This is a genomic window from Streptomyces sp. 3330 (assembly GCF_031456635.1).
Lineage (GTDB): Bacteria > Actinomycetota > Actinomycetes > Streptomycetales > Streptomycetaceae > Streptomyces.
Window position 1 is genome coordinate 1 of the sequence record NZ_JAVDVA010000006.1, and the last position, 56913, is coordinate 56913.

Here is a 56913-nt window from a genome sequence, read left to right on the forward strand (position 1 = left end):
GATGAGAAGAAGGAGACCGCCACCGGTTTCTGGACCCGCGCCCAGGCATACTTCACCCAGGCCGGGATCACCGTCGAGCGCGTCCTCACCGACAACGGCTCCTGCTACCGCTCACGCGAGTGGCGCGACGCTCTCGCGGCGGCCGGGATCGCCCACAAGCGAACCCGGCCCTACCGGCCCCAGACAAACGGCAAGGTCGAACGCTTCAACCGCACCCTGCTCGACGAATGGGCCTACGCCCGCCCCTACCGCTCAGAACAGCAACGACGCGAGGCCTTCCCCGGATGGCTGCACACCTACAATCACCACCGCGGACACACCGCGCTGAAAGGCCAACCACCCGCCAGCCGCGTCCCCAACCTCACGGGTCAGTACAGCTAGGACAGGGCGTGCCGTGCCTTGGAGAGCGCGGTGCGCAACTGCTCCGTCCGGTGTGCGGTGAGCTCGCGCACCATGCGCTCCTCCAGCTCCCGCACCGGCCCGGCGTGCCGGTCGAGCGGCTCGCGCGCCTCCGCGGTGAGCAGGATCAGCAGCTCGCGCCGGTTGCGCGGATCGCGTTCGCGGCGGACGAGGCCGCGGGTCTCCAGGGAGCGCACCAGGTCGGCGATGGACTGGGCGGTCACGAAGGAGTCCCGGGCCGGCTGATACGTGCTGAGGCCGGTGACCGGCGGCACGGTCGTCGTCCTCGGCGCGGGCGCCGTCGGCCTGTCGGCGGTCATGGCGGCCGCCCTCACCCCGGCCACCACGATCATCGCGGTCGACCGGGTCGCCGAACGGCTCCGGCCGGCCGAGGAGTTGGGGGCGACCCACACCGTCGACGCGGGCGAGGGCGTGACGGGCGAGGCGGTCGCCGAGATCACCGGCGGCCGCGGCGCCGACGGCATCGTGGAGACCACGGGCGACACCGCCGTGCTGCGCCGGGGCGTCGACGCGCTCGCCGCCCGCGGCACGCTCGTCGTCGTGGGCGCACCGCCCTTCGGCAGTGAGGTCGCCCTGGACGTCAACGGGCTGCTGGGCGGCAAGCGGTTCGTCGGGCTCACCCTCGGCGACAGCGAGACCCGGTCCTTCGTCCCGGCTCTGGTCGAGCTGGTGAAGGCGGGGCGGCTCCCGCTGGACCGCCTGATCGGCACCTGTCCGTTCGCGGACATCGACCGGGCGGTGCGGGACATGACCGAGGGCAGGACCATCAAGCCAGTCCCGCTGTTCTGACGACTCGTCAGCCGACGGTCAGGACCAGCTTCCCGGTGGTGCGGCCGGTGTCGCCGAGCGCGTGCGCCTCGGCGGCGTCGGCCAGCGGGAAGGTCCCGGCGATCGTGGCGCGCAGCTTCCCCGCCCCGACCAGTTCGGCGACCGTCCGCATCCCGGCCCGGTCGGCGTCGACGAGCATCCGCACCGCCCGGACGCCGAGCCGCTCCGCCTCCTCGTGGAACTCGTTCGACCCCACCGGCAGGATCGACACCACGATCCCGCCCGGCCGCAGCACCCGCAGGGAGCGCACGGACGTGTCCCCGCCCAGCGTGTCCAGGACCACGTCGACGTCCTTCACGGCCTCAGTGAAGTCCTCCTCCCGGTAGTCGATCACCTCGTCGACGCCGAGCTCCCGCAGGAAGTCGTGCTTGCCCGCGCTGGCCGTGCCGATCACGTACGCGCCGCGCGCCTTGGCGATCTGTACGGCGACATGGCCCACGCCGCCGGCGGCCGCGTGGATCAGGACCCGCTGCCCGGCCTCCAGGCCGGCGTTCTCGACCAGGGCCTGCCACGCGGTCAGTGAGACCAGCGGCAGCGCGGCCGCCTGGACGTGGTCGATCCCGGCCGGCTTGTGCCACAGGGCGCGGACCGGGGCGATGGCGTACTCGGCGTGCGAGCCGTGGCCGTAGGGGTAGGGCAGCATGCCGAAGACCTCGTCGCCGGGGGCGAAGGCCGCCACGCCGATGCCGACCGCCTCCACGGTCCCGGAGAGGTCCCAGCCCAGGACGAAGGGCGGCTCGCCCAGGAAGCCGCCCGTGGCGCGGTGCTTCCAGTCGGTCGGGTTGACGCCGGCGGCCCGGACCCGGACCAGTACCTCGTTCGGACGCGGCGCGGGCCGGTCCACTTCCCGCTCCTCGAGGACCTCGGGACCGCCGAGGGCGTTCTGGCTGATGACGTGCATGGTGTTCACAGTGCTCATGGTGAACCAGCCTGCCGGGCCGCGCCCGACCGGGAAATGGCAAGATTGCCAAGCTTCGATAGGATCGTGCCATGCAGGCACAGCAGCGCAAGCACCGGGTGGTCGTCCTCGCCCTCGACGGCGTCTACCCCTTCGAACTCGGCATCCCGAGCCGGATCCTCGGCGCGGCCGACGGCCACTACGAGATCCTGACCTGCTCGGTCGACGGCGGACCCGTCCAGACCAACGCGGACTTCACCGTCGGCGTGCAGCACGGTCCCGAGGTGCTGGCCACGGCCGACACGGTCGTCGTCGCCCCGGTGGCGTCCGACTGGATCACCGCCGAACTGCCGGACGGGGTCGCCGGGGCGCTCGCCCGGATCCGCCCCGCCGCGCGCATCGTCTCCATCTGCACCGCCGCGTTCGTCCTCGCCGCCGCCGGTCTCCTCGACGGCCGCCGGGCCACCACCCACTGGCAGGTCGCCGAGGCGTTCGGCCGGATGTATCCGCAGGTCGAGCTCGACCCGGACGTCCTGTTCGTCGACGACGGCCGGGTGCTGACCTCGGCGGGCGCCGCCTCCGGGGTCGACATCTGTCTGCACCTCGTCCGCAAGGACCACGGCAGCGAACTCGCCAACAAGGTGGCCCGCCGCTGCGTGGTCCCGCCGTTCCGTGACGGCGGCCAGGCGCAGTACATCGAACAGCCCGTTCCCGAGACCGGCGCGGCCAGCACGGCGGCCACCCGCGCCTGGGCCCTGGGACGCCTCGGCGAGCCCCTGGCGCTCGCCGACCTCGCCGCGCACGCCCGGATGAGCCCGCGCACCTTCGCCCGCCGCTTCCACGACGAGGTGGGCGTCAGCCCCGGCCGCTGGCTGATCCAGCAGCGCGTGGTGCACGCCCGGCACCTGCTGGAGGCCAGTGACCTCTCCGTCGACCAGATCGCCGGGCGGGTCGGCTTCGCCACCGGCGCCTCCCTGCGCCAGCACCTGCACGCGGCCATCGGCGTCTCGCCCCAGGCGTACCGCAGGACGTTCCAGACGGCCCGCTGAACGTTGTGGACCTCCGCCGCGTCACAGGAGCGGACGCGAACGGGCGGCCGAGGGACGGAGACGGGGGCGGGTATGCGCGGACGGTTCGTGGTGTCGGCACTGCTGGTGATGGCGGTGGCCGTGGGATGCGGCGCCGGGGACGAGCGGGACGTGGTCGTCGAGGGGACGCCCCCGGCGACGCCCTACGCCGGTCCGCTGTACCTCGCCACGAAGGAGCTGGACGAGAGCACGCCGGAGGCCCTGCGCGTCGCGTCCGGCGCCGCGGGCCGCGCGCTGGAGTGCGAGGGGGAGATCTCCTGGGGCGGCGGGCCGGACGGCTGGAGCGAGGGCGACGGCGGTGACACGCCGGAGGAGGGACTGCGGCTCTACTTCGACCTGTTCGACCCGGTGGGCCCGCACGCCGGCTTCCGGGTGGAGCGCGCGGAGGCGGACCGGGTGCTGTTCTCGTACGACGTGGACGGCCGGACGAAGATCGCGGTCGTCGTCGCCCGCGACCAGGAGGAGCGGCCGGGCTGGGGCCCGGAGACCAACGCCTCCTGCGATCCGGCCGAACTCCCCGCGAGCGTCACCGACCCGGGCGGACCGGAGATCTGGACCGACGGGCGAGGCGAGCGGGTCGCCACCACGACGCTGACCAGCTACCCCGGCGCCGAGCACTGCGGCTGGCAGACGGCGCACTTCCTGGGGACGGGCCGGGGCGAGGACCACCGGCAGTACGTCCGCGACCCCGAGGGCGTGATCGAGGAGGACCAGCTGACCTCGCCGTACGACGGCGACACCGCGATGCCGGCCGGCGCCCACGACACCGGGTACCGGCACGGCGACTGGCGGTTGTGGCTGACGGACGACGCCTCGACGGCGTACGTGCGCACCTCCGACGGCGTCGAGGCCTGGCCGCTGGCGAAGGAGCCGGTGGCCTGCAGGTGACCGCCGGTCAGCGGCTGGCGTGCAGCGCGACCAGCAGCTGCCACACCTGGTCGGCGATCTCGCCGGGGGTGCCGTCGAGGTCGCCGTGCAGCCAGTCCGCCAGCACCCCCGCGAAGGTCGCGGCGACGGCCGAGGCGACCAGGGGCGCGTCCGCCGCGCCGGCCAGCTCCCGCTCCCGCAGGCTGTAGGCCCGCAGATCCCGGTGCAGCACGCGGCCCAGCGGTCCGCCGCCGCCCGGCGTCAGCAGGGTGCGGTACAGCGCGGCGTGCGGCGTCAGCGAGGCGAAGAACTCGGCGAGCGCGGCCGGCGCCCGTACCGGGTCGGGCCGGCCCCGCCAGGCGTGCAGCGCCTCCACGGCCTCGCGCACGACGTCCGCGCAGGCGTCGACCGCGAGCGCCTCCAGGTCGGGGTAGTGCACGTAGAAGGTGGCCCGGCCGACCCCGGCCCGCCGCACCAGCGCGGCGACGCCGACCTCCTCCAGCGGCCGTTCGGCGCACTCCGCGAGCAACGCCGCGCGCAGCCTCGCCCGGGTGCGGGCCGCGCGCGGGTCCTCGGGCTCGGCGCGGGTCACTGCGCGATCAGGACGGCGGCGAGAGCGAGCGCGCCGGGCAGTGCCTGGGCGACCAGGATCCGGCGGTTCGCCGTGGCGGCGCCGTACACGCCGGCCACGATCACGCAGGACAGGAAGAACACCTGAGCCCGGAACCCGGTGGGGTCGGATGCGCTCAGCCCCCACACCAGGCCCGCCGCGAGGAAGCCGTTGTAGAGGCCCTGGTTGGCGGCCAGCGCGGCGGTTCGCCGCGCCATCTCCGCGTCCAGACCGTGGAACGACATCCCCGGCTTCTTCTGCCACAGGAACATCTCCATCACCAGGATGTAGAGATGCAGCGCGGCCACCAGCGCGACCAGCACGTTCGCCAGGATCTCCATGGTCTCCCTCAGTTTCTTGGACAGGTGTCCACTATAACGGGACACCTGTCCAAGAAGTCCAGCCGCTGGGGGGGGATACGCGGCCCCCGGCACGGGACTCTTGGTGCGAAACGGGCGGCGACGACCAGACTGGAACCATGACGCCACCACCCGCACGCCCCGCGCGGCAGCGCAAGGCCGACACCCTCCACCGGCTGGAACACGACGTCGACGCGTGGGTCGCCACCGCCGCCGAGGACGGCGCGGCCCCCTACCTGGTCCCGCTCTCCTTCGTCTGGGACGGCGCGACCCTGCTCTTCGCCACGCCCGCCACCAGCCCCACCGGACGCAATCTGCTGGCCACCGGTGTCGCGCGCATCGCCGTCGGTCCGACCCAGGACGTCGTCATGATCGAGGGCACCGCCGTGGCCGTGCCACCGGTCGAACTGCCGGAGGAGGACGCCGAGATCTTCGCCGGCAAGACCGGCTTCGACCCGCGCGAACTGGCCGCGCCCTACCTGTACTTCCGGGTCCTGCCCGGCCGGATCCAGGCCTGGCGGACGGCGGGCGAGATCCCGGGCCGGGAGCTGATGCGGGACGGGGCGTGGCTGGTGCCCGACTGAAACCGGGGTATCCGCAAGGTCCGGGGGCGGGACGCGCCCGCCCCGGTCCGGATCTCGCGGAGGAGACGATCACATGGCCATGGTGAAAGCGGGCGTCCTGGTGCTCGACTGTGCCGAGCCCGAGAAGCTCGCCGAGTTCTACAAGGAGCTGCTGGACGCGGAGGAGATCGTCGCGTCCGCCAACCGCGTGGAGATCAGGGGCGCCGACGGGACCCGGCTGGCCTTCCGGCGCGACGTGAACGCGACCCCGCCGAGCTGGCCCCGCCCCGAGAACTCCTTTCAGGCACACCTGGACTTCCTCGTCGACGACCTCGACGAGGTGGAGCGCAGGGTCGTCGGCCTGGGCGGCCGCCCCCTGGAGACCAAGGGCGCCCCGGGACCGCACGAGGAGCGCGGCTACTCCGACCCGTCCGGCCACTCCTTCACCATCCGCCTCGAGCCTTCCAGGGCTCCGAAGCAGGGCTGAAGCCCGGTACGGCACCCGGACACGGGAGCGGCCCGGCCCCCGCCCGCACTGCGCCGGGAAGGGCCGGGCCGGGATGCCGCGGCCGGCGGCCCGGCGGAGCCCGCGGGGGCGCCACCGGATCACCGCGGGCCGCGGCCGGACCCGGGCGGGCCGCTCAGTCGCGGCCGCCCTTGTCCTGGGCGGGCCACACCCCCGTGGAGCGTTCGATCGCCTTGGCGCCGGTGCGGTCCGCGGCGCTGCGGACCGCCGCGAAGATCGCGCCCTGCACCGCCGCGGCCAGCAGGATCTCGCCCCAGCCGCGGTCCCGGTCCAGGGCGTCCGGTGCGTCGTCCTCGTGCCGGATCGCCTTCCACGCCTTGCGGAACGCGGCTCCCGCCAGGGCGCCGCTGGCCCAGCCGAGCACGAAACCGACGGGCTTGTAGACAAGGGGGAGTTTCCTCTTCTTGACCACGTGTGTCTCACTCCTTCTTCCGATGGTGCGTGGATGGGGGTCTCAGGGCCGGCCCCGCGCCGGAACCTCCTCGCCGGCGCGGACCGGACCGGGAGGCGTCCCGGTGCCGAACGGACGGCCGCCGAGTTCCTCGCGGTGGTGGGGGGCGTGCCAGCCGGCCGGGTCCGGGCCGAGAGGGACGATCCGGGTCGGGTTGATGCCGGTGTGCACCTGGTAGTAGTGCCGCTTGATGTGATCGAAGTCGACCGTGTCACCGAAGCCGGGCGTCTGGAACAGATCCCGGGCGTACGCCCACAGGACCGGGTTCTCCGTCACCTTCCAGCGGTTGCATTTGAAGTGGCCGTGATAGACGGCGTCGAAACGCACGAGTGTGGTGAACAGCCGGATGTCCGCCTCGGTGATCGTGTCGCCCACCAGGTAGCGCTGCCCGGCCAGTCGGGTCGCCAGCCGCTCCAGCCGCCGGAACACACCCGCGCACGCCTCCTCGTACTCGCCCTGCTCCGTGGCGAACCCCGCCCGGTACACCCCGTTGTTGACGTCCTCGTAGACGTCGGCCATGACCGAGTCGATCTCGTCGCGCAGCCGGTCCGGGTAGAGCTCGGGTGCGCCGGGCCGGTGCAGGGCCGTCCACTCGGTCGCGAGGTCCAGGGTGAGCTGCTGGTAGTCGTTCGTCACCAGCGCGCCGCTGGGCACGTCCACGATCGCCGGCACGCTGACGCCGTCCCCGTGGTCGCGCTCGCGTCGGTCGTACGCCTCGGCGAGGAAGCGGATGCCGAGGACCGGGTCGCGGCCCTCCGGGTCGAGGGTGAAGCGCCAGCTGCGGTCGTCCTGGATCGGGTCGGCGACCGCCATCGGCAGCGCGTCCTCCAGACCCAGCAGGCGCCGGGAGATCACCGCCCGGCTCGCCCACGGGCAGGCACGGCTGACCACCAGCCGGTAACGGCCCTCCGTCACGGGCCAGCCGTCCCGGCCGTCCGCGGTGATCCGGTCGGTGAAGTGGCTCCTGGACCGCTGGAACGCCTTGTGGCCGTACGCGCTGTTGCCGTCGCCCCCGCCGCTCATGGTTCCTCCCGCCGCCTTCACATGGTCCGGTGCCTGTCGTGCTCGTGCATGTCCTGGTGAACGCGTTCCCCGATTTCCGCCGACGGCACGGTATGAGCCCGACCGGCCCGGGCATTCGGCGGAGGTGACAGGGACATCTTCAGAGCGCAGCCCCGCGGGGACCGCCGTACGGAACACCGGATCGCACGACGAGAGGACGGCCGAGGAGAAGGCGCGAGGGGGAGGAGAGAACGGCACCGCGTCGAAGGACGACCGCAGGACCCGCGTCACCGTCCTGGTGGCGCTCGCCGCCAACCTGGTGATCGCCGTCGCCAAGGCCGTGGGCGGACTGTTCGCGGGCTCGCCCGCGCTGCTGTCGGAGGCGGCGCACTCCGTGGCCGACAGTCTGAACGAGGTCTTCCTCCTCGCCGCGCTGCACCGCAGCCGGCGTCCGGCCGACGCCCGGCACCCCTTCGGCTACGGCAAGGAGCGCTTCTTCTGGTCGCTGCTGGCCGCCGTGGGCATCTTCGTCATGGGCGGCTGCTTCTCCTTCTTCCAGGGCGTCGAGGCGCTGCGGTCGGGCGTCGACGAGGAGCTCAGCGGCTATGTGGTGGGCCTGGTCGTGCTCGGCGTCGCCTTCGTCGCCGAGGGCGTCTCCCTGCTGCGGGCCCTGCACCAGGTCCGCAAGCAGGGCGGCGCCGCAGCGGGCATGCGCGACCCGGCCCTGCGCACGGTCGTGGCCGAGGACGGCACGGCCGTGCTCGGCGTCACCCTGGCGGCGATCGGCATGGTCCTGCACATGGTGACCGGGCAGGTGGTGTGGGAGGCCTCCGCCTCGCTGGCCATCGGCGCGCTGCTCGTCTACGTCGCCTACCGACTGGGGCGCGAGGCCCGCGACCAGCTCATCGGCGAGGCCGCCGACCCGGAGACCGGGGCACGGATCCGCGCGCTGCTCGACGCCCAGCCCGAGATCGACAGCGTGGAAGCGCTGTTCACGATGAAGATGGGCCTCGACGCGGCCCTGGTGGCGGCTCGCGTCGACCTCATGCCGGGCCTGGACAGCGAGCGGGTCGAGGAGATCGCGGTACGGATCAAGCGCTCGATCGCGTCGACGGTGCCCGAGGCGGACCAGATCTTCCTGGACGTGACCGACCGCGGCGCGCGCGAGGCAGGGGAAAGCCCCGCCGCGACGGGGGAACGCGGCGGGGCCTGACAGTCGGGTGCCCGGTGGAGGCACCGTCATGCTTGTCCGTGACAGATTTTTCTACGGAGCCCTCGAGAAATCCTCGACGGCCGCTCGAACCGCCCCCGGAGCGACGCCCTCCGGGGGCCGGGGCGACGCCCTTCCGGCTCGGAGGGACGCCCGCCGCCGGGCTCTGAAGGTGTCGCTCCGAGCCCGGCGGAGGCGCGCTCAGCTGCGGTCGGCGGGCTCCACGACGAACACGGGGATCTCCCGGTCCGTCTTCTTCTGGTAATCGGCATACGGCGGGAACGCGGCGACAGCGCGTTCCCACCACTCGGCCTTCTCGGCGCCGGTGACCTCACGGGCCGTCATGTCCTGTTTGCGGGGCCCGTCCTGCAGCTCCACCCGGGCGTCGGCCTTGACGTTGTGATACCAGACGGGGTGCTTGGGCGCGCCGCCCTGCGAGGCGACCAGGGCGTACCGGCCGTCGTGCTCGACCCGCATCAGCGGCGTCTTGCGGATCTTCCCGCTCTTCGCGCCCCGGGTCGTCAGCAGGATGACGGGCAGCCCCGTGTCCCGCAGCGTCGTCCCCTCGGTGCCGCCGGAACGCTCGTACTGCTCCACCTGTTCGCGCACCCACTGCTCCGGGCTGGCCTCGTACTCGCCTTCGAGAGGCATGTGATCCGTCCCCTTCGTCATCGCGCCGCGTCCTTCGCGTCACGTACGTCCGACTCGTATCTTCCTGCAACACCGGTGGCCGCGGGATTCATCCGTCGGACAGGCCTCGTCAGGCCACCATCCGCACGGCCAGCACCGTCATCACCGCGCTCGACACCAGCGCCGTCACCAGCCGCCCCCGGTGGCCGGTGAGCAGCCGGCCCAGCAGCGCGCCGCCGCCGGCCAGCGACACCTGCCAGCTCGCGGACGCGAGGAAGGCCGCCAGTACGAACACCCCCTGCTCCAGGGGCCGTACGGACCCGGTGGCGCCGCCGCCGAGGACCAGCGCGGCGAAGTAGACCACGGTCGTCGGGTTGAGGAGGGTGATGCCGAGCAGGTTCAGGAACGCCCGGGCCGGGCTCGGCGGGGGAGGTGTGGAGCGGGTGCTGAGCCGCCGGGCCCGGTGCTGCGCCAGGGCCGCCAGCGCGCCGCGTGCCGCGAGCGCCAGCAGGACCAGCGCCGAAGCCCAGCGCAGTGGTGTCAGCACCGGCCGCAGCACGGCGGCGACGGCGGCGCCGCCGACCGTGGCGACCAGGGCGTAGAGGCCGTCCGCGAGGGCGACGCCGAGTGCGGCGCACACACCGGTGCGCAGGGTGGTGCGGGCGGTGAGGGAGACGAGGTAGGTCGCGACCGCGCCGACGGGTACGGCGATGCCGTAGCCCGCGACCAGACCCGCGACGAGCGCGGCCGTCACGGTCGCGCGGCGTCGCGCCTCCGGGGACGGCCGGGCTGCTGTCGGCCGCGCGCCGGGAGGGCGGTGGCGGGCGTCAGCGGCAGGAGGGCGTCGAAAGTGGACATGGCCGGATCCTGCGGGTGGCGGCCCGCAGGCGGCAACCGGTTTTTCCGTCGCCGTCCCGGTGGCGGACCGTCGGAGCGAATGATTCCGGCCGAATCGCCCCATTGGTCGATCTGGCCGAACTGCGCGTCGCCGTATAGGTGCCCGGGGCATCTAATGAAGATCGGCATGACGCATCCTTCGTCTGCGAGGTCACCCATGACGGACACCACGAACGCGCCGGACCTGACGAACCCGCCGGACCTGACGAGCGCGACGGCCGCGGCGGGCCCGGGCCCCGGTCCGGCTCCCGTCGCCTTCCCCCAGGACCGCACCTGCCCCTACCAGCCGCCCCCCGGCTACGCCTCCCTGCGCGACTCCCGTCCGCTGGCCCGCGTCACCCTCTACGACGGCCGGGTCGCCTGGCTGGTCACCGGGCACGAGGCGGCCCGCGCCCTGCTCGCCGACCCCCGCCTGTCGACCGACCGCACCCGCCCCGGCTACCCGGCGACCTCGCCCCGTTTCACGGCGCTGCGCGACAGCCGTGCGGCCCTGCTCAACGTCGACGACCCCGAGCACCACGCCCAACGCCGGCTGCTGGTAGCCGACTTCACCCTCAAACGGGCCACCGCCCTGCGCCCGGCCATCCGACGGATCGTCGACGAGCGCATCGACGCGATGCTCGCACAGGGGCCGCCCGCGGATCTCGTGAACGCCTTCGCCCTGCCCGTGCCGTCCACCGTGATCTGCGAACTGCTCGGAGTGCCGTACGCCGACCACGAGTTCTTCGAGGAGCAGTCGCGGCGGCTGCTGCGCAGCCGGGCGCCGGAGGAGGTGCGGGTGGCCCGCGACCGGCTCCACGCCTACCTCGGCGCGCTCATCGACCGGAAGCTGGCGGCGCCGTCCGGCGACGGCGTCCTCGACGCCCTGGTCCACGAGCAGGTGCGCGAGGGTGCGGTGGACCGGGAGGAGGCGATCGCGCTCGCCACCATCCTGCTGGTCGCGGGCCACGAGACGACCGCCAACATGATCTCGCTGGGTACCTACACCCTGCTCCGCCACCCCGAGCGCCTGGCCGAACTGCGGGCCGACCCGTCGCAGCTGCCGGCGGCCGTCGAGGAGCTGATGCGGCTGCTGTCCATCGCGGACGGACTGCTGCGGCAGGCCACCGAGGACGTCGAGGTCGCCGGGACCACGATCCGGGCGGGCGAGGGGGTGGTCTTCTCGACCTCCGTGATCAACCGGGACGACGACGTCTACCCGGAACCCGACACCCTCGACTGGCACCGCTCCGCCCGCCACCACGTGGCGTTCGGCTTCGGCGTCCACCAGTGCCTCGGGCAGAACCTGGCCCGGGCGGAGCTGGAGATCGCCCTGGGCGCCCTCCTGGAACGGCTGCCGGGTCTGCGGCCGGCCGTCCCCGACGACGAGGTCCGCTGGAAGCCCGGCGACACGATCCAGGGGATGCTGGAACTCCCCGTCACCTGGTGAGGGGGCACGCGTGACGGACATTCACATCGACACGGACGTCTGCATCGGCGCCGGCCAGTGCGCGCTGGCCGCCCCGGGCGTCTTCACCCAGGACGACGACGGCTTCAGCACCCTGCTGCCCGGCCGGGAGGACGGCGGCGGCGACCCGATGGTCCGGGAGGCGGCGCGAGCCTGTCCGGTCGGCGCGATCAAGGTGTCCGGCACGGCGGGGTGAGGCCCGCCCCCGGAACGCGGCGCGACCGCCGGGCGGCAGGGCTCACGTCGTCCCGCGGTCCGCGCCCGCACCGGGCATCCTCTTCGGCTGTCCTGCGTCGTGCGGCGTGCGCGTACGTCCCGGGACGCGCGACGGCGGCCCGAGGCGCACGGACGGTCACGAGGACCGAGGACCCCCCAGCAGCAGCCGCGCCGCCTCGCGTGCCTCGCGCGCCGGGGCGGCGCCGCCGCCGTCGATCCCGGCGGTCACCATCGCGCCCTCCGCGAGCAGGAACAGCGGGCCGGTGAGCGCCTCGGGCAGCCCCGCATCGGCCACGAGCCCCCCGAGGTACTCACGGAACGCCCGCTTGTGGGACCGTACTTGACGGGTGACCCGCTCCGAGGTCGCGCCCAGCTCGCCGTAGGCGTTGATCCAGGCGCAGCCGCGGAAGTCCGGCTCGCCGAACCATTCCGCCAGCCGGTCGAAGACGGCCAGGATCCGTTCCCGCGGGTCCTCTTGCCGGGCCACGTACTCCGTGAGCTGCCCGCGCCAGCGCACGTCCCGCCGCTCCAGATAGGCCTCCACCAGCTGCTCCTTGGCCGGGAACAGCTGGTACAGGCGCTTGAGCGACACGCCCGAGGCGCCCCGGAGGTCGTCCATCCCGACGGTCTGCACACCCCGCCCGTAGAACAGCTTCTCCGCGGCGTCGAGCGCCTGCTCACGGGCCGTTGCGCTGTCCATGGGCGACCACCACTCCTCGGGTTCGTGACTGCTTGACGGGAGAACGTGCGTTCTCTACGTTAGCAGCCAAGACGGAGAACGATCGTTCTCTGCAGTGCACACCGAGAGTCAGGAGACGTCGTGCCGGACGCCCGTCCACCCCTGCCGCCCTTCACCCGGGAGACCGCGGCCCGCAAGGTCCAGGCCGCCGAGGACGCCTGGAACACCCGTGACCCGCACCAGGTCGCCCTCGCCTACTCCGAGGACTCGGTCTGGCGCAACCGCGACACGTTCCTCACCGGCCGCGCCGCGATCGTCGAGTTCCTCACCGCCAAGTGGGCCCGCGAGCACGAGTACGCGCTGCGCAAGGACCTCTGGGCCCACGACGGCCACCGCATCGCCGTCCGCTTCCAGTACGAGTCGCGCGACGACGCCGGGCAGTTCTGGCGCAGCTACGGCAACGAACTGTGGGAGTTCGACGAGCACGGGCTGATGACCCGCCGCGAGGCGAGCATCGAGAACGTGCCGATCGACGAGGCGGACCGCCGTATCCTCGGGCCGCGCCCCGAGGCCGAACGAGGGCTGTCCTTCCCGCTTGAGTAGGGTGCGCGGGTGACCGAACAGGACGAACAGCCGCCCTTCCTCTACGTCGTGGTCTGCGCCGCCGGCATCGCCGCGGACGTCGGCAGGCTGATCGCCGCCGCCCAGGAGAGGGAATGGCGCGTGGGCGTCATCGCGACCCCGCACGCCATGAACGGCTTCTTCGACACCGCCGCCGTGGAGGAGCGGACCGGGCGCCCGATCCGCTCCGCCTGGCGGCGTCCCGGCGACCCGCGGCCGTTCCCCGACCCCGACGCGGTCCTCGTCGCCCCGGCCACCTTCAACACCATCAACAAGTGGGCGGCGGGCATCGCCGACACCCTCGCCCTGGGCACCCTGTGCGAGGCCGGCGGGCTGGGCGTCCCGATCGGGGTCCTGCCCTGTGTGAACGAGACCCTCGCGGGCCACCCCGCCTACCAGGACAGTCTGATACGGCTGCGCGGCATGGGCGTCCGCTTCGGGGAGGCGTACGACCGTGCCCGGGGCGAGGAGTGCGACTGGGAACGGGCGCTGGACCTGATCGGATGAACCGCGCGCGGTGACGTCCGCCGCAGGGCCGAGGGGCGGCAGGCGGGGCCGTCCCGCCCCGCCCGGCCGGTCCCGCGCCCGGGCGACCGCGGCGTCGAGCCGCTCGGGCCGACGTACGCTCCCCTTCCGTACCCCCACCGACGTCAGGAGCGGTTGCGATGCAGTACGTGAAGCTCGGTTCGACGGGTCTGGACGTGTCCCGGATCTGCCTGGGCTGCATGACCTACGGACTCCCCGACCGGGGCGCGCACGAATGGACCCTCGACGAGGAGGCGTCCCGCCCGCTCATCCGGCAGGCCCTGGACGCGGGCATCACCTTCTTCGACACCGCGAACGTCTACTCCGACGGCACCAGCGAGGAGATCGTCGGCCGGGCCCTGCGCGACTTCGCCCGGCGCGACGAGATCGTGCTCGCGACGAAGGTGAACGGCCGGATGCGGCCGGGACCCAACGGCGCCGGACTGTCCCGCAAGGCGATCCTGTCCGAGATCGACCACAGTCTGCGCCGCCTCGGCACCGACCACGTCGACCTGTACCAGATCCACCGCTTCGACCCGCACACCCCGGTCGAGGAGACGATGGAGGCGCTGCACGACCTGGTGAAGGCGGGCAAGGTCCGCTACATCGGGGCGAGTTCGATGTACGCCTGGCAGTTCTCCAAGATGCAGTACACGGCCGAACGGCACGGCTGGACCAGGTTCGTGTCGATGCAGAACCACTACAACCTCCTCTACCGCGAGGAGGAGCGGGAGATGCTGCCGCTCTGCGCGGACCAGGGCGTCGGCGTACTGCCGTGGAGCCCGCTGGCGCGCGGCCGCCTCACCCGCGACTGGGGCACCGAGACCGGCCGCAGCGCCACGGACGGCTTCGGCGGCTCCCTCTACCAGGAGGGCGACCGCGACACCGTGGAGGCGGTCACCCGCATCGCCGCCGAGCGGGGCGTCCCGCGCGCCCGCGTCGCCCTCGCCTGGCTCCTCCACCGGCCCACGGTGACCGCCCCGATCATCGGAGCCGCGCGGCCGCACCACCTGGACGACGCGGTGGCGGCCACCGAACTGGTCCTGACCGAAAAGGAGTTGGCGGAACTGGAGGAGCCCTACCGGCCCCACCCGATCGCCGGCCACTGAGGGCGTCCCGTCACCGGCCCGGGGGACCACGTGACCCGGCCGGGCCGGGCGACGCCCCCCCCGCGCACCGGCGGCCGAGCGGCCATGGGGCGGGCGGAGCGCTAGTGCGGGCCTCGCGGTGCGAACGCGGTACCGCAGGGACCCGCCCCCTCGCTGACCGCCAGCCGCACCCGCTCACCGCTCATCGACACCGTCCGGTAGTACTGCCCGATGCGCCGCGCCGACCGTCCGGCGTAGTGCCCGATGAACGACCGCCGGAACCGCTCCCCGCTCGCGTTCGGCCCCGACCCGTGCACCAGGCTGCCGTTGAAGAACAGCACGTCACCCGGCGCCATGTCGACCGGCACCGCGGCCGGCCCGGGCGGCGGCGGCACGTACTCGCGCGCGAACGACACCTCCGCGTCGGCCTCCTCGGGACAGAACAGCCCCATCCGGTGGGTGCCGGGCACGACCTCCAGCCCCCGTTGTCCCGGTCGATCACGTCACAGGCCAGCCAGGCCGCCACACACGTGCCCGGCTCGACCCGCAGATAGAAGTTGTCCTGGTGCAGCGCCTGACCCCGGGCGCCCGGCGGCTTGAAATAGAACATGCTCTGCGCGGCCAGCACCTCCTCGCCGAGCAGTTCCTCCAGCACGTCCCGCAGCCGTGCGTCCAGCAGCACCTGCCGGGCGAGGGAACTGATCTCGTGCGGATGCATCACCCTCGGGTACGCGTGCAGCGGGTCGGCCGAGCCGGGGCGCGGCTCGAAGTGGCCGGGCACCGGACGCCCCGCCGCGTGCAGCTCGGTGAACTCGGCGCACAGCCGGTCCACCTCGTCGCGCCCGAACAGCCCGCGTACGACGGTGAAGCCGTCCTCCCGGTACTGCCGCAGCCCCGCGCGGGTCAGGGCGGGCGCCCCGGTGGCGCCGGTGTCCATGACGGTCATACGTTGCCCTCCTCGGTCCACTGCTCCCGACCCGCCACGCTAGGCCGACGCACCCCCCGGGAGGATGCCCGTGCGTGCTGACGACCTGCCCAGGACTGCCGGGCCCGCGGATCCGTCCCCGCCGCCCGGCCTGGTGGTGGTCGGTCACTTCGACGAGGACGCCGCGTACGGCGTCAACCGCCCCCACGGCTCCGACAGTTGGCTGCTCACCTGGACGACGGGCGGGTCCGGCCGGGTGCGGCAGGGGGCCGGCGAGGTACGGGCGGGCGCCGGGGACCTGGTGGTGCTCGCGCCGGGCGTCCCCCACTCCTACGCCGTCGAACCCGGCGCCCGGCACTGGCGGTTCTGGTGGGCGCACTGCCAGGCCCGGCCCTCCTGGACGCCCTGGCTCCGCCCCTACGGCGCCGGTGGCGCTCCCGACGGTCTGTACGCCGTGGGTCCCGTCCCGGCCGCCCTGCACGACCGGATGGAGGGAGCCTGGCGCCGGAGGCACGCCGACGCCCGGTGGACCGGCGCCGACCCGCCGGCCGGGGACCTGGGGATCGTGGTGGCCCAGGGCGCCGCGGCCCGCGAACTCGCCCTGTGCGGGCTGGAGGAGGCGGTGCTGCTGGCGGCCGCCTCGGCCCGGCCGCCCACCGCCCCGCCCGGCCTCGACGACCGGGTGCGGCGGGCACAGGCGCGGATGGCGGCGGATCCCGGCGCCCCGCACACCGTCCGCTCGCTCGCCGCCGAGGTCTCACTGTCGCCCTCGCGCTTCGCCCATCTCTTCACCGAGCAGGTCGGCCGCTCCCCGATGCGGGCCCTGCTCGAGACCCGACTGGACCACGCCGCCCGGCTGCTGGAGGGCACCGACCTGTCCGTGGAGCGCGTGGCGTCCGCCTCGGGTTTCGCGAGCGCGTTCCACTTCAGCCGGGTCTTCCGGGCCCGGCACGGCACACCGCCGGGCGCCTACCGGGACGGAATGCGGGCGGCAATTCCCGTCCGGAAAGGCACGTGGAAAAGGGGCACCAAATGGGACACCGATACCGCGACCACCCCACAGGGGTTCCGCGGTTGACGTTTCGTCAAAATTATTCGGCTCAAACGCAATGCACGAAACCGCGAGATCTCTTGTTCCGCCTCCTCCGGCTGTGCAAAGGTGAGCCCTGTCGGCGCACGGACAACGATTTTCCCGGTGCGCGCGAGACACCTCCCGTTCACACCCCCCACGCTTCAAAAGAGCGGTACCCCCCGCGGACGTCCGAGGTGCCGAACCCTGTGCGAGTCGATCCCGCTTCGCGGGCGGGATCGCATACCCGTTGGTATGGACTTTATGCCGCATGCCCCCGGAAGGAATGCAGACCGTGAATGACGCAGGCCTGTCGAATTCCCCTTCGGCTCGCCGCTTCGACGCGACGGACGAACAGCTCAGCTCCGAGCTGAAGAAGTGGACGGGAGCGTCACCTGCACTGCATCCCGTCGGTGAGCTGCTGGACCGCCACTGGGCTGCCGCTTTCGCCTACGCGCGGCTGTGCACCGACGGCGAGCGCGCGGCGGGCATGCTCACCACGGCCGCCTTCACCCGGCTGTTCGGCGAGAGCCTGCGGCAGAACGGCCCGACCGCCGCGTGGCGTCCCCATCTGCTGGTGACCGTGCGCCGCATCGCCGGCGAATGGGACGCCGACGGCCGCCGTGACCTGCTGCATCCGGCGCTGCGCTCCGAGAGCGAGGACGGCGACCGCGCCGCCGCCCGGCTGCTGCCGCCGCTGAACCGGCGCATCCTGTCCCGGGCGTTCCAGCGGCTGCCCCAGTCCGCGCGCTGCCTGCTCTGGCACATCGAGGTCGAGGCCGAGCCCCTGGCCGTCCCGGCCGGACTGCTGGGTCTCGAGGAGGAGGGCGCCCGGGTCGAACTGCGCCGGGCCCGTGAGCGGCTCCGCGAGGAGTGCCTCCAGGTGCACCGCGAACTCGCCACCGACGACGAGTGCCACCGCTACGACCGGCTGCTGGACGTCACCTGCCGTCGCGGCGGCGCCGACCTCGACCCCGATCTGCGCGGTCACCTGGAGCGGTGCCGCCACTGCCTGCACACCGCCGACCAGCTGCGGCAGTTCGAGGGCGTGCTCGGCGCTGCCCTGGCCGAGGGCATCCTGGGCTGGGCGGCCGCGGCCTATGTGGAGGTGAGGATGGCCGGCGACGGCGAGTCCGTCGAGACCTCCGCCGAGCGGCCCCGGAGCTACTCCGGCGAGGCCTTCACCGACGGGACCCCGGCCCCGGCCCCTGCTCCTGCCCCTGCAGGATCCGGAGCCGGAGCCGAGACCGGCCCCCGCGCCGGCCTGCGCGCGGGGGTGATCGCCCGCATCGGGCCGCGGGGCGCCGCCGCACGCGCCGGAACCGTCGCCGGGGCGGACTCCCGCCCCGGAGCCAGCCGGTCGGCCCAGAAGGCGGCCCGCCGGGCCCGCCGCCGCAACCTCGCCGCCGCCGTGCTGACCGTGAGCGGGCTGGTCGTGCTGCCGATCGGCGTGTGGGCCGCCGTCGGCTCCGGAGACGGAACCGCACCGACCGCCGGCAGCGGGTCGGCGACGACCCCGGCCCAGGGGACGGACACGGCCACCTCCGACCCGTCCTGGGTCGACGTGGGCGAGGACGCCCAGGGCACCCTGCGCGGCCGTCTGCACAACGTGGCCTCCGGGCTGTGCATCGGCATCGTCGGCGCCAAGGCCGTCAGCGGCGCCGAGACCGAGCTCGCCGCCTGCTCCTCCGAGGCCGGCCAGCAGTGGTCGTACGAGCCGGACGGGCTGGTGCGCAGCGCCGCGAACGCCGATCTGTGCCTCGACTCCCGCCTGGGCTTCTCGGTGCGGCTGGCCCCGTGCGCGGGCGCCTCCCAGCCGGACCCCGAGAACGTCCGGTACGACTTCACGCTCCAGGGCACGCTCGTCCCGCGTTCGGGTCAGAACCTCGCGCTGGCGCCCGCCGCCACCGACGGATCGGGCGCCCTCGTCCTGAAGAACCGGGTGAACAGCGCCGCCCAGCGCTGGGTGATCGACACCTCGCGGCCCGACCCGCAGATGCAGTTCGTCAACTGGGGCGCCGACAGCACGTTTTCGGACGCCCCGGCGCCGAGCCCGACGCCCGAGGCGGTGAAGACGCCGACGCCGTCCGCCCCCCCGACCACCGCGAGCCCGACGCCCTCCTCGTCGGACTCCGCCACGGCGTCCTGCTCGTACGACCCCTCCGCCTGCTCGTGGGGCGGCCGCCCGGACTCGTCCGGGGGCTCGTGGGACGGCTACGGGGGCTCCGGGTACGGCGACGGATACGGGGGATACGGCTCGGGCTACGGGTCCGGCGGCGGGCGCGACTGACCCGGACGGTCAGACGCCGACCACCTGGAGCGAGGCCCACAGCGCCACGACGGCCGGGACCAGCGCGGCCGGCACCGTGAGCAGACCCAGCCGGGTGAACTCGCCGAGCCCGACCCGCTGCTCACGCGCCTGCACCACGCGCCGCCACAGCAGCGTCGCCAGCGACCCGGCGTACGTCAGGTTCGGGCCGATGTTCACCCCGAGCAGCACGGCGAGCACCGCCCCGGTCCCGGCCGGGGCGGCGAGCGGCACCAGGACCAGCACCGCCGGCAGGTTGTTGATGAGGTTGGCCAGGACGGCGGCCAGCGCGGCGACGGCGAGCAGCGCGAGCAGGCCCGAGGCGTCCGGCAGGACGTGCCGCAGTGCGTCGGCGAGCCCGTTGTCGACGACCGCGCGCACCACGATCCCGAGCGCCAGCACGAACGCCAGGAAGCCCGGAGCGGCGGACCGCACCACGGCGACCGGGGTGACCCGCCGCCGCGCGAGCGCGCGTCCGGCCAGGACCAGGGCGCCGGCGAAAGCGGCCCAGGCCGGTTCGATCCCGACGGCGGACGCCACCACGAACCCGACGAGCGTGCAGGCGACGGTGACCAGCGCGAACAGCGGCAGCTCGGGGGCCGGGCCGTCGTCGTCGGCGGGCTCGGCGGCGGGCAGGTCGGCGGCGAAGAAGCGCCGCATGACCAGGTACTCGGCGCCGATCGCCACCACCCAGGGCAAGGCCATCAGGGCGGCGAACCGGGTGAAGCTCAGCCCGCTCGCCTCGAACGCCAGCAGATTGGTGAGATTGGAGACCGGCAGCAGCAGCGAAGCGGTGTTCGACAGGTGCGCGCAGGCATAGACGTGCGGCCTGGCGCGCACTCCCATCCGGGCGGCGGTGGCGAACACCACCGGCGTCAGCAGCACCACGGTCGCGTCCAGGCTGAGCACGGCGGTGATCACCGAGGCCAGTCCGAAGACCGCGACCAGCAGGCGTCGGGGGCTGCCCGCCGACTTGCGGGCCATCCACGCCCCGCACGCCGTGAAGAGGCCCTCGACGTCGCACAGGTGCGCCAGCACCAGCACCGCCGCGAGGAAGCCCACGACCGGTCCGAGCCGCTCGGCCTCCGCCAGCGCGTGCTCCGGCGAGACCGCCCCCAGGGCGACCACCAGCCCGGCGGCGGGGACGGCGACGAGTGCTTCGGACCGCCCCGCGGGGCGCAGTACGGCCCATCCCAGGGCGGCGGCGAGCAGGACGACGGACAGCGTTTCGGCGAGCGCGGAATTGATGGGGGTCTCCGGGGGCGGGGTGTGATCGTGCCCGCCCATCTGACTGGTCCGGGTGTCCGTCCATGAAAACACGTGGGGGTAAAGCGACCGCCAAGCGAGCGCAAGGGCCGCCTCGCCGCCTCACTCCTCGTCGAGCAGGCTCAGCTCCGCCCAGATCGTCTTGCCCTCGGGGGTGTGCCGGCTGCCCCAGCGCTGGGTGAGCTGGGCGACCAGCAGCAGGCCGCGCCCGCCCTCGTCCCAGGTCTTCGCCCGGCGCAGGTGCGGGGCGGTGTGGCTGGTGTCGGACACCTCACAGATCAGCGTGGTCTCGTCATGGATCAGCCGGAGCCGGATGGGGTGGGCGCCGTAGCGGATGGCGTTGGTGACCAGTTCGCTCACCACCAGCTCGGTGGTGAAGGACGCCTCGCTCAGTCCCCAGCGGGCGAGCTGGTCGACCGCCTGCTTGCGGATCGGCGCGACCAGCGAGGGGTCGGCGGGGATGTCCCAGGTCGCGACCTGGGAGGCGGGCAGGCCCCGGGTGCGCGCGAGCAGCAGGGCCACGTCGTCGGCGGTGCCGCCGGGCGGGAGCAGGGCGTGCAGGATCCGGTCGCACGTCTCGTCCAGGGAGTCCGAGTACGCCGCCAGCGTCTCGCTCAGCAGCCGGAGCCCGGAGTCCGCCTCCCGCTCGCGGGACTCGATCAGGCCGTCGGTGTAGAAGGCGAGCACACTGCCCTCGGCGAGCGCCAGCTCGGCCGACTCGAAGGGCAGCCCGCCCACACCCAGCGCGGGGCCGGCCGGCAGCTCGACCCGCCGGGCCGGGCCGTCCGGCCGCAGCACCAAGGGCGGGGGATGGCCGGCGCGGGCCAGGGTGCAGCGGCGCGACACGGGGTCGTACACCGCGTACAGACAGCTGGCGCCGACCTCGCCGGGGTTGCCCTCGCCGCCGGCCTCCTCGGACAGCCGGACGACCAGGTCGTCCAGGTGCGTGAGCAGTTCGTCGGGGGCGAGGTCGATGTCGGCGAGGGTGCGCACGGCGGTGCGCAGCCGCCCCATGGTGGCCGAGGCCTGGATGCCGTGCCCGAGGACGTCCCCGACGACCATGGCGACGCGCATCCCGGACAGCGGGATCACGTCGAACCAGTCGCCGCCGACCCCGGCGCGGGCGGCCGGCAGATAGCGGGAGGCGGCGTCGACGGCGGCGGTGCGGGGCAGCGTGCGCGGCAGCAGGCTGCGCTGGAGGGCGAGGGCCGTCTCGCGCTCGCGGGAGAAGCGGCGGGCGTTGTCGATGCAGACGGCGGCGCGGGCCGTGATCTCCTCGGCCAGCAGCACGTCGTCCGGGGTGAAGGGGTCCGGCCGGCGGAACCGGGTGAGGACGGCGACGCCGAGCGTCATGCCGCGCGCCAGGATCGGCACGGACATCGTGGAGTGGATGCCGAGCTCCCGTACCCGGGCGCCGCGTGCCGGGTCCCAGGCGAGCCAGGCGTCCAGACCGCCGTCCGTCAGGGAGCCGATGATGGTGTGCCCCGCGACCAGCGAGTCGGCCTGCGGTGAACCGGCGGGGTACCGCTGCACCTCGCCGGGCTTGGCCACCGCCTCGGGGCTGCCGGAGTTCACCGAGTGGTGCGCGGCGCGCCGCAGCCCGACCGGTGGGCTGAACCGGCTCGGCGGCTCTCCGCCGTCCTGCGGGTCGACCAGGTCGACGCTGACGAAGTCGGCGAGCGCGGGCACGCAGACCTCCGCCAGCTCCTGCGCCGTCCGGATGACGTCGAGGGTGGTGCCGATGCGCACGCTGGCTTCGTTGACCAGCTGGAGCCGCTCGCGGGCGAGGTAGTTCTCGGTGAAGTCGTGGGCGGACAGGCACACGCCCCGGACCCGGCCGTCGGGGTCGGTGACGGGCGCCATCCGGGCCAGCCAGGCGTGGGCCCGCGACTCGCCTCCGGTGCGGGTGTACGTCTGCACGTCCTGCGGCCGGCCGCTGGTGAGCACCCGCAGCATGTGCTGTTCGAGCTCCGAGCTCTGCGGCCCGCCGCCGATCTCGGTGAGCCGCAGCCCCCGGATGCGTTCCTCGGGCAGCCCGATGACCTCACGCATCGCGTCGTTGATCCGGCGCAGCCGCAGGCGTTCGTCGTAGACGGCCACGGCGCAGGGGGACTGGACGAGACCGGCCGCGGCGAGCAGGGCGTCCGAGGAGCCGGTGCTGCTTCCGGCCAGCGGGGTGACCACGAGCCAGTGTCCCGGCCCGTCGTCCGGGGCGGCGCAGCGGTGGGCGAGGAGCCACACCCGGACCGGGCGGCCGTCGCGATGGCGCAAAGTGACTGTTCCGTCCCAGCGTGCGCCGGTGAAGTCGGGCGTCCCGTCGGCCAGCAGTTCCGTGGCGGGCCGGCCCAGGACATCGGCCGGGGTCCAGCCCAGCAGGGTCCGCGCGCCCTCGTTCCACCCGATCAGCGCGCCGGAGTCGTCGACGACCGCCCGGGCCGTCGCGGCCTCGTCGAACGGATACTCCGGGCTCATCTCGGCACTCCATCGCGGACACTCACAGTGAACAGGCACGTCACTTCCGTTCCAGCCTAGTGTGTCCTGGCCTCAGGCGGACGGGAACCCCCACAGCTCGGCTGAACAGCGAGTTCCCGCCGAGGTCAAGGGCTGAAACCGGCCGAACCGGCGCGACCCCGCGTGACGGCGTCCCCGACGGCCGCCGGAACGTGCGGGCGCATCCGGCCCCTCGACGTGCGGAAGCGGCCCGTCGTCAGATTCTGTTTGTTGACGATCAGTTGTGAGTACTTCTGCTTCCTGATGAGGGAGAGCCGGCCAGGACGGTCACGCGCAGACCGGTCCTTCCCGCGTCCGGGGCCGCACCGGCCGCCTGAACGCTCCTCGGCGCCCCGGCGGCGCGGGCCGCCGCGGACGCCGTACGCGCCTCCGGCCGCCCCACGGTCGCGCTCCGCGCCGTCCTGCCCAGGCGGTATCCCCGGCCCGACCGGGCAGGACGCGCACCCGCCCGCCAGCCCGCCCGCCCGGGCCGCGGCCTCCACGCCGAGCCTGACGGGCTGCGATCCTGACGGCCGGGGCGGCCGCCGTCCGCTCACCCCGCCCCCAGGGGTCCTCAGCCCGCGTCGGCCGCCTCGAAGGTCACCTTCGCCGTGTCCACCGTGCCCGCCCCGCGCCCGGGCGCGCTCTGCCACGACCAGTACAGGTTGGTGTGGGCTATCACCTGCTCCGGCGCCGGAGCGCCGTACTTGCTCAGGTCCTCCGTCGTGTGGGCGTCGCCGACCAGGGTCACGTCGTATCCGCGCACGAAGGCGCCGTGCAGGGTCGAGCGGATGCACGCGTCGGTCTGCGCCCCCGTGACGACGACCCGGCCCACCCCGCGCTCCGCGAGCACCGACTCCAGCCCGGTGTCCTCGAAGGAGTCCTGGTAGTTCTTGTGGACGAGCGGCTCGGCGTCGAGGCGGACCAGTTCCTCGACGTACTGCCAGTTCTCGCTGCCCCGTTCGAGGTCGTCGTCGGAGTGCTGCACCCAGACCACCGGCACGTCCTGCGCGCGGGCCGCGTCGATGAGGGTGCGGATGTTCGCGATCACCTCGTCGCGCCGGGGCGCGCCGGCCACCACGCCCTTCTGGACGTCGATCACGAGCAGCGCGGTGTTCGGCCGGTCGGGCAGGGTGGTCATGGAGAACTCCGGTTCCTCGTCGTGGATGTGATGGGTGTTCTGGCCGTCCACGGTAGGACGCGCCACTGACAACGGCCTCGAAGCCATCTCGTCCGGACCGTTGACGGGGTGTCATGACTCCAACAACCATGTCCTGCGACCCCGCTCTGGGAGCGCTCCCACGCGATGGCACCCGGATCCCGTACGGAGCGTCCCGCACTCCCCGAGGAGCCTGGACGTGAAACGACGCAGAACCACCCTGCTGTCCCTCGCGGCCCTGCTGGGCGCGGCGGTCACCGCGCTGCCCGCGCAGCAGGCCGGTGCGGACGAGGTCGAACAGGTCAGGAACGGCGGCTTCGACACGAGCGCCGACCCGTGGTGGAGCAGCAACGTCACCGCCGGTCTCGCCGACGGCCGGCTGTGCGCCGACGTGCCGGGCGGCACCGTCGACCGCTGGGACTCCGCCGTCGGCCAGGACGCGATCACCCTGGTGAAGGGGTCCTCGTACCGGTTCTCCTTCCACGCCTCCGGAGTACCCGAGGGGCACGTGGTGCGGGCGGTCGTGGGCCTCGGCGTCGCCCCGTACGACACCTGGTACGAGGCGACCCCCGTGCTGAGCGAGTCGGGGGACGCCTACACGTACACCTTCACCTCGCCGGTCGACAGCGCCCAGGGGCAGGTCGCCTTCCAGGTCGGCGGGAGCGCCGATCCCTGGCGGTTCTGCCTGGACGACGTCTCGCTGCTGGGCGGGGTGCCACCGGAGGTGTACGAGCCCGACACCGGCCCTCGCGTGCGCGTCAACCAGGTCGCCTATCTGCCGTCCGGGCCGAAGAACGCCACCCTGGTCACGGACGCGGTCGCGAAGCTGCCCTGGCAGCTCAGGGACCGTTCCGGGGCGACGGTCGCGCACGGCTGGAGCGTGCCGCGCGGACTCGACGTCTCCTCCGGGCAGAACGTGCACTCCATCGACTTCGGCGCGTACCGCACCCGCGGGACCGGCTTCACGCTGGTCGCCGACGGTGAGACCAGCCGTCCCTTCGACATCGGCACGGCCGACTACGACCGGCTGCGGCGGGACGCGGTGAAGTACTACTACACGCAGCGCAGCGGCATCGCGATCCGGGACGACCTGCGCCCCGGCTACGGCAGGGCGGCCGGCCACATCGGCGTGGCCCCCAACCAGGGTGACTCCGCCGTCCCGTGTCAGCCCGGCGTGTGCGACTACACCCTCGACGTCACCGGCGGCTGGTACGACGCGGGCGACCACGGCAAATACGTCGTCAACGGCGGCATCGCCGCCTGGGAGCTGCTGAGCACCTACGAGCGTTCCCTGCTGGCGCGCACCGACGACCCGGCCGCCCTCGGCGACGGGACGCTCGCCCTTCCGGAGAGCGGCAACAAGGTGCCGGACGTCCTCGACGAGGCCCGCTGGGAGCTCGACTTCCTGCTGAAGATGCAGGTGCCGGACGGGCAGCCGCTCGCCGGCATGGCCCACCACAAGATCCACGACGAGCAGTGGACCGGGCTGCCGCTGCTGCCGGGCGACGATCCGCAGAAGCGCGAACTGCACCCGCCGACCACCGCCGCGACCCTCAACCTGGCCGCCACGGCCGCCCAGGCGGCCCGCCTGTACCGGCCCTACGACAAGGCCTTCGCGGCGAAGGCGCTGACAGCCGCGCGCAAGGCCTTCGCGGCGGCCCTCGCCCACCCGGACGTGTACGCCGACCCGAACGACGGCACCGGCGGCGGGGCCTACAACGACGACGACGCGGCCGACGAGTTCTACTGGGCGGCCGCCGAGCTGTACCTCACCACGGGGGAGAGGCAGTTCGCCGACCGGGTGATGAACTCCCCCGTGCACACGGCCGACATCTTCGGTCCCACCGGCTTCGACTGGTCGCGCACGGCCGCCGCGGGCCGCCTCGACCTCGCCACCGTCCCGAACGCGCTCCCCGGCCGGGACAAGGTCCGCGCGTCGGTCGTGCGGGGCGCCGACACCTATCTCGCCACACTGGCCGGACAGCCGTACGGCATGCCCTACGCCCCCGACGGCAACCGGTACGACTGGGGCTCCAGCCACCAGGTCCTCAACAACGCCGTGGTCATCGCCACGGCCTACGACCTCACCGGCGCCTCGAAGTACCGGTCCGGGGCCGTCCAGAGCATGGACTACGTCCTCGGGCGCAACGCGCTCAACCTGTCGTACGTCACCGGCTACGGCGAGGTGAACGCCCACCACCAGCACAGCCGCTGGTACGCGCGTCAGCTGGACCCGGACCTGCCGGAACCGCCGCGGGGCACGCTGGCGGGCGGGGCGAACTCGAGCATCCAGGACCCCTACGCGCAGAGCAGGCTCCAGGGCTGCGTCGGCCAGTTCTGCTACATCGACGACATCCAGTCCTGGTCCACGAACGAGACCGCGATCAACTGGAACGCGGCGCTGGCCCGACTGGCCTCGTTCGTGGCGGACCAGGGATAGGAGGGGCAGAAGGGTCAGGGAGCAGGCGGGGCAGGCGGGACGATGGGGGGAGGGGGGCAGGGGCGGATCGGTGATCGGATCAACAAGCGCCCCTCCCTGATCGGGAGTGGACAGGCTCGAACACCTTCCGGTACCGCGCGGTCATCAGTTTGACCTGGGGATATTTACGAGTAAGTACCCGCGCGGTACCGTGAAGGGTATGCCAGCCCTCAATGTGGAATTCAGCGATCGCGAGCTGGAGGACCTGCGGCAGATCGCCAAGGAACGCGGTACGTCGATGAAGGCACTCGTGCGGGAGGCGGCCGCCGCCGACATCGCGCGGCACCGGGCGCTCCAGGAGGGCGCGGAGGCCTTCCGGAGGTTCTTCGCCTCGCACGCGGACGAGTTCGCCGCCGCCTTCCCCGAGGACGAACGCTCCGTGCGGGGCGAGGGGCGGGTCGCCTGACCGATGACCTCCGTCATCCACATCGACGTGCCCTGGCTGCTCCAGCGCCACGAAGAGGTTCTGCCGGAGCAGCCCACCGTCAACGACTTCTCGGCGCTGGTGGCCGCCGTCGCCCGGCACCGGGTCGATCCGCCCAAGCTCGGCGTGGACTCCGACCCGGCCTGGCGGGCCGCCGCGCTGCTGCACACCCTCACCCTGCTCAAACCGCTGCCGTCGGCCAACGCCCGCTTCGCCTGCGCGACGGCGGTGGCGTACATGTTCACCAGCGGGGTCGGCATCGACCCGCCGTACGGCGCGCTCGTCGACCTGGCCCGCGATCTGCTGGACGGGAAGACGGACGTCTACGGCGCGGCGGACCGGCTGCGGTCCTGGCAGATATAGGCAGACGCAAAGGTTCAGGGCCGCCGGCCGAGGGCGGGAGGAACAGGGCCGGCGGCCGTTTCGCGCAGGAGAGCCGCCGTCCTGCGCGGGGCCTCCGAGGAAGTGGCCGGTTCCAGCCAACTACGCGGGCCGGTGCGCGGGGAGCGTGCGTGGCGTCCCACTGTGTGCGGGTGTTTCACACGGGGCGCGAGGGCGGTTTTCGGCCGGGCCGACAAGACTGGTGAAAAGGCGGGACGCCCCTGTCGGGCGGGCCCTGCTTATCGACTTTTCATCAACAAGGCGCAGCTTCAGCCGTCGCCTTGTTGTGCGCTACTTGGTTGTGCAAAGGTGAACCGCCCGCGCGGGGGGCATGGCCGGGTCGCCTGCGTTCGTCGGCGGAGGCGAATTCACGCTCCCTGCCGCACCGAACAGGTACGTACCAAAGGAATGCGCTCAGTGCCCACCCCTCAGCCCCCTCGTCCGCCCTACCCTCCGCCGGGCGGGGGTCCAGGAGAATCCGACGAGTCGCTCGCCGCGGGAATACGCGGCGGCGCGGACACCGAGGTCGCCCAGTCGACCGCTCTGCTGATCGCCCGGCACTGGCGGCCGGTGCACGAGTACGCGGTCATCTGCCTGGCCTCCTCAGGGAACGTCGCTTCCATGATCACCGCAGCCGCCTTCCACCAGGTCCTCGACCGGCTGAAGCTGGGCGAGCCGGGGACCGCGCTGCGGCCCCGACTGCTGGTGACCGTGCGGGACATGGCCCGGCTGTGGTCCGCCGACGAGGGGCTGTCCGGCGTGCTGCCGGTGCTGCGCAAGCCGGCCGGCGCGCGGGGGATGCGGACCGCGAAGTCCATGATCGCGGACAACCGGGTGCTGGCGGAACGCTCGTTCCAGGGCCTTCCCGCGGTCGCCCGGTGCGTCCTGTGGCACGTGGAGGTGGAGGCCGAGGACGTCACCGTCGCCGCCGGTCTGCTCGGTAGGGACACCGACACGGTGACCGCCGTCCTGGAGCAGTCCCGGGACAAACTGCGTGAGGGCGTCGTGCGCGCCCACCGGGACCTCGCGCCGAGCAAGGACTGCCGCTTCTACAACCGGCTTCTCGACGTGCCCATCCGCCGCGGCGGGGACCTGCTGCCGGACGTGCGCAAGCACCTGGACGAGTGCCGTTACTGCCGGGCCGCCGCCGAACAGCTCGGCCACTTCGAGAGCGGCCTCGGTGTGCTGCTCGCCGAGGCGGTGCTCGGCTGGGGCGCCCGCCGCTACCACGACACCCGCCCCGGCCGCGCCAGGCAGCAGACCGTGCGGCTCAAGGGCTCGGCCCGGCACGGCGGCCGGGGCACCCGCGGCACCCGCGGCAGGGGCGGCAGCCTGTTCTCGCGCATCCCCTCGCCGCGTCGGCGCTCGTCGGGGGAGACCCGGTCGCCGCGCGCGCTGTTCACCGGAGTCGGCCTGGCCTCGGCGGGACTGCTGACCACCCTGCTCGCCGCAGGCATGTGGTCGGACGACGGCGGCGCCGACCCGGCCGCCTCCACCAGCGGCAGCGTTCCCGGCATCGACTCGCAGGACGCCACCGCCTCGCCGACCGCCCCGGACACCGCCCAACTGCCCACCGCGCCACGGCAGACCAGGCTGCGCAACGCCGCCGCCGACCTGTGCCTGGACGTCCGGGGCGGGGCGACGGCGGGCGCCGCGCTCGAGCTGGCGGACTGCTCCTCGGACGCGACCCAGCAGTGGTCGTACGACGACGACGGCCAGTTGCGCAGCGTCGCCGGGCCCGGCCTGTGCGTGGACTCCCACGCGGACGCCGGGGTGGTCATCCTCGGCGCGTGCGTGGACGAGACCGAAGCCCGGGGCGACGACGTCCGCTACGACCTCACCGTGCAGGGCGAGTTGCTGCCCCGCTGGGACGACGCGCTCGCCCTCGCGGCGGCCGGGGAGCAGCCGGGCGACGACGTGGTGGTCAAGGTGCGCGACCACACCACCGGCCAGCGCTGGCTCACCGACACCGCCTCCGCCACCCCCGGTTCCCTCGCGGTCACCGGCACGGACGCGCCCGCGTCGGCCCGGCCGGTGGACCTGGCGGACGGCACCGCCTGAGGGACGGGGTGGGGTCTCCTTCCCCGGCCCGCGGGCGCCGCGGCCGGTGGCCTCATGGTGACCCGTCCGCCGTCACCCGGCGTCCTCGTCGAGGTCCGCCGGGCCCACGGTCGCCGGTCCGGCGTGCCCGGACAGGGCCAGGGTGAGGTCGAACTCGGCGAGCAGACAGCGGATCACGTGCTCGACGCCCGGCTGCCCGTCCAGGCCGAGGCCGTAGACGTAGGGGCGGCCGAGGAGCACCGCCCGGGCGCCGAGGGCGAGCGCCTTGAAGACGTCGTCGCCGGTGCGCACCCCGCTGTCGAACAGCACCGTGAGGCGGTCGCCGACCGCCCGCGCCACCCGGGGCAGCGCGTCGGCGGCCGCGACCGCGCCGGCGACCTGCCGGCCCCCGTGGTTGGAGACCACCACGCCGTCCATCCCGGCGTCTGCGGCCAGCCGCGCGTCATCGGGGTGCAGCACGCCCTTGAGGACGATCGGCCCGTCCCAGTTCTCCCGCAGGAACGCAAGGTCCGGCCAGGTCTTGCCGGGATCCGCGAACAGGCTGACGAAGTGCAGGACGGCCGCGTTCGGGTCCTCGTGCACGGGCTTGGCCAGGCCGGCCAGGAAGGCCGGGTCGGTGAAGTAGTTGGCGGTGCCCACGCCGTGCAGGAACGGAAGATAGGCCTGGTCCAGGTCGCGGGGCCGCCACGCGAGGAGCGGGGTGTCCAGGGTGACGACGAGCACCGTGAACCCGTTCGTCCGCGCCCGCCGGAGGAAACTGCGGGTCACCTCGCGGTCCTTGGACCAGTACAGCTGGAACCAGCGCTCGGCGTCGCCCATCGCCTCGGCCACCTGCTCGATCGGCGTGCTGGACGCCGACGACAGGACGAACGGCACCCCTTGCGCGGCCGCCGCCCGGGCCGCCGCGGACTCTGCCTCCGGATGCATGATCGACAGCACCCCGACGGGCGCGAGGGCGAGCGGCGCGGGCAGGGCACGGCCCAGCACCTCGACCGACAGGTCCCGCTCGTGCACGTCCCGCAGCATGCGCGGCACGATCCGGCGGCGCTCCAGGGCCGCGCGGTTGGCCCGCGCCGTGCTGCCGTCCCCCGCGCTGCCCGCCACGTAGCCGACCGGCCCGGGCCCGAGGCGCTGTGCGGTGAGTTCCTCGAGCCGGGTCAGGTCGGTGGGCAGCCGGGGGACCGCGCCCGTCATCCCGTTGAGATAGATCTCGTACTGGAAGTCCGCCCAGTGCTTCGCCATCCGTACGTCCCGCCTCCCGCCGTCCCGTGACCGGCGTCGTCGCCGTCGCAGGGTGACCATACCGGCGGGTCGGTGACGGCGGTCCGGCGGTTCAGCCGGCGGCCGACCCGGACGGTACGGCGGCGGGTCCGCCGGCCGCCGCGCCCGGACCGGTGATCGGCGGCACCGCCACCTCCACGGTCCTGGCCAGCCGCGCGCCCTGCGGCCCGTACACCGCCCGGGGTTCGGGGAACAGGCGCAGCAGCGCCAGGTAGAGCACGGCGGCGACGGCCAGGGACAGCGGCAGGCCGATGTCGATGCCGTTCGCCAGATCGCCCAGCGGGCCGACGAACTGGCCCGGGATGTTCGTGAACAGCACCCCGAGCAGCGCCGACACCCACCAGGCGGTCACGCCGCGCCAGTTCCAGCCGTGCGCGAACCAGTAACGCCCGCCGCGCTGACGGCGGTTGAAGACCTGGAGGGCTTCGGGGTCGTACCAGCCGCGCCGGGTCCAGAAGCCCAGCATCATCACGACCATCCACGGCGTGGTGCACGTGATGATCATCGTGGCGAACGTCGAGATGGACTGCACCAGATCCAGGCCGAACCGGCCGACGAAGATGAACACGATGGACAGCAGCCCGACCAGCACGGTCGCCCGCACCCGCGACAGGCGCGGGAACACCGACGAGAAGTCCAGGCCGGTGCCGTACAGCGAGGTCGTGCCGGTGGACATGCCGCCGATCAGGGCGAGCAGGCAGACCGGCAGGAAGAACCAGGTCGGTGAGATCGCCAGCAGCCCGCCCACGAAATCGGGGGCGGCCGGGTCGACGTACTCCGGGGCCTTCGACGCGATGATGCTGGCGGTCGCCAGGCCGAAGCCGAACGGCAGCAGGGTCGCGATCTGTGACAGGAACGCGGCGCCGACCACCCTGCGGCGCGGGGTCGAGGCCGGGATGTAGCGCGACCAGTCGCCGAGGAACGCCCCGAACGACACCGGGTTGGACAGCACGATCAGTGCCGCGCCGATGAACGACGGCCAGAACAGCGCGTCGGTGGCCGCGTCCGCGGAGTCCGTGAAGACGCCCGCGTACGACGCGTCGAAGTCGCCGCCGAAGGCGATCGCGCCGAGCAGGAACAGCACCGTCGCGGAGGCGACCGCGACCTTGTTGACGAACAGCATGAAGCGGAAGCCGTAGACGCAGACCGCGAGCACCAGCCCGGCGAACAACGCGTAGGCGACGGCGTACGTCAGGTCGCCGCGGGAGAGGCCGAAGAGGCGGTGGGCGCCGCCGACCAGGGCGTCGCCGGAGCTCCACACGGAGATGGAGAAGAACGCGATCGCCGTCAGCAGGGAGAGGAACGACCCGACCACGCGTCCGTGCACACCGAGGTGCGCGGAGGAGGAGACCGCGTTGTTCGTGCCGTTGACCGGGCCGAACACCGCCATCGGGCACAGGATCAGCGCGCCCACGAAGACCCCGAGGAGGGTGGCCGCGAGGCCCTGCCAGAAGGACAGGCCGAAGAGGACGGGGAAGGCGCCGAGCACACAGGTGGAGAAGGTGTTCGCGCCGCCGAAGGCGAGTCGGAACAGGTCGAGCGGGGTCGCGCTGCGTTCGGCGTCGGGGATGCGGTCCACGCCGTGGGGCTCGACCTCGGTGAGCGGCGGGGGAGAGGCGGACGGCGCGGGTTCGGGGGACGGCGGGGTCAAGGGGGCTCCAGCAACAGGCGGTCGACGGTGGAGCGCGGGGTGGCGCGGCACGGTGAAACGGCCGTCCCGTCGCGGGGTGGGCGACGTGGGCGGATGCCGTCACTGATCGGGGTCTGCCGAACGTACGGCGTACGGCAAGACCCCGACCAGCGGACGAATCATCCTTCTTCCGGGTCGGGGGTGGACGAATCCGCCACCTCCGTGTGCGGGGGGCCGGAGTCGGGGCCGGTGTCGGCGTCCGGTCCCTGGGCCCGCACGCGCTGGACGTGTTCGAGGGAGTCGCGCAGGTCGGTGAGCCAGTCGTCGGTGTGGCGCTGGACCAGCCGGACGCACCAGGCGAGCGCGTCGCTGCGGCTGCGGGCGACGCCCGCGGCGATCAGGGTGTCGAGGACCTGGCGTTCGGGCTGCCGCAGCCGCGTCATGACGGGCGCGGCCACGTGGGTGAACAGGGCGCGCTCCCCGTCGCACACCACACCCCAGGAGACCTTCCGGCGGAACCGGTGCTCGGCGTCGCGGGCCACGTCGATCCGGGTCTCCCGGGTGCGCTCCCGGAACTCCTGGATCCGGGCGGTGACCGCGGCCTCCCGCTCGGCCGCCGACGCGTCCTCGGTCAGCCGGGGCGCGGGGATGCGCCCGATCACGGTGATCTCCTCGCGGTCGACCGTCACCTCGGCCGGCTCTTCGAAGAGGCCGTCCGGCAGGCGGCCCGCGAACCAGCCCCTCAGCTTCTCTTTCTGTTCGTTCGTAATCATGTAATGACCATTACTCCGCTGGTACATGAACACAAGGCCTCGAGAAGAAGTCCGCCGAGAGCGGAACGGAGGGGCGTGCGGAGGGATTCGGAGGCCTCAGCGGAATGTTTCAGGCCGATTAACGAAGCTATGGAAACCGGTCATCGGAAGGACCGAAGGGATCATGAAGCGCTTGCTTCCGGCGTTGGAACGTTCGAATTCCGTTACTTCTCGCCACTGATTCAATACGCAAGGTTACTGAAACCCATGGGGTCGATGTGAGATTCGGCGGCGGACTCGGCAGACTCGCGCTCGCCGCGTTCGACACCGACCGAGTCGGACCGGCACCCCCGAATCGAGCGGAAGGATGCACACAATGCGGAACACCGCGCGCTGGGCAGCGACCCTCGGCCTGACGGCCGCCACCGTATGCGGATCCCTCACCGGATCCGCGCTCGCCGCCCCGGCCGCAGCGCCGACCTCCCTCTACGCCCCGTCGGCATTCGTGCTGACCGTGGGCCACGGCGAGAGCGCCGCCACGGTCAACGCGGCCCGGGCCGTCACCCTGAACTGCGCCCCGACACCCTCCGGCACCCATCCCGCCGCCGCTCGCGCCTGTGCCGAACTGCGCGCCGCCGGCGGCGATCTGGACGCCCTGGCGGGCCCGGGCGACGCCATCTGTACGAGGCAGTACGACCCGGTGGTCGTCACCGTCGACGGCGTATGGCAGGGCAAGCGCGTCTCCTTCGAGCGCGCCTTCTCCAACGAGTGCGTGAAGAACGCTGCCGGAAGCAGCCTCTTCGCGTTCTGAGACCGGGATCGCGTGGTCCCCGTGGACGCCGAGAGAGGCTCGTGAGGTGGGGAGTGCGAGCCCCTGACACGGGAGCAGCGTGATTCCGTAGCCGGAGGCCGGACGGGCAGTGTGGGGCTGCCCGGCCGGCCTCCGTTGCGTGTGTCCGGACGGCCGCGTGCGTTCCGGACGGACGGCGCGCCCTCGGACGAGGGCGCGCCGACGGGCCCTAGGACCGTTCCCGGTGGCTGGTGTCGCACCATGGGTAGCGGCGGCTGCGCCGGCAGGTGCACAGGGCGACCCGGAAGCGGTCGGAGGCGACCGTGGTGCCGTCCTCCAGTTCCACCTCCACCGGTCCCTCGACGAGCAGGGGGCCGCGCCGCTGGACGGTGATCCGGCAGGGCCGGTCAGTCGGGGAGTTCGGCACGGACCACCACCAGTTCCTCGTTCTCGTCGTCGGCGGACAGCAGCCCCCGCGCCCGCAGCCAGTCCCTGCGCTCGCGCAGGACCGGGCCGAAGGGGATGCGGCGGCGTCGCGTCACGGACGCCTTGAGTCCGGACGCGCGCAGGACCGTCAGGGTGCTCGCGGGATCGCTGAGCGCGGAGTGGACCATGAGCAGCACGCCGCCGGGCCGCAGCTGCAGGGGCGCCTCGCGGCAGATCCGGTCGAGCAGCAGCCTGCCGTCACCGCCGCCGTCCCAGGCCCGGGCCGGCCCGCGGCCCGCACGGCCGCCGGCCGGCGCGGGCACGTACGGCGGGTTGGTCAGGATCAGGTCGAAGAGCTGTCCGTGCACCGGGGCGAAGAGGTTGCCGCGGTGCACGCGCACCGGCAGCCGCTCCCGCCAGGCGTTGAGGCGGGCGGAGTACACCGCGCGCCAGGACACGTCGACCGCCGTCACCCGCGTGCCGCGCCGGGCGGCCTCCAGTGCCAGCGCGCCGGTGCCGGTGCCCACGTCGAGGACGTCGGCGCCCGGAAGCAACGTTTCTTCGGACAGTGCCCCGGCCAGCAGGGCGGTGTCCTCCTGAGGGGCGTACACGCCCGGGAGTACGAGAGGATTCACCCCGACCAAGTACCCTGATCATCACGAAATATGGGCATTTTCCCGAGCGGGGAGCGGGGTGCGCAGCGAGGACTCTCCCGCGCGCCAGGCGGCGAGCAGGCGGGCGGCGAGGCGGTCCTCGAGGTGGCCGGTGGCGTCGAGGCCGAAGGTGATGTCGGGGGCCAGGTGCGGTTCCTCGTCCAGCAGACCGCCGATGACGTCATGGCGCACCACCTGCTCGTGCACGGCGTCGGCCTCGACGTGCTCGTCGTAGAAGTACGCGGCGGCGGGCCCGGCGTCCGCGCGGCGCATCGCCTGCGCCAGCCGCCGGGAACCGGGCGAGGAGGTGATCTCGACCGCCGCGAAGTGGCCCACGAGGGCGCCCCTGAGCGACCGGTGCAGGCCGAAGAGGGACATCAGGTTGACCGTGGCCAGCGTCTCGGCGCACGCGGCGTCCAGATAGCGGCCGTAGGCGGTGTCGAGGTCCAGGTCCGTCATCAGGTCTGCGAACAGCTGCGCGTGGACGCGGTCGGGGCGGCCGCCGCCCCACTCGTCGAACTCCACCGCCGCCATCGCCGCCTTGGCCCGGCCCCACAGCCTGGGCAGCACCCACGCGTGCGGGTCCGCCTCCTTGAGGTGGTACAGGGACCGCTGGGCCGCGTACTCGCGCAGCTGCCACCTCTCACCCTCGGCCGCGAGGAAGTGACTGACGCCCGAGCCCTCGACGGGCTCGACGAGCAGCTCCGCGAGCGCGTCCTCCACGGAGTCGTGGACCGGAGTGTCCTCACGCAGGGCGGTCAGGAACCGGTGCTCCAGCGCGGCCCGCACCCGCAGCAGCGCGGGATCCCACTCCCGGTCCGCGGCCACCCCCGCGAAACCCCGGTAGTGCAGCTCGTAGCAGAGGTAGAGGGCCAGCTGGAGATCGTCGCCGTACGCGGACGCCGAGGCGACCGTCTCCGCCGCCGGAAGCGTGTCCGTGCCCGCCAGATATCCGCGGACAGCCGCGGACACCGGGCCGCGGGCGACCGGCAGCTGTGGTCCATGGGGGTCGTGTGCCATGCGCGCCGGGTACCCCGCGGACGCCGGACCACCCGCCCGGCCGCGCGGTCACGCCCTGTCACTCGCGTGCGACGGGCCCCGACGGGGTCCGCCGGCTGCCCCGGGGCGGCGGCCCGCAGTCCGGGCAGGCCGGGCGGGCCGGGTGACGGCGGGGGTCCCGTTCGTCCTGCTCACGGGGCCGTGCCGGGGTGCGGCCGGGCGCCTCGGCCGGGCCGAGGCGCCTCCGGGGCCCCGACGCGGGGTCAGCGGGCTCGGTCTGCCGCGGGCTCGCCCGCCGTGCGCTGCGAGGCGATTCCGACCGGGGGCCGGGCGGGCGCGGGGCCCTGCTGGGCGATGCGCAGCGGCACCGGCTCCAGGGGCGCGTCCTCCTCGATGTCCGTGAGCCGGCTGACCTCGGCCCACCAGGCGGGGCCGTCCTCCATGTGCCGCAGCATCACGCCCTCACGGATCGCCCACGGACAGACGGTGACCGAGGTCAGTCCGGTCAGCTTCATCGCCGTGTGCCCGATCACCGCGCCGGCCAGGCTCTGGGCGGCGCGCGGCGCGGAGATGCCGGGCAGCCGGGAGCGTTCGGCGGCGGGCAGGGCGGCGAGGGTGGAGACGGCCTCGCGCAGGTCGCGGCGGCGCAGGGTGCGGTCCATGAAGGGACCGTGCCGTCCGGGGGCCGCACCGCACAGCCGGCCCAGCTGCTGGAAGGTGCGGGAGGTGGCCACCGCCGTGCGCGGTCCCTCCCACCGGATCCGGGCGGCCACGTCCCTGAGCTGGTGGCGGATCCTGCGCCGTGCGGCGCGCAGAGCCTCGGGGGAGGGCGGGTCGTGGTCCGCGAAGAAGTCGTGGGTGAGCCGGCCCGCCCCCAGGGGCAGCGAGGCCACGAAGTCCGGCAACCTGCCCCGGCCGAAGGCCACTTCGAAGGAACCGCCGCCGATGTCCAGCAGGGCGAGCGGCCCGCAGCGCCAGCCCATCCAGCGGCGGGCCCCGAGGAACGTCAGCTCGGCCTCCACCTCGCCCGGCAGGGTGCACAGCGCGACGCCGGTGCGGGACCGGACCTCGCGCAGCACCGCGCGCCGGTTGGGGGCCGCGCGCACCACGGCGGTCGCGAAGGCGAGCGGGCCCGCCGCGCCCCACCGGTCCGCGGTCCGGGCCGCCGCGGCGACCGCGCGGACGAGCCGTTCCACGGCCTCGTCCGGGATGGGGTCGCCCGGGGCGACCTGCTCGGCCAGCCGCAACCGCCACTTGGCCGTGTGCACGGGCAGCGGCACCCCGCCCGCCGCGTCCGCCACCACCAGCCGCACGGTGTTCGAACCCACGTCGAGCACGCTTATTCTCATGGACCGCGAGTACCCAGGGCTAAACCTCCGGCACCCCCGCTCTTCCGGGGCCCCGGCACGCCGAGGGGCCGCCGTCCTCGCGGGCGGCGACCCCTCTCCCTGGCGCGGCTCCGCCGGCGGGCCCGTCACATGTGGACCACCGGTGCCGCGTCCGCGTCCTGCTGCGGCACTCCGCGGCGGAAGAGCAGGAACGCGATGGCCGCGCCCGCCGCGAAGAAGCCGGCCGACCACCAGAAGGCGGTGGTGTAGCTCTCGATGGTCGCCTGCGCCTGGACCAGCTTGTCCGCCGGGTTCTTGCCCACCAGGTAGTCGGCGGCGGCGCTCGCGGCCAGGGTGTTCAGCAGGGCCGTACCGATCGAACCGCCCACCTGCTGCATGGCGTTGACCGTGGCGGAGGCCACGCCCGCGTCCTCGGCGGCGACCCCGCCGGTGGCCATCTGCATGGCGGGCGGCATGACCAAGCCGAGGCCGATGCCGGTGACGACCAGCTGCGGCAGCACCGCGCTGAGGTAGTGGGAGCCGACGCCGATCCCGGTCAGCCAGGCCATGCCCACCGCGGCGATCGCGAAGCCCAGCGGGATGACCGCCTTCGGGCCGAGCCGGGGCACCAGGGCCGTGGTGCCGATCTGAGCCGCCACCATGAGCGCCCCGACCATCGGCAGGAACGCCACACCCGTCTTCGTCGGGCTGAAGCCCAGGTTCAGCTGGAGGTAGTACGTGAGGAAGAGGAACACGCCGAACATGCCTGCGCCGGAGATCAGCACGGCCAGGAACGAGGCCGCCCGGTTGCGGTCGAGGAGGATGCGCAGCGGCAGCAGCGGGTGCGCGGCCCGGGTCTGCCACCAGGTGAAGGCCGCCAGCAGGGCGCCGCCCGCGAGCAGGAAGCCCCAGGTCAGCGGCGAACCCCAGTCGTGGGTCTCGGCGTTGGAGAAGCCGTAGACGAGGGAGAAGAGACCGGCGGCGACCAGGACCGTGCCCGGCACGTCCAGCTTGGAGTTCTCGGCGTCGCGGTGGTGGGACAGCAGCAGCCAGCCGCCCGCGAAGGCGACGACGGCGATGGCCACGTTGACGTACAGCGTCCAGCGCCAGTCGAGCGCGTCGGTCAGGATGCCGCCGAGCAGCAGACCCACCGCGCCGCCCGCGCCGGCGATGGCGCCGTAGACGCTGAACGCCTTGGCGCGCTCCTTGGCGTCGGTGAACGTGGTGTTGAGCAGCGAGAGCGCGGCGGGCGCGAGGAGCGCGCCGAAGGCGCCCTGGAGTGCGCGGGCGGTGACCAGCATCTCGAAGTCGGTCGCGGCGCCGCCGAGGGCGGAGACGGCGGCGAAGCCGACGACCCCGATCAGGAAGGCCGTCTTGCGGCCGAAGAGGTCGGCTATCCGGCCGCCGAGCAGCAGCAGGGAGGCGAACGCCAGCGCGTACGCGGTGACGATCCACTGCCGGTTGCCGTCGGAGAAGCCGAGGTCGGCCTGGGCCGAGGGCAGGGCGATGTTCACGATGGTGGCGTCCAGCACCACCATCAGCTGGGCCAGGGCGACGACCGCGAGGATCCACCACTTCTTGGCGGACGCTGCGGACGGCCCCTGGTCGGCGCCCGCGCGGGGGCCGTCCGTCAAGGTCTTCGGAGACATGGGGAACCACTCCAGGGACGTGAGGGCAAAGAACACGTAAACGAAACGGTTTCGTACACATCGAGGCTAGACCAGTTTCAGCGAAACGGCAAAGTTTCGTTAGTGGGGGAGTCCGCGGAAGAAGCGCGGTGGAGGGTGCGGCGTCGGACGTCGGCGCGATCGGGGTCGCCGGCGGGCCGGGCAGGCCGGTCGCCATCGGCGAGGTCCCGGCAGGCACGGGGAGGTCCCGCGCGTCCCGGGGCCCCGTCGCGGCGGCCCTGGGCTTGGCGGACCGACCGAGCGGGACGGGGCCTCAGATCGCCTGCCGCCCTGCCCGGCCGCACGGCGCCCCGGCCCCCGGAGGTGCGGGAGGGGGCCCGGGGCCCGGAGGTGCGGGAGGGGGCCCGGGGCCGGGGCCGGGGCCAGGGGGATTCCGGGCCTGAGCCGACCGGGGCCGGGACCCGGGCCGGAGCCGGGCTCAGGCCAGCTGGCGCCGGACCAGTTCGTGCAGCCGTCCGCCGGTGTCCGCGAGGAGCTGGGCGGGCGGGCCCTGCTGGGCGACCTTGCCGTTCTCCATCACCACGACCCGGTCGGCGTCCATCACCGTCGACAGGCGGTGCGCGATGACGACCCGGGTGGCGTTGAGCTTGCGGGTGCTCTCGATGACCGTGCGCTGGGTCTCGTTGTCGAGGGCGCTGGTCGCCTCGTCGAAGAAGAGGATGCGCGGCCGCCGGATCAGCGCCTGGGCGATCATCAGGCGCTGGCGCTGGCCGCCCGAGACCGACGCGCTGCCCGACACGATCGTGTGCAGTCCCATCGGCATGCGCTTGATGTCCTCGGCGAGACCGGCCAGCTCCGCGGCCGCCATCGCCTCCTCCGGCGTGTAGGCCTCGGTGCCGCAGATGACGTCCAGCAGCGAGCCGGTGAAAGGCTGGGCGTGCTGAAGCACCACCCCGCACTGCCGGCGCACCGCCGACCGGTCGAGCGCCGCCAGGTCCTGCCCGTCGTACAGCACGCTCCCCGAGACCGGCTTTTCGAAGCCGATGAGCAGCCTGAGCAGGGTCGACTTCCCGCAGCCGCTCGGGCCGACGATCGCCACGAACTCGCCCGGCCGCACCTCGAAGGAGACGTCGTCGAGGACGAGGGGACCGTCGTCGGAGTAGCGGAACGAGAGCCGGCGGGCCTCCAGCGCGCCGGTCAGCGGACCGGGGCGGGTGTTCGCCGTGCGGACCTCCGGCGTCGCCTCCAGCACCGGCCGGATCTCCTCGAACAGCGGCAGCGCGGCCACCGCCGAGACGAAGGCGCCGGTCAGCGAGGTCACCGAGGTGAGCAGCATCGTCATGGACGTGTTGAAGGTGAGGAAGTCCGCCGCCGACAGCGCGCCCCGCGCCGGACCCGCCAGCAGCATGAACATCAGCAGGGAGCACAGCGGCAGGTACACCGAACCCAGCACGGTGTTGAGGTTCTTGATCCGGCCGAGGCGCTGCTGGAGCTCCCGGCTGCGCGCGAACTGCGCCGCCCAGGCCGCGTACGCGTAGTTCTCGGCGGCCGCCACCCGCAGCTTCGGCAGTCCGCGCAAGGTCTGGAAGGCCTGGTTGTTCAGCTTGTTGGAGAGCACCACGAGCCGCCGCTGCCAGCGCACCTGCCACAGCCCGAGCGCCAGGAACACGGACGCGATGACGACCAGCATGCCGATGGCGGCGAGGGCCATCGGCACGCTGTACCAGAGGAGCAGCCCCAGGTTCATCGCGCCGACGGTGACGGACTGCGCGACGGACGGACCCAGTCCCGCCAGCAGCCGGCGGATCGCGCTGATGCCCATGGCGGCGCTGGCCAGCTCGCCCGTCGAACGCTCGGCGAAGAACGTCGTCGGCAGCCTGAGCAGCCGGTCCCACACCGCCGGCTGGAGTGTCGCCTCGATCCGGCCCTCCAGGCGCAGCATGGTCAGGTTCTGGAGCAGCATGAACGCCGCCGCCACCACGCCGCTGACCATCACCGCCAGACACACCTGCACGATCAGCCCCTGCTGGGCCTCGGGCACGTACTCGCCGAGCACCTTGCCGGTCGCGATCGGCACCAGCGCCCCGATCACCACCGTCACCAGACCGCTGAGCAGCAGGTTCGTCAGGTCCCCTGCCGTGCCCCGCATGCTGAAGCGCAGCAGCCCGAGGGGACCGAGGCCCTGTTCCGGCAGGGGGCGGTAGAACATGACCGCCCGCGGCTCGAACTCCTGCGCGTTGGCCTTCTCGATCGGGGTCTCCCGCCCGGTCGCCGGGTGCACCGCGACATAGCCGCCGCGCCGCCACAGCAGGGCGACCGGCGCCCCGGACAGGGCCCGGTGCCCGACCAGCGGTCCCACGTCGTCCCGCCACCAGCGGCCGTCCAGACGTACGGCCCGGGCGCGCACCCGTGAGGCGAGGGCGACCCGCTCCACCGGGTCCAGCCGGTCGCTGTCGGCTCCCATCCGCGCGGGTTCGGCGAGGGTGATCCCGGCGGCGCGGGCGACGAGCACGCATGCCGCGTAGGTGGCGTCGGCGTCGGCGGCCGTGGCGCGCCTGTCGGCGCCCCTGCCGCCGCGGTCGGCCCGCCCGTTCCCGCCGATCGAGGCGAGCAGAGTCCGGTCGGCCTGGGCGCGGACCGCCTCACCGGCCTTGATCCCGGCGGCCGTACGCGTCTCGTGGGTGTGTTCCAGCTGCTCGATCCAGCGGTCGAGCGTGGTCAGCAGCCGGTACTGCTGGTCGACCATGCTCTGCCACACCGCGGGATCCATCAGCAGGTCGGCCGCCGCCTCGGCGCCGTACAGCGAGCCGTACTGCACGCTGCCCGGCGGCACCTGCATCCAGAACACCTCGTCGTCGTCCCCCGTGCTCGCATGAGCTCGGACGGGGGCGCCCCCGTCCTCGGCCCCCCGCTCGGTGGCCATCGGCGCCTGGAAGAGGATCGACAGCCCGCGGCCGACACCGAGGGCGAGCGCGTACTCCAGGGGGCTCGAAGTCGGCGGCACGTACTGAGGGTTGCCGTACGCGTCGTAGGACCACGTCTCGGTGTTCGCGGGCTGGTACAGCTCACGCAGCCCGACGCGGTGGACGACGCAGTCGCGCAACGGGCGTGCGACGAGGGTGTGACGGGGTCCGCCGACCGGGCCGAGCAGCAGCGCTCCCGCCTCCAGCCGGCCCAAGTGGTGCCAGTGGCCCTGCTGTCCGGCGTCCACCGCGAACAGGTCCAGCGCGCCCGAGGCGACCAGCCACAGTACCTGCGGGCCCTCCAGGTCGAGCCGGTTGAAGCCCGCGCAGTCGATCCGCGCGCCCAGCTGCCCCAGCGCGGCGAGCACGACGTCGCCTTCGGACACGGAAGTCATCTCATCGCTCCCTGACCAGCGCCGCGTACGAGCCGCCGCGCGCCACCAGTTCCTCGTGCCGTCCGCGCTCCACGACCGTGCCGTGCCGGAGTACGACGATCTCGTCGCTGTCGCGCACCGTGCTCAGCCGGTGGGCGATCACCACGCACGCGCAGCCGCGCCGGCGGAGGTTGTCCATCACGACCTGCTCGGTCTCCGCGTCCAGCGCGCTGGTCACCTCGTCCAGCACCAGGATGCTGGGCCGCCGCACCAGCGCCCGCGCGATCTCCAGGCGCTGGCGCTGGCCGCCGGAGAAGTTGCGGCCGTCCTGCTCGACCCTGCTGTGGATGCCGCCGGGCCGCCGCACGACCGTGTCGTAGAGCGCCGCGTCCCTGAGCGCGTCGACGACGGCGTCGTCCGGGATCGACGGGTCCCACAGCGCCACGTTGTCCCGCACCGAGCCCTCGAAGAGGAACACCTCCTGGTCGACGAAGGACACCGAGGAGGCGAGTGCTCCGCGCGGAATGTCCTCCAGCCGCTGCCCGTCGACGCGGATCACGCCCTCCCAGGGCGCGTACAGCCCCGAGATCAGCCGGGACACCGTCGACTTGCCGCTGCCCGAGCCGCCGACCAGCGCCACCTGCTGCCCCGGTCCCACGGTCAGGTCGAAGCCGCTCAGCAGCGGCTTGTCCAGCGGGCTGTAGCCGAAGGTGATGTTCTCCAGCTCGACGTGACCGTGCAGCCGGCGGGTGGAGTCCGCGCCGGCGCGGCGGTCGTAGAGCGGGTCGGCGCGGAAGTTCTCCACGTCCTTCAGCCGGGCCACGTCCGCCGCGAAGTCCTGGATGCGGCCCGCGACCCCGTTGAGGCGGGTCAGCGGAGCGGTGAAGCGCGTGACCAGCGCCTGGAAGGCCACCAGCAGACCCACCGAGATATGGCCCTCGATCGCCCGCATGCCGCCGATCCACAGGATCAGCGCGCTGTTGAGCGTCGCGAGCGTCGGCGCGACCACGCCCAGCCAGGCGCTCGGCACCCCGAGCCGCTGCTGCTCCTCCAGCGTGGTGGCGTGCTGGCCGGCCCACTTGCGGAAGTACCCCTCCTCGCCGCCGGTCGCCTTCATCGTCTCGATCAACTGGAGCCCGGTGTACGCCGTGGTGGTGAGCCGGGCGTTGTCCGCGCGCAGCTTCGCCGTCCGGGTCGCGCGCAGCCGGACGACGATCCGCATGGCGACGATGTTCAGCAGCGCCACGCCGATCCCGACGGCCGTCAGCTGCGGGTCGTAGGTGTACAGGAGGACCGCGTACAGGACGACGACGATCGCGTCCACGCCCGCCGACGCCAGGTCGCGGGCCAGCGTCTCGGCGACCGCGTCGTTCGACTGGAGCCGCTGGACCAGGTCGGCCGGGCTGCGCTGGGCGAAGAAGGTGACCGGCAACCGCAGCAGATGGCGCAGGAAGCGGGCGCTGGACAGGGTCGAGGAGATGATCCGGCCGTGGTGCAGGTTGGCCTGCTGGAGCCAGGTCAGGACCACCGTCAGGGCCACGCAGGCGCCCATCGAGACGAACAGCACGCCCAGCAGCGAGGTCTGCCGTCCGATCAGGAACATGTCGATGTAGGTGCGGCTGAGGGCCGGCACGGCCGCGCCCACCAGGACCAGCAGCAGACTCGCCAGCACGGCCGCCGGCAGGGTGCCCGCGGTGCCGCGCAGCCGGGCCGGCATCGCGCCCAGCACACCCGGCCGGCGTCCGCCCCGCTCGAAGTCCTCGCCCGGCTCCAGCACCAGCACGACACCGGTGAAGCTGCCGTCGAAGTCCTCGATCGGCACGAAGCGCCGGCCCTTGCCGGGGTCGTTGATGTACACGCCCCGGCGGCCGAAGCGGCGGCCCAGACCCTCGTAGACGACGTAGTGGTTGAACTCCCAGAAGAGGATGGCGGGCGACCTGACCCCGGCGAGGGCGGCCAGGTCCATCTGCATGCCCTTGGCCGTGAGGCCGTAACTCCGGGCCGCCTTCAGCAGGTTGCTCGCCCGAGAGCCGTCCCGGGACACCCCGCAGGCGATGCGCAGTTCCTCCAGCGGGATGTGCCGGCCGTAGTGTCCGAGGACCATGGCGAGCGAGGCGGCCCCGCACTCCACGGCCTCCATCTGGAGCACGGTGGGCGTGCGGACGGTCTTCGTCCGGCTCTTGGGAACCGTACGGCGGGGCGGTGCGGCGCGGCGCCGGGTCCTCGGCTGCTCGGTGGCGGTCACGGGAGCAGCCAATCGACGGGACGCTGGTCGGCCAGCCGGATCGAACCGGTGGCCATGGTCATGGAGGTGAGGGCGTACGGCGGCCCGTCCGCGGACGACCACCGGTAGCCGCTCTTCGTCGCCGGGGACCGGTCCAGCCGGACCAGCACCGCCACGGGGCGGCCGTCCTCGGTGAACTGCTCACCCAGCTGGCTGTCGCCGAGGAACGCGGCGATCGCCTGCGCCGACTGGGCCGTGCGGTCCACCGACTTCACATGGCCGCGCAGCACGCCGTACTCCTGCGAGGGCACGGTCTGCACGGTGAGGTCGACGGCCGCGCCCGCCGGGACCGAGGCGGCGTTCTGCGCGGGGACGTACACCGTGGCGTACAACGGGTCGCCGGCGGCGGCGACCTTCTCCACGGCGGCGACGTTCGCGCCGGTGGCGATGATCTGCCCGATGGTGGCGGCGAGTGCGGTGATCCGGCCCGCGGCGACCGTCCGCACCACGGCGTCGCCGTCCGCCGTCCGCACTTTCAGCACGGGCGATCCGGCGGGCAGCCGTTCGCCCTCCTTCGCGAGGACCGCGGTCACCTGGCCCGCGGCGGGGCTCTGGAGGATGTAACTGCCCTCGCCGTGGGTGAGGACGGCGGGGGCGCTCACCGTGGAGGCGACCGAACCGGTCACCGCCCACACGGACGCGGCCGCCATGACGGCCACGGTCACGGACAGCACCAGCCAGCCCTGGGGGCGCGCGAAACGCACCGGCAGGTCGAGTTCCTCCGGCGACTGGAGCTTGGCGAGGGCCTGTTGGCGGAACTGCACGGGCCTACCTCGGGAGTTTCAGGACGCCGACGAGTCCCGGAGCCGGGTGACGGCTCCGGGACTCGCAGGAGTCACAAAAGGTGCGATCAGAGACCGGCGACCAGGTTGGTGACCGGGGCCGTGTTCAGGCCGGTGACGCCCTCGACGGTGCCGACGGCCGTGTTGACCAGGCCGGAGACCGGGGCGATGCCGTCCACCAGGCCGGTGACGGTGCCCACGGCGTTCAGGGACAGACCGCCGGCGACGTTGTCCAGCTCGGCGTCGGAGATCTCGACGGTCTCAACCTGGGGGGTGGAGTTCATGGGGGAACTTCCCTTCACATGGATATCTCATCAGGGGGGAGCGGCCCCCTCTGGGGACAGATGACGGCCGCGAGCACGGGCACCGGGCATCCCGTTTCCGGGAGACCGCGGTGACCCTGCGGTGCGATGGATCAAAGCAGGTACGCGGTGGCAGCAGCCAATCAACCACCGCGTTCACCTGGGAACTTGTGGCGCGGAGGCGTGAAACGGTGCAGGCGCGCCCACTGCTTGTCGGCGACTTCTTCACACGATGGGCGGGATCCGCTCCGATGAGCGTCGGGTGGTCTCGCGGCGAATCCGACACTCCCGCCCCAAAGGCGTGGCGGGCGCCGGACAGTTGTGCAGAACCCCTGCTTCCGGTGACCCGCTTGGGCATTCGATGTGCAGATTCTCTGAAGCGGGGATTCGGGCGCCGGATCCGGACGCGGTGTCGCCGGTCGGGCACGGAGAGTGCGGGGCGGCGCGCGTCCCGCCGGGCGGCGCATAGCTGGTGCACAGGGTGGCGGACGTCGTTCGGGCACCGGCTGTGTCCGTACCGCTCGGTTCAGGACATCCGCATCGGTCACCACGCACCGGAACGAAGTCGGCCGGCATGCCGTCTTCTTCCTTTCGGCACTCCGCCGGCCGCGCGCCCGGCGGCGTCGGATGTGGTGTCCGCGGCCCCCGTCGACCGTTGCCCCGACAGCTTCCCGAGCTGCCTCGCCTACCCCTGTGACCTGGGGAGACGTCGAACCGGCAGTGCTCGTGGACGACTTCGGCGAATCCGCGCGGAACGAGCGTCCGGGGCGGGGGGCCGACCGAAAGGATCTTGTCGGCTTCGGCGGTCGTCATCGCCATATGGGTGATTCTTCCCCGGGTCGCCCGGCAGTCCCCCGGTCATGGCCGATTCAGGTTTGAGCAAAGGAAGTTGGCAAACGCGATTGAACGCACCTCGCGATCCCTGCGTACTCATGGCCAACCAGGCGCCGCTGTACGGAGCTGCCGAACCCCGGCAGCCAGACCCCGTCCCCCAGGAGGTCGAGTTTTTTGAGTCACAAGCGAGTTACGAAGCGTAAGGCCATCATCGCGGCAGGCGGTGTGGCGGCGCTCGGAGCGGCGGCCATCCTCCTGCCCAACGCCAACGCCTCCCAGGACAGCGGCGCCAACGACGCCGCCACGGTGAAGACGCTCAAGGCGGGCGACGCCTCGGATCTCGCGTCCCAGCTCGCGGAGCTGCTCGGGGACGCCTTCGCCGGCTCCTACTACGACAGCGAGGGCCAGCAGCTGGTCGTCAACGTCGTGAACGTCTCCGGCGACAAGAACAACGTCATCGTGCAGGCCAAGAAGGCGGGCGCCAAGGTCCGCGAGGTCGAGAACAGCACGGCCGAACTCGAGGCGGCCGCCAAGACGCTGAAGACCGAGGCGACCATCCCCGGCACCGCGTGGTCCGTCGACCCGAAGACGAACAAGATCCTCGTCACCGCCGACTCCACGGTCACCGGCGCCAAGTGGGACACGATCGAGTCGACCGTCCAGACCCTCGGCTCCGGCATGGCGACGATCCAGAAGTCGGCCGGCACCCTCAAGCCGTTCGTCGCCGGTGGCGACGCGATATTCGGCGGCGGAGCACGCTGCTCCCTCGGCTTCAACGTGACGGCGGGCGACGGCTCCCCGGCGTTCCTGACGGCCGGTCACTGCGGTGTCGCCGCCGAGCAGTGGTCCGACGCGCAGGACGGCGAGCCGATCGCCACCGTCGACCAGGCCACCTTCCCCGGCGACGGCGACTTCGCACTGGTGAAGTACGACGACCCCGCCACCGTGGCCGCGAGCGAGGTCAACCTCGGCGACCAGACCGTCCAGATCACCCAGGCCGCCGAGGCGACGGTCGGCACCCAGGTCTTCCGGATGGGCAGCACCACCGGCCTCAACGACGGTCAGGTCCTCGGCCTCGACGCCACCGTGAACTACCCCGAGGGCACCGTCACGGGCCTCATCCAGACGGACGTCTGCGCCGAGCCCGGCGACAGCGGCGGCTCGCTCTTCACCCAGGACGGCCTCGCGATCGGCCTGACCTCGGGCGGCAGCGGCGACTGCACCGCCGGCGGCGAGACGTTCTTCCAGCCGGTGACCACCGCGCTCGAGGCGGTCGGCGCGACGCTCGGCGACGGCGGCGCCGGTGACGCGGTCGGCGGCGGCGAGGCCGGCGCGGGCGCCGTGGACGAGAACGGCGACGGCATCGACGACCAGACCGGCGAGGCGATCGTGGGCGGCGGCGAGGAGGCCGGCGCGGGTGACGAGGCCGGCGCGGGCGCCGTGGACGAGAACGGCGACGGCATCGACGACCAGACCGGCGAGGCCATCGTGGGCGGCGGCGAGGCGGCCGACGGCGGCGCCGGCGAGAACGCGGGCGGCGAGGAGGCCGGCAACGGCCAGAACGACGCCGGCAACGGCCAGGAGGACGGCTCGGGTGTGAGCGAGTCGCACTGACACCGCATCAGCTGAACGGTCCGGTCCTCCGGCGGGGGCCGGACCGTTCGTGTGCGCGCCCGGGGACGGCGCTCAGCCGTCCGCCCGCGCCCGCAGCAGCAGCAGGGCCACGTCGTCCGGCCGCTCGTCGGCCGCGGCGAAGCGGCCCACCAGTTCGTCGGCCAGCACCGCCAGCGGACGGCTCCCGAACTCGCCGAGCCGCCGTCCCAGGTCGGCGATCGCCTCCTCGATGTCCGCCCCCGGCGTCTCGATGAGCCCGTCGGTGTAGAGGGCGAGGACGCAGCCGTCGCTCAGCTCGACCTCCGTCGTCGGATACGTCGCCGAGGCGTCGATGCCCAGCAGCGGACCGCCCGCGAGGTCGAGGACGCGCACCCGGCCGTCCGCCCGGCGCAGCAGGGGCGGCGGATGCCCGGCGCGGGCCATGACGGCCCGCCCCCGCGCGGGATCCAGCCGCAGGTACAGACAGCTCGCGAAGAGCTCGGAGCCGAGGTCGATCAGCAGCCGGTTGGTGCTGCGCATGACCTCCGCCGGCTCCTGCCCCACCGTCGTGTACGCGCGCACCGCGGTGCGGATCTGGCCCATCAGCCCGGCCGCGGTCACGTTGTGCCCTTGCACGTCCCCGATCACGGCGGCCGGGAGCGGCTGCGAGGGCACCAGGTCGTAGAAGTCCCCGCCGATCTCCATGCCCCGGGTGGCGGGCAGATAGCGGGCGGTCGCCTCGATCCCCGGCAGCGACGGCAGCGAGTGCGGCAGCAGCGCCGCCTGCAGCCCGTGCGCGAGCTGGTGCTTGACGTCGTAGAGCAGGGCCCGGTCCAGGGCCTGCGCGATCAGACCGGCCAGGCTGGTCAGCACGGCACGCTCGTGCGTGGAGAACGCGTGCGGTTCGGCGTACGCCAGCACCACGGCCCCCACCGGGCGGCCGGAGGCGATCAACGGCAGGAAGGCCCAGGCGGCGAAGCCGTCGGGCGTGGAGTACCGGGCCGGGTACAGGCGCTCCAGCTGCTGCCGGGAGTCGAAGAACGCCGGGACACCGTGCGAGACCGCGTGCGCGCCCGGCGTCGGGGAGGTCAGCGGCGTCCGGTCGAACCGCTCCACCACATGCGGGTCGGGGTACCCGTGGTGTCCGAGCACGTGCAGCCGCCCCGCCCGCGCGCCGAGCAGCGCCAGCGCCTGACTGCCCACCGCCGGCGCGATCTCGTCCGCCACCAGCCCCACCACGTCCTGCACGCTCACCGTCTCGGTGAGCGCCCCCGCCATGCTCAGCGCCTGCGACATCGACACCAGCCGGGTCGGCGCGTCCTCCGAGCGGGGGCCGGTCGGCGTCATCTCCGACACCGCCCGGGCCCGGCTGATCCGCACGCTGATCCCGGTGGTGCTCGGGTACAGCCGGAACGACAGCCACTGCGAGGGCGGGCGCAGCGCCACGAACGAGGTGGCCTCCTGGCTGAGCAGCGCGGCCCGGTAGCGCTCCTCGTACAGGGGGTCGTTCAGCCAGGGGACCGTCGCCCACAGCTGTGAACCCAGCAGCCCGCCCACCGGGACGCCGAGCAGTTCGCAGGCCGCCTCGTTCGCGAAACCGACCCGCCCCTTCAGGTCCAGCGAGCACATCCCGTACGGCAGCCGCGCCACCATCCGCGCCGCCTCGACCGTGCCCAGCGTGTCGGCGGCACCGCCCACCGACCCCGCTTCCACCAGATCGGTCTCGGAGCGCACCGTACGGCCCTTCGACGCGGCGCGTTCCAGCCGCAGCGCCAGCCGCTCGCAGGACGTCGTCAGTTCCCGGCGCTCCCGGTCGGAGAGTTCGGGCGGGTGCGAACCGGGCCAGGTCACGAAGACCGATCCGTACACCCGGGTCGCGGTCATCACGGGAATCGCGGCCAGCGCGAAGGGATAGGGCAGCACGACGGCGATCCGCGGGTACCGGCGGGCCATGTCCTCGACGCCGCCCACCCACACCAGCTCCCGCTCGCGCACCGCCTCGGCGACCGGGATCGGGGCGCTCAGCCCCACCCGCTCCCAGGGCGCGGCGAACGAGCGGGGCAGCCCCGCCATCACCGCCATCTCCAGCAGCGGCTCGTCGCCGGGACGCAGATACACGGCGCCGGAGTGTGCCCCGACGGCGTCCATCATCGACGTCAGCGCCAGGGAGAGCAGCGGCCGGCCGACCGGCGTCCACTCGGCCGCCGGGGCCTGACCGGACGACGACGTCTGCCCGTCCGACACGGCGACCACCTCCTCGCCCGGCGCAGCGCGGCCCCAGGGCTCCAAATCTGCCCCCTGGCGGCCCGGCGCGCACGGCGAGCCAGAGGCCCGCCGAGGGCTGCCCCCGTACCCCTGCGGACCATCCTCATGCCCCCTCGGTCGAAGCGCGCGGCGGCGTGCCGGGCGCCCCGCGTGCGCCCCCGCGCATCCCGATGGCCGGATCCTCGCGCCGAGAAGCGATCCCCGGGCCGAAGAATGGGCACGCGTTCACCACCACGAACAACACCCACGGAACCTGTGTACGGCGAGAGCTGAAGGGGCGGCAGTGATCCGGGTATTACTGGTGCACGACGCGTGTCTGGTCAGATCGGTCCTCGCACAGTGGCTGGACCGGGAGCCCGATCTTCGAGTGGAGGCCGTCCCGTGGCACAGCGCGGCCGGCCGCCTCGGGGCGGGGCGCCCGGACGTGTGCGCCGCGGACCTCGACTGCTCCGACGCGTACGGGCTTCCACCGCTGGGCGACCTGTGCGCGCGGGGCGGCGGAGGCCCGGTGCCACCCCGTCTGCTGGTGCTCGCCAGCGCCGACCGGCCGGGCCTGCTGAAGCGGGCGCTGGAGGCGGGAGCGCTCGGCTACGTCGACAAGGCGGGCACGCCTGAGCAGTTGCTGCGCGGCATCCGGAAGGTCGCCAAGGGGGAACGCTTCGTCAATGACTCGCTGGGCTTCGGTTTCCTCAAGGCCGCCGAGATGCCGCTGACCCGCCGGGAGCTGAGCGTGTTATCCCTCGCCGCCGAGGGCGCCTCCGTCGCGGAGATCGCGGGGAACCTGCATCTGTCCCACGGGACCGTGCGCAACTACATGGCGGCGATCACCCGCAAGACCGGCGCCCGCAACCGGGTCGACGCCATCCGTATCTCCCAGGGCCAGGGCTGGCTTTGAGCCGTCTTCCGCTCCTCCCGCGCCCCCGGTCCGTCCCGTCCCCGCGGGATCCCTCCCCGCCCGCGCTTCTTCCGCTCTCCCCGCGCTCTCCGTTCCCCCCGCGTCCTCCCAGCCGCCGACGAGGTCGCGGTACAGGCCGGAGCGTCGCACCACCTCGTCGTGGGTCCCGCACGTGGTCCGCGGCCCGTCCATGACCAGGACCCGGCCGGCCCGCCGGGCCGAGCTGATGCGGTGGGCGACGACGACCAGGGTGCCGCCCGCCCGGGCGGCGAAGGCGCGCTCGGCCCGGGCCTCCGCCTCCTGGTCCAGATGGCTGGTCGCCTCGTCGAGAAGGGCGAGCGGGGCGTCCGACAGGTAGGCCCGCGTCAGGGCGATCAACTGGCGTTCGCCCGCCGACAGCGCCGCCGGGTCCACCTGCGCCGCCGGTCCGCCCAGCGCGTCGAGCAGCGGGATCAGACCGACCGCCGAGGCCGCCGCCAGCAGTTCCTCCTCGGACACCGGGTCCGCCCGCAGGTGCGTGAGGTTCTCGCGCAGGGTGTCGCTGAACACGTACGCCTCCTGCGGGATGAGCACCCGCCGGGCGGCCGCGTCGGCGCTCGGCACCGGCCGGCCGCCGATCCGGATCGCCCCGCGGACCGGCTCCAGGAGCCCGGCGACCAGCCCGGCCAGCGTGGACTTCCCGACCCCGCTCGGACCCACGACCGCCAGATGCGTCCCGACGGGCAGGCTCAGGGTGAGGTCGTCGACGACGGGGGCGGCGGCCGGACCGTAGGCGAAGGTGAGGGAGGTCAGGGAGAGAGCGGGGGGTACGGGGAGCGCGAGCCCGGTGGGGGCCGCGGGGCCCGGTGGGGTCGCCTCGGGCGCGGGACGCGGGGGCGGGGCCTGCGCGGGCACGCCCGGCCGGGGACGGTCGCCCGCCAGGGCGTGGCCGCCGTACGGGCCGGGGCCGGGGCAGGAGTGTCCGGGGCGGCCGGGGCGGCCCGGTGTCCCGCCCGGCCGGGGCGGCACCGGGGCGAGGTCCGCGGCGAGGGCTGCCGGGTGCCCGGTGCCGGGCCGTCGCCGGGGGCCGGTCGGCCGGTCCGGGGCGGGCAGCTCCCGTGGAGCGGGTGCGCGGTGGCGCCGGGTCGCCGTCCGGTCCGCACCGGCCGGGAGTTCCCGCGCCTCTCCGCGCGGTGCCAGCCGCCGCAGGACGACCGCCAGCCGGGAGCCGCTCGTGCCCAGGCCGTGGACCAGGGAGGTCAGGGCCGGGAGCAGGGACTGGGTGACATAGGAGAGGGCGCCGACGAGAGCGCCCGGGCTCACGCCGTGGTCCAGCAGCCAGGGGGCGCCGGCCAGCAGCAGGACCAGCGGCAGATGGCCGCCGAGAGCCAGGCACGCCACCCGGGCCACGCCCCAGCGGGCCAGGGCGCGGGCCGCCCGCAGCTCGGCCTCGACCAGAGCGCCGGTGTCCCGGGCGATCCGGTCCTCCGCGCCGGCCGCCGTGACGTCCCTGAGCCCCGGGCAGACGACGCCCAGGTGGCCCGCCAGCGTCTCGTCGGCGGCGAGGAACGCCTCCTGCCGCCGGGCCAGCGGACGCAGGGTCACCGCGAACAGGACCACGCCGGCGGCGAGCGGCGGCACGACCACCAGCAGGAGCCGGGGCGCGAGCGCGCACAGGCCCACCAGAGCGCCGGCGGAGGTGAACACGAACGAGCGCGAGACCATCACCAGGCCCGCGAAGCTGTCCCGCGCGATCTCCACCTGCTGGGTGAGCCCGGACAGCGAACCGCCGTCCGCCTCCCGCACCCCCCGCCGCACCACCCGGGTGACCAGCCGGTCCCGCAGCGGCTCCACCAGCGCGGCGACCGCCCCGTACACCCGCCCGGTCCCGTACGCGCCGACGAGCACCCCGAGCCCGGCCACCGCGAGCCATCCCAGGCCCACCTCGGCCCGCCCGGCCAGGAACCCGTCGTCCAGCGCCCGCGCCAGCGCGTATCCGAGCAGGAAGGTCTGCCCGGTCTCCAGCACCGACCAGCCGGTCAGCGCGGCCAGGGCCCGCCGGCGGCCCCGCAGGAAGCGCAGTCCCCGGGCCGCGAGCCCGTCCCCGTCGGCCGGCCGGCTCACCGTCCCGCCTCCGTACCGGTCTCGGCGTCCGGCCGAGCACCGGCCCGCCCGCCCGCCCGGGCGCCGGAGCCGGCTTCCTCGGCGGTGCCGAACACGGCCCGGTACGCAGCCGTCCGCCACAGCTGTTCATGCGTCCCCAGCGCCCGCACCCGGCCCCCGTCCAGCCAGGCCACCGCGTCGGCGCGGGCGGCCGTGGAGGCGCGGCGGGCGACGACGAGGCGGGTGGCGGTCGTGGAGCGGCCGAACACGGACCGGGTGACCTGGCGTTCGGTGATCGTGTCGAGGCTGGAGAGGGCGTCGTCGAGGATGAGGAGACGGCCGCCGTGCGCGAAGGCGCGGGCCAGGCCGAGCCGCTGTGCCTCGCCGCCGGAGTGCGGGGCGTGCGTGCAGGGCGTCGCCCAGCCGTCGGGGAGACGGTGGACGAAGTCGTCGGCGCAGGCGGCGCGGGCGGCCTCCCGCACCCGGGCCGGGGAGACGCGGCCGAGGGAGACGGTGTCCTCGATCGTCGTGCCCAGCAGGGCCGGCCGGTCGAAGGCCTGGGCGATCGCCGCCCGCAGTGCGGCCCGGTCGAGGGCGGGCAGCGGCACGCCGTCGAGCAGGACCTCGCCCGCGTCCGGATCGACGAGCCGGCCCGCCAGCGCGGCCAGCAGCGACTTGCCGGTGCCCGAGCGGCCCACCAGGGCCAGTGTCGTCCCGCCCGGGATCACCAGGTCGACGCCGTCCAGCACCGTGCGGTCGCCGCGGCGGGCGGTCACCCCGCGCAGTTCGAGGCGGCCCGGGCCGTCCGGTGGCAGCCGGCGGTCGCCGTGCGGGGGAGCCGGTTCCGTGAGGACCTCGCCCAGGCGGGCGGCCGCCGTCCTGGACCGGACGAGGCCGGAGAGCCGGCCCACCAGCACGCCGACGCCGGTGGCGAGCACCGCGTAACGCGACGCGGCGAGGACGTCGCCGGGCGACAGCCGGTGCCGGGTGAGGAGCAGGCCCGCGACGGCGACGACCCCGAGGTGCAGCAGCGGCGCCACGGCCGTCGCCCGCGCGGCGGCCCGGCCCTGGACCCGCCACATGCGCCGGCCCGCCCGGGCCAGTTCGGGCAGCGGGCGCAGGATCCGTGCGGTGTCCCGGTCCGCCGTGCCCGCCGCGCGGATCGTGCGGGCCCCGCCGACCGCCTCCGTGAGCGCCTCCGCGATCCGCCCCTGCGCCCGCTGGTAGTCCGCCACGCACGCCGAGGTGTCCCGGGCCAGCGACCGCAGCAGCAGCGTCAGGACCGGCGCGCCGGTCAGGAAGACCACGGCGAGCCAGGGGTCGATGAGCGCCAGCGCCGCCACGGCCCCGACCGGGCCGGCCAGGGCGGCCAGCAGCGCGGCGCGGGCGCCGGGCGCCGTACCGGCCTGGGCGGCGCTGCCGACGACCCGCGCGACGAGGTCCCCGGCGCCGAAGCGGGCCGTGGCGCGCGGGCCCACGGCCAGGACGTGGCCGGTGACCCGGCGGCGCAGGAAGGCGGTGGTCCGGGCGTCGAGGGTGCCGACGAGGACGGTCTCGCAGGCGTCGAGCAGGGTCAGCAGCAGGGCGAGCGCCGCGCAGCACAGCACCCAGCGGGTCGCGGGGGAGTGGGTGAGCAGCAGGTCCAGGGCCCGGCCGAGGGCCGCGGGCAGCAGCAGTCCCGCGCCGGTCGCCGCCACGCTCACCAGCACCAGGGCCGCGCAGCGGGAGCCGCTGCGCCGGGTGGCCGCGCCGAGCAGCTCACCGGTCGTCCGGTCCATCGGCATCCTGCTCCCGCGCTTCCTCGAATGTATGGGGGGAACGGGCCCGGGCGGCCCCCTCCCTGGGGAGTGGACCGCCCGGAACGTTCAGCGTGTCGTGCGCGCCCCGCGGATCAGAGACAGAGCAGGACGCTGGCCGCGCTGATGCAGGACAGCAGACTCACGGTGCTGTTGCCGGCGCTGCCGGTGTGCTCGTCGGATTCCATCGTCTGAAGGTCGAGCAGGGCCATGGTGTGTCCTTCCGTCGGTTATGGATGTCACGTCCCGTGGGGACGGGTTGCGTCACGACTCCGTCGGTTGCCGCGGAGCCGCGTCATGGGGGCCGCCGGTCGGCGGCGGGAGGAACGGCAGGTGCGCGCCGGCGCGCGTGCCGTCCGGGTCGAGGGCCGGGTCGAGGGCGGCGGCGAGGGCGAGCAGACAGCCCGCGGTCCCGGTGCCGAGGTCCATGGAGAGGCGCATCATCTGGTGCCCGGGGAAGGCGAGCTGGCCCTGGTAGGGCATCGCGAACCAGCCGAGGGCGGCGATCTGCTCGTCGAGCCGGGCCCGGGTCGCGCCGGGCGTGCCGGTGCGGGCGAGGTGCAGGATCATCCCGGCGCGGCCCTGGAAGAGGCCGGGCTGCGCGTAGAAGCGGGAGGTGGCCGCGGTGAGAATGCCGGCGCGGGCCCGGTCGAACTCCCGCGCGGCGTCCCCGGCACGGGCCGCGAAGTCGTCGAGGACCACGCCCACCCCCACGCTCCCGTCCCCGAGATACGGCAGGGTCCGCCACCCCTCGTCGACCTCCAGCGCGCCGTCCGGGCGTTCCTCGCAGGCCGCCAGGTCCCGGCGAAGGGCGCCGCCGGCCGCCTCCAGCAACCGGCGGTCGCCGGTCTCCTCGTACTGCCTGAGCAGGAACAGCGCGGGTCCGCTCGCGCCCCGCAGCAGCCCGGCCCGGCGTCGCCGCGGCGCGTCCGGCACCGGTTCGGCGAGCCGCCGCACGACGATCTCGGCTGCCTCGGCGGCGCGCTCGCGCAGGCCCGGCTCACCCGTCCGGCGTGCCAGGTCGCCGAGGACGAGCCCCAGTCCGGCCAGCCCGCCGTGCAGATCCGAGGAGAGGTTCTGCCACCGCTCGCGCAGGATGCCGTCGACCAGGTCCAGCGCCCGCTGCCGGTGACCCAGCAGTTCCAGCACATGGGCGACGCCCGCGAGGCCGTCGTACAGGCCGAGGGGGGTGCCCGTCGGGGCGGGGGCGGTGTGGTCGAGGAGCCAGCGCTCGCCGTCGTCGTGGCGTTCGGCGCCGGTCACCGCCAGCGCGTACAGCACGCCTGCCGCGCCGTGCGCCAGCCCGAGACCGCCGCCGTCGGAGAACTGGGCGACGTCACCGGGGAAGAGCCGGTCGTCGCGCTCGGGTGTCGCCGACGCGAGGATCGCCTTGACCATCGAGTCACGGCTGTGCGGCCAGTCGCCGGGCTCCACCCGGAAGGCCGGCGCCGACGGCACCCGGGCGGCGGCCCGCCCCGGCGCGCCGGACCCGCCGCCCTCCGGTGCGGGCCCGTCCGCGCGGACGTCACGGGTGATCTCCGCGACCGCCCCGGCCAGGAACTCCCCGGGCACGTCCGGGAACTGCTCGGCGATCACCTCCGCCAGATGGGCGGCCTTGCCCCGGTCCACCACGAACAGCGTGGTGACGGGCAGGAACAGGGCCAGCCGTAAGCAGGCCAGCGCGTACCGGTCGACGTCGGCGCCCCGGCGGTCGGGCGGCGCGAAGAAGCCGGGGTGCGCCACGACCTGGCGGCCGTTCTCCCCGACGG

General features: G+C 73.7%; 49 protein-coding genes and 3 pseudogenes (1 of these 52 only partly in view). 21 read left to right on the top strand and 31 right to left on the bottom strand.

Going from position 1 to position 56913, the window contains the following annotated elements:
- Nucleotides 1–381 (top strand): integrase core domain-containing protein (locus J2X68_RS12070; protein ID WP_310432482.1); only part of this gene is annotated, 381 nt, incomplete at its 5' end.
- Here J2X68_RS12070 and J2X68_RS12075 read toward each other — a convergent pair.
- Nucleotides 378–752: a MarR family transcriptional regulator gene (locus J2X68_RS12075; RefSeq protein WP_399039778.1), complete on the bottom strand. Its 375-nt coding sequence runs from the start codon at nt 750–752 to the stop codon at nt 378–380. The two genes, J2X68_RS12070 and J2X68_RS12075, sit on opposite strands and share 4 nt — an antisense overlap.
- Here J2X68_RS12075 and J2X68_RS12080 point away from each other — a divergent pair.
- Nucleotides 649–1209, top strand: a pseudogene (locus J2X68_RS12080) (zinc-binding dehydrogenase); the annotation flags it as partial. The gene J2X68_RS12075 and the pseudogene J2X68_RS12080 overlap by 104 nt on opposite strands.
- Nucleotides 1210–1216: 7 nt before the next feature.
- On the opposite strand, the gene J2X68_RS12085 reads toward J2X68_RS12080, so the two are convergent.
- On the bottom strand, nt 1217–2167 hold the full coding sequence (locus J2X68_RS12085; RefSeq protein ID WP_310432483.1) for an NADP-dependent oxidoreductase: 951 nt from the start codon (nt 2165–2167) through the stop codon (nt 1217–1219).
- A gap of 71 nt (nt 2168–2238) precedes the next feature.
- Between J2X68_RS12085 and J2X68_RS12090 the strand changes: the two genes are divergently transcribed.
- Nucleotides 2239–3195: a helix-turn-helix domain-containing protein gene (locus tag J2X68_RS12090; RefSeq protein WP_310432484.1), complete on the top strand. Its 957-nt coding sequence runs from the start codon at nt 2239–2241 to the stop codon at nt 3193–3195.
- 72 nt (nt 3196–3267) lie between these two features.
- The gene (locus J2X68_RS12095) at nt 3268–4122 is read left to right on the top strand and encodes a hypothetical protein (RefSeq protein WP_310432485.1); all 855 of its coding nucleotides are present in this window, start codon (nt 3268–3270) and stop codon (nt 4120–4122) included.
- A 7-nt stretch (nt 4123–4129) separates the two neighbouring features.
- Here J2X68_RS12095 and J2X68_RS12100 read toward each other — a convergent pair whose 3' ends face one another.
- Nucleotides 4130–4693, bottom strand: coding sequence for a TetR/AcrR family transcriptional regulator (locus J2X68_RS12100; RefSeq protein ID WP_310432486.1), 564 nt, complete (start codon nt 4691–4693; stop codon nt 4130–4132).
- Nucleotides 4690–5052 (bottom strand): DUF1304 domain-containing protein, encoded by a 363-nt coding sequence (locus J2X68_RS12105; protein ID WP_310432487.1) that lies wholly within the window; start codon nt 5050–5052, stop codon nt 4690–4692. The genes J2X68_RS12100 and J2X68_RS12105 overlap by 4 nt, the downstream gene beginning before the upstream one ends.
- A 137-nt stretch (nt 5053–5189) precedes the next feature.
- On the opposite strand from J2X68_RS12105, the gene J2X68_RS12110 reads away from it, so the two are divergent.
- Together J2X68_RS12110 and J2X68_RS12115 are read left to right on the top strand one after the other, a co-directional pair.
- Complete coding sequence (locus J2X68_RS12110; RefSeq protein ID WP_310432488.1) at nt 5190–5654, top strand: pyridoxamine 5'-phosphate oxidase family protein; 465 nt, start codon at nt 5190–5192, stop codon at nt 5652–5654.
- A gap of 73 nt (nt 5655–5727) precedes the next feature.
- Nucleotides 5728–6120 (top strand): VOC family protein, encoded by a 393-nt coding sequence (locus tag J2X68_RS12115; protein ID WP_310432489.1) that lies wholly within the window; start codon nt 5728–5730, stop codon nt 6118–6120.
- A 154-nt stretch (nt 6121–6274) separates the two neighbouring features.
- Here J2X68_RS12115 and J2X68_RS12120 read toward each other — a convergent pair whose 3' ends face one another.
- Both J2X68_RS12120 and J2X68_RS12125 read right to left on the bottom strand, forming a co-directional pair.
- Nucleotides 6275–6571, bottom strand: a complete 297-nt coding sequence (locus J2X68_RS12120; RefSeq protein WP_310432490.1) for a DUF4235 domain-containing protein — start codon at nt 6569–6571, stop codon at nt 6275–6277.
- Between the two features lie 42 nt (nt 6572–6613).
- Nucleotides 6614–7633, bottom strand: coding sequence for a glutathione S-transferase C-terminal domain-containing protein (locus J2X68_RS12125; RefSeq protein WP_310432491.1), 1020 nt, complete (start codon nt 7631–7633; stop codon nt 6614–6616).
- A gap of 124 nt (nt 7634–7757) precedes the next feature.
- Here J2X68_RS12125 and J2X68_RS12130 point away from each other — a divergent pair, with 124 nt between their 5' ends.
- Complete coding sequence (locus tag J2X68_RS12130; RefSeq protein WP_310432492.1) at nt 7758–8825, top strand: cation diffusion facilitator family transporter; 1068 nt, start codon at nt 7758–7760, stop codon at nt 8823–8825.
- 198 nt (nt 8826–9023) lie between these two features.
- On the opposite strand, the gene J2X68_RS12135 is transcribed toward J2X68_RS12130, so the two are convergent.
- The 3 genes from J2X68_RS12135 to J2X68_RS12145 all read right to left on the bottom strand — a co-directional run bounded on the left by J2X68_RS12135 (nt 9024) and on the right by J2X68_RS12145 (nt 10478).
- Complete coding sequence (locus tag J2X68_RS12135; RefSeq protein ID WP_310432493.1) at nt 9024–9473, bottom strand: nitroreductase family deazaflavin-dependent oxidoreductase; 450 nt, start codon at nt 9471–9473, stop codon at nt 9024–9026.
- Nucleotides 9474–9582: 109 nt separating this feature from the next.
- Complete coding sequence (locus J2X68_RS12140) at nt 9583–10206, bottom strand: LysE family transporter (protein ID WP_310432494.1); 624 nt, start codon at nt 10204–10206, stop codon at nt 9583–9585.
- Nucleotides 10203–10478, bottom strand: coding sequence for a hypothetical protein (locus J2X68_RS12145; protein WP_310432495.1), 276 nt, complete (start codon nt 10476–10478; stop codon nt 10203–10205). The genes J2X68_RS12140 and J2X68_RS12145 overlap by 4 nt, the downstream gene beginning before the upstream one ends.
- A gap of 28 nt (nt 10479–10506) precedes the next feature.
- Between J2X68_RS12145 and J2X68_RS12150 the strand changes: the two genes are divergently transcribed.
- Both J2X68_RS12150 and J2X68_RS12155 read left to right on the top strand, forming a co-directional pair.
- Nucleotides 10507–11778 carry a cytochrome P450 gene (locus J2X68_RS12150; protein ID WP_310432496.1) on the top strand — a complete coding sequence of 424 codons (1272 nt, stop codon included), beginning with the start codon at nt 10507–10509 and terminating at the stop codon, nt 11776–11778.
- Between the two features lie 10 nt (nt 11779–11788).
- Nucleotides 11789–11992 (top strand): ferredoxin, encoded by a 204-nt coding sequence (locus J2X68_RS12155; protein WP_310432497.1) that lies wholly within the window; start codon nt 11789–11791, stop codon nt 11990–11992.
- 156 nt (nt 11993–12148) lie between these two features.
- On the opposite strand, the gene J2X68_RS12160 is transcribed toward J2X68_RS12155, so the two are convergent.
- A complete protein-coding gene (locus J2X68_RS12160; protein ID WP_310432498.1) occupies nt 12149–12712 on the bottom strand; it encodes a TetR/AcrR family transcriptional regulator in 564 nt (187 codons plus the stop codon).
- A gap of 120 nt (nt 12713–12832) precedes the next feature.
- Between J2X68_RS12160 and J2X68_RS12165 the strand changes: the two genes are divergently transcribed.
- The 3 genes from J2X68_RS12165 to J2X68_RS12175 all read left to right on the top strand — a co-directional run bounded on the left by J2X68_RS12165 (nt 12833) and on the right by J2X68_RS12175 (nt 14946).
- Nucleotides 12833–13294, top strand: coding sequence for a nuclear transport factor 2 family protein (locus J2X68_RS12165; RefSeq protein ID WP_310432499.1), 462 nt, complete (start codon nt 12833–12835; stop codon nt 13292–13294).
- Between the two features lie 9 nt (nt 13295–13303).
- Complete coding sequence (locus J2X68_RS12170; RefSeq protein WP_310432500.1) at nt 13304–13819, top strand: flavoprotein; 516 nt, start codon at nt 13304–13306, stop codon at nt 13817–13819.
- Between the two features lie 158 nt (nt 13820–13977).
- Entirely contained in the window at nt 13978–14946 is a 969-nt protein-coding gene (locus J2X68_RS12175) for an aldo/keto reductase (RefSeq protein ID WP_310432501.1), read from the top strand.
- 101 nt (nt 14947–15047) lie between these two features.
- On the opposite strand, the pseudogene J2X68_RS12180 reads toward J2X68_RS12175, so the two are convergent.
- A pseudogene (locus tag J2X68_RS12180) lies at nt 15048–15871 on the bottom strand (phytanoyl-CoA dioxygenase family protein).
- 64 nt (nt 15872–15935) lie between these two features.
- Here J2X68_RS12180 and J2X68_RS12185 point away from each other — a divergent pair.
- Both J2X68_RS12185 and J2X68_RS12190 read left to right on the top strand, forming a co-directional pair.
- Nucleotides 15936–16928 (top strand): helix-turn-helix domain-containing protein, encoded by a 993-nt coding sequence (locus J2X68_RS12185; protein WP_310432502.1) that lies wholly within the window; start codon nt 15936–15938, stop codon nt 16926–16928.
- A 277-nt stretch (nt 16929–17205) separates the two neighbouring features.
- Entirely contained in the window at nt 17206–19209 is a 2004-nt protein-coding gene (locus tag J2X68_RS12190; RefSeq protein WP_310432503.1) for an RICIN domain-containing protein, read from the top strand.
- 9 nt (nt 19210–19218) lie between these two features.
- Here J2X68_RS12190 and J2X68_RS12195 read toward each other — a convergent pair whose 3' ends face one another.
- The 3 genes from J2X68_RS12195 to J2X68_RS12205 form a co-directional block, all read right to left on the bottom strand.
- Complete coding sequence (locus tag J2X68_RS12195; RefSeq protein WP_310432504.1) at nt 19219–20514, bottom strand: arsenic transporter; 1296 nt, start codon at nt 20512–20514, stop codon at nt 19219–19221.
- 81 nt (nt 20515–20595) lie between these two features.
- Nucleotides 20596–22965, bottom strand: a complete 2370-nt coding sequence (locus J2X68_RS12200) for a SpoIIE family protein phosphatase (protein WP_310432505.1) — start codon at nt 22963–22965, stop codon at nt 20596–20598.
- Nucleotides 22966–23557: 592 nt separating this feature from the next.
- Entirely contained in the window at nt 23558–24124 is a 567-nt protein-coding gene (locus tag J2X68_RS12205; protein ID WP_310432785.1) for a cysteine hydrolase family protein, read from the bottom strand.
- A 217-nt stretch (nt 24125–24341) separates the two neighbouring features.
- Between J2X68_RS12205 and J2X68_RS12210 the strand changes: the two genes are divergently transcribed.
- The 4 genes from J2X68_RS12210 to J2X68_RS12225 all read left to right on the top strand — a co-directional run bounded on the left by J2X68_RS12210 (nt 24342) and on the right by J2X68_RS12225 (nt 29487).
- The gene (locus J2X68_RS12210) at nt 24342–26582 is read left to right on the top strand and encodes a glycoside hydrolase family 9 protein (RefSeq protein WP_310432506.1); all 2241 of its coding nucleotides are present in this window, start codon (nt 24342–24344) and stop codon (nt 26580–26582) included.
- 199 nt (nt 26583–26781) lie between these two features.
- The gene (locus J2X68_RS12215) at nt 26782–27027 is read left to right on the top strand and encodes a hypothetical protein (RefSeq protein WP_037735240.1); all 246 of its coding nucleotides are present in this window, start codon (nt 26782–26784) and stop codon (nt 27025–27027) included.
- A gap of 3 nt (nt 27028–27030) precedes the next feature.
- Complete coding sequence (locus J2X68_RS12220; RefSeq protein WP_062643323.1) at nt 27031–27408, top strand: hypothetical protein; 378 nt, start codon at nt 27031–27033, stop codon at nt 27406–27408.
- A gap of 435 nt (nt 27409–27843) precedes the next feature.
- Nucleotides 27844–29487: an RICIN domain-containing protein gene (locus J2X68_RS12225; RefSeq protein ID WP_310432507.1), complete on the top strand. Its 1644-nt coding sequence runs from the start codon at nt 27844–27846 to the stop codon at nt 29485–29487.
- A 72-nt stretch (nt 29488–29559) separates the two neighbouring features.
- Here the strand turns inward: J2X68_RS12225 and J2X68_RS12230 are convergent, their stop codons facing one another.
- From J2X68_RS12230 to J2X68_RS12240, 3 genes are all read right to left on the bottom strand, one after another.
- A complete protein-coding gene (locus J2X68_RS12230; RefSeq protein WP_310432508.1) occupies nt 29560–30729 on the bottom strand; it encodes a lactate 2-monooxygenase in 1170 nt (389 codons plus the stop codon).
- A 91-nt stretch (nt 30730–30820) separates the two neighbouring features.
- Nucleotides 30821–32419: a cytosine permease gene (locus J2X68_RS12235; protein WP_310432509.1), complete on the bottom strand. Its 1599-nt coding sequence runs from the start codon at nt 32417–32419 to the stop codon at nt 30821–30823.
- Nucleotides 32420–32577: 158 nt separating this feature from the next.
- Nucleotides 32578–33171 carry a hypothetical protein gene (locus J2X68_RS12240; protein ID WP_310432510.1) on the bottom strand — a complete coding sequence of 198 codons (594 nt, stop codon included), beginning with the start codon at nt 33169–33171 and terminating at the stop codon, nt 32578–32580.
- A gap of 355 nt (nt 33172–33526) precedes the next feature.
- Here J2X68_RS12240 and J2X68_RS12245 point away from each other — a divergent pair, with 355 nt between their 5' ends.
- Nucleotides 33527–33961 carry a protease inhibitor gene (locus tag J2X68_RS12245; RefSeq protein WP_310432511.1) on the top strand — a complete coding sequence of 145 codons (435 nt, stop codon included), beginning with the start codon at nt 33527–33529 and terminating at the stop codon, nt 33959–33961.
- Between the two features lie 208 nt (nt 33962–34169).
- Here J2X68_RS12245 and J2X68_RS12250 read toward each other — a convergent pair whose 3' ends face one another.
- The 9 genes from J2X68_RS12250 to J2X68_RS12290 form a co-directional block, all read right to left on the bottom strand.
- A complete protein-coding gene (locus J2X68_RS12250; protein WP_310432512.1) occupies nt 34170–34367 on the bottom strand; it encodes a CDGSH iron-sulfur domain-containing protein in 198 nt (65 codons plus the stop codon).
- Entirely contained in the window at nt 34348–34977 is a 630-nt protein-coding gene (locus J2X68_RS12255; RefSeq protein ID WP_399039793.1) for a HemK2/MTQ2 family protein methyltransferase, read from the bottom strand. The genes J2X68_RS12250 and J2X68_RS12255 overlap by 20 nt, the downstream gene beginning before the upstream one ends.
- A gap of 45 nt (nt 34978–35022) precedes the next feature.
- Nucleotides 35023–36039 (bottom strand): iron-containing redox enzyme family protein, encoded by a 1017-nt coding sequence (locus J2X68_RS12260; RefSeq protein ID WP_310432514.1) that lies wholly within the window; start codon nt 36037–36039, stop codon nt 35023–35025.
- Nucleotides 36040–36281: 242 nt separating this feature from the next.
- Nucleotides 36282–37367 (bottom strand): Ppx/GppA family phosphatase, encoded by a 1086-nt coding sequence (locus J2X68_RS12265; protein ID WP_310432515.1) that lies wholly within the window; start codon nt 37365–37367, stop codon nt 36282–36284.
- Nucleotides 37368–37492: 125 nt separating this feature from the next.
- Nucleotides 37493–38995 carry an MFS transporter gene (locus J2X68_RS12270; RefSeq protein ID WP_310432516.1) on the bottom strand — a complete coding sequence of 501 codons (1503 nt, stop codon included), beginning with the start codon at nt 38993–38995 and terminating at the stop codon, nt 37493–37495.
- A gap of 457 nt (nt 38996–39452) precedes the next feature.
- Nucleotides 39453–42332 carry an NHLP bacteriocin export ABC transporter permease/ATPase subunit gene (locus tag J2X68_RS12275; RefSeq protein WP_310432517.1) on the bottom strand — a complete coding sequence of 960 codons (2880 nt, stop codon included), beginning with the start codon at nt 42330–42332 and terminating at the stop codon, nt 39453–39455.
- Nucleotide 42333: 1 nt separating this feature from the next.
- Complete coding sequence (locus tag J2X68_RS12280) at nt 42334–44556, bottom strand: NHLP family bacteriocin export ABC transporter peptidase/permease/ATPase subunit (RefSeq protein WP_310432518.1); 2223 nt, start codon at nt 44554–44556, stop codon at nt 42334–42336.
- On the bottom strand, nt 44553–45359 hold the full coding sequence (locus J2X68_RS12285; protein ID WP_310432519.1) for an HlyD family efflux transporter periplasmic adaptor subunit: 807 nt from the start codon (nt 45357–45359) through the stop codon (nt 44553–44555). Before J2X68_RS12285 ends, J2X68_RS12280 begins: the two co-directional genes overlap by 4 nt.
- Nucleotides 45360–45445: 86 nt before the next feature.
- Complete coding sequence (locus tag J2X68_RS12290) at nt 45446–45661, bottom strand: type A2 lantipeptide (protein ID WP_310432520.1); 216 nt, start codon at nt 45659–45661, stop codon at nt 45446–45448.
- Between the two features lie 1026 nt (nt 45662–46687).
- Here J2X68_RS12290 and J2X68_RS12295 point away from each other — a divergent pair.
- A complete protein-coding gene (locus J2X68_RS12295) occupies nt 46688–48127 on the top strand; it encodes a S1 family peptidase (protein ID WP_310432521.1) in 1440 nt (479 codons plus the stop codon).
- A 72-nt stretch (nt 48128–48199) separates the two neighbouring features.
- Here J2X68_RS12295 and J2X68_RS12300 read toward each other — a convergent pair whose 3' ends face one another.
- Nucleotides 48200–50359: a SpoIIE family protein phosphatase gene (locus tag J2X68_RS12300; RefSeq protein WP_310432522.1), complete on the bottom strand. Its 2160-nt coding sequence runs from the start codon at nt 50357–50359 to the stop codon at nt 48200–48202.
- A 295-nt stretch (nt 50360–50654) separates the two neighbouring features.
- Here J2X68_RS12300 and J2X68_RS12305 point away from each other — a divergent pair, with 295 nt between their 5' ends.
- The gene (locus J2X68_RS12305) at nt 50655–51266 is read left to right on the top strand and encodes a response regulator transcription factor (protein WP_310432523.1); all 612 of its coding nucleotides are present in this window, start codon (nt 50655–50657) and stop codon (nt 51264–51266) included.
- Nucleotides 51267–51638: 372 nt separating this feature from the next.
- Here the strand turns inward: J2X68_RS12305 and J2X68_RS12310 are convergent.
- The 4 genes and pseudogenes from J2X68_RS12310 to lanKC all read right to left on the bottom strand — a co-directional run.
- Nucleotides 51639–52970: pseudogene (locus J2X68_RS12310) on the bottom strand (ATP-binding cassette domain-containing protein); the annotation flags it as partial.
- 395 nt (nt 52971–53365) lie between these two features.
- Nucleotides 53366–55132: an ABC transporter ATP-binding protein gene (locus J2X68_RS12315; protein WP_310432524.1), complete on the bottom strand. Its 1767-nt coding sequence runs from the start codon at nt 55130–55132 to the stop codon at nt 53366–53368.
- A gap of 107 nt (nt 55133–55239) precedes the next feature.
- Nucleotides 55240–55356, bottom strand: a complete 117-nt coding sequence (locus J2X68_RS12320) for a SapB/AmfS family lanthipeptide (protein WP_310432525.1) — start codon at nt 55354–55356, stop codon at nt 55240–55242.
- Between the two features lie 52 nt (nt 55357–55408).
- A protein-coding gene (gene lanKC, locus J2X68_RS12325; protein WP_310432526.1) for a class III lanthionine synthetase LanKC crosses the window boundary here: on the bottom strand, nt 55409–56913 show its 3' portion. Its footprint extends 1189 nt past the window's final position; the window shows 1505 of its 2694 coding nt (coding positions 1190–2694); its start codon lies beyond the right edge, outside the window; its stop codon occupies nt 55409–55411.

What these genes read in the sequence shown, in the direction of transcription:
- J2X68_RS12075 (WP_399039778.1), bottom strand. Translation starts at nt 752, where the DNA reads ATGATCGTGGTGGCCGGGGTGAGGGCGGCCGCCATGACCGCCGACAGG.
- J2X68_RS12085 (WP_310432483.1), bottom strand. Translation starts at nt 2,167, where the DNA reads ATGAGCACTGTGAACACCATGCACGTCATCAGCCAGAACGCCCTCGGC.
- J2X68_RS12090 (WP_310432484.1), top strand. Translation starts at nt 2,239, where the DNA reads ATGCAGGCACAGCAGCGCAAGCACCGGGTGGTCGTCCTCGCCCTCGAC.
- J2X68_RS12095 (WP_310432485.1), top strand. Translation starts at nt 3,268, where the DNA reads ATGCGCGGACGGTTCGTGGTGTCGGCACTGCTGGTGATGGCGGTGGCC.
- J2X68_RS12105 (WP_310432487.1), bottom strand. Translation starts at nt 5,052, where the DNA reads ATGGAGATCCTGGCGAACGTGCTGGTCGCGCTGGTGGCCGCGCTGCAT.
- J2X68_RS12110 (WP_310432488.1), top strand. Translation starts at nt 5,190, where the DNA reads ATGACGCCACCACCCGCACGCCCCGCGCGGCAGCGCAAGGCCGACACC.
- J2X68_RS12115 (WP_310432489.1), top strand. Translation starts at nt 5,728, where the DNA reads ATGGCCATGGTGAAAGCGGGCGTCCTGGTGCTCGACTGTGCCGAGCCC.
- J2X68_RS12125 (WP_310432491.1), bottom strand. Translation starts at nt 7,633, where the DNA reads ATGAGCGGCGGGGGCGACGGCAACAGCGCGTACGGCCACAAGGCGTTC.
- J2X68_RS12135 (WP_310432493.1), bottom strand. Translation starts at nt 9,473, where the DNA reads ATGCCTCTCGAAGGCGAGTACGAGGCCAGCCCGGAGCAGTGGGTGCGC.
- J2X68_RS12145 (WP_310432495.1), bottom strand. Translation starts at nt 10,478, where the DNA reads ATGCCGATCTTCATTAGATGCCCCGGGCACCTATACGGCGACGCGCAG.
- J2X68_RS12150 (WP_310432496.1), top strand. Translation starts at nt 10,507, where the DNA reads ATGACGGACACCACGAACGCGCCGGACCTGACGAACCCGCCGGACCTG.
- J2X68_RS12160 (WP_310432498.1), bottom strand. Translation starts at nt 12,712, where the DNA reads ATGGACAGCGCAACGGCCCGTGAGCAGGCGCTCGACGCCGCGGAGAAG.
- J2X68_RS12175 (WP_310432501.1), top strand. Translation starts at nt 13,978, where the DNA reads ATGCAGTACGTGAAGCTCGGTTCGACGGGTCTGGACGTGTCCCGGATC.
- J2X68_RS12185 (WP_310432502.1), top strand. Translation starts at nt 15,936, where the DNA reads ATGCCCGTGCGTGCTGACGACCTGCCCAGGACTGCCGGGCCCGCGGAT.
- J2X68_RS12190 (WP_310432503.1), top strand. Translation starts at nt 17,206, where the DNA reads ATGCAGACCGTGAATGACGCAGGCCTGTCGAATTCCCCTTCGGCTCGC.
- J2X68_RS12195 (WP_310432504.1), bottom strand. Translation starts at nt 20,514, where the DNA reads ATGGGCGGGCACGATCACACCCCGCCCCCGGAGACCCCCATCAATTCC.
- J2X68_RS12200 (WP_310432505.1), bottom strand. Translation starts at nt 22,965, where the DNA reads ATGAGCCCGGAGTATCCGTTCGACGAGGCCGCGACGGCCCGGGCGGTC.
- J2X68_RS12205 (WP_310432785.1), bottom strand. Translation starts at nt 24,124, where the DNA reads ATGACCACCCTGCCCGACCGGCCGAACACCGCGCTGCTCGTGATCGAC.
- J2X68_RS12215 (WP_037735240.1), top strand. Translation starts at nt 26,782, where the DNA reads ATGCCAGCCCTCAATGTGGAATTCAGCGATCGCGAGCTGGAGGACCTG.
- J2X68_RS12220 (WP_062643323.1), top strand. Translation starts at nt 27,031, where the DNA reads ATGACCTCCGTCATCCACATCGACGTGCCCTGGCTGCTCCAGCGCCAC.
- J2X68_RS12230 (WP_310432508.1), bottom strand. Translation starts at nt 30,729, where the DNA reads ATGGCGAAGCACTGGGCGGACTTCCAGTACGAGATCTATCTCAACGGG.
- J2X68_RS12240 (WP_310432510.1), bottom strand. Translation starts at nt 33,171, where the DNA reads ATGATTACGAACGAACAGAAAGAGAAGCTGAGGGGCTGGTTCGCGGGC.
- J2X68_RS12245 (WP_310432511.1), top strand. Translation starts at nt 33,527, where the DNA reads ATGCGGAACACCGCGCGCTGGGCAGCGACCCTCGGCCTGACGGCCGCC.
- J2X68_RS12260 (WP_310432514.1), bottom strand. Translation starts at nt 36,039, where the DNA reads ATGGCACACGACCCCCATGGACCACAGCTGCCGGTCGCCCGCGGCCCG.
- J2X68_RS12265 (WP_310432515.1), bottom strand. Translation starts at nt 37,367, where the DNA reads ATGAGAATAAGCGTGCTCGACGTGGGTTCGAACACCGTGCGGCTGGTG.
- J2X68_RS12270 (WP_310432516.1), bottom strand. Translation starts at nt 38,995, where the DNA reads ATGTCTCCGAAGACCTTGACGGACGGCCCCCGCGCGGGCGCCGACCAG.
- J2X68_RS12275 (WP_310432517.1), bottom strand. Translation starts at nt 42,332, where the DNA reads ATGACTTCCGTGTCCGAAGGCGACGTCGTGCTCGCCGCGCTGGGGCAG.
- J2X68_RS12290 (WP_310432520.1), bottom strand. Translation starts at nt 45,661, where the DNA reads ATGAACTCCACCCCCCAGGTTGAGACCGTCGAGATCTCCGACGCCGAG.
- J2X68_RS12315 (WP_310432524.1), bottom strand. Translation starts at nt 55,132, where the DNA reads ATGCCGATGGACCGGACGACCGGTGAGCTGCTCGGCGCGGCCACCCGG.
- J2X68_RS12320 (WP_310432525.1), bottom strand. Translation starts at nt 55,356, where the DNA reads ATGGCCCTGCTCGACCTTCAGACGATGGAATCCGACGAGCACACCGGC.